Here is a 44,512-nt window from a genome sequence, read left to right as displayed (position 1 = left end):
AGCCAAACCCTACGTCAAAGACATCGCTGACATCCTCAAGGATAAAACCGTTGACCCCTCTGTTCGTTACGGTGCAGCATCGGCATTGGGAAATCTGGGGAAGGCAGCCAAACCCTACGTCAAAGACATCCTTGACTTCCTCAAGGATAAAACCGTTGACAAAGATGTTCGTTACCGTGCAGCAATGGCATTGGGAAATCTGGGGGAGGTAGCCAAACCCTACGTCAAAGACATCGCTGATATCCTCAAGGATAAAACTGTTGAAACTATGGTTCGTTCCGGTGCAGCAGTAGCATTAGAAAATCTGAGGGAGGCAGCCAAACCCTACGTCAAAGACATCCTCGATTTCCTCAAGGATAAAATTGTTGGAAGCTATGAGGCTGACTTTCCAAGTTCTGTATTGGGAAATTTGGGGGAGGCAGCCAAACCCTACGTCAAAGACATCGTTGATATCCTCAAGGATAAAACCGTTAACCCCAATGTTCGTTCCGGTGCAGCATCAGCATTGGGAAATCTGGGGGAGGCAGCCAAACCCTACGTCAAAGACATCCTCGACTTCCTCAAGGATAAAACCGTTTACTCCTATATTCGTTCTAGTGCAGCATCGGCATTGGAAAAGATTGAACAACTCAACCTGAATAATATTGTTGTAATTCTGGATAGCATCTATTACGATGGTCAATCAGAATTTGCACAGTGGCGATTTTTGACATATTTCCTGGGTGGCGGCACTAATGAAGTCAAAACACTACTCACATGGCTGGGTTTTCCTGACACTAAAACAATTCCTGCTTCATTAAGCCACGATCGCGGTGATAAAACTCTCAAAATATTTGCCCAAGCCTGGGAACCCAGCCAAGGTTTAGCACGATTACGGGAAGACTTAGCAAAGCAAATTGCTGTAGTTGCGAGAAAAGTCTCTTGGCAACCACAAGATATTGGTATTCTAGAAACTCACAACAACAACCTCAAAAACGCCGGATACAACGAAGCTGATTCGCTGCAATCAGTAATAGTTAACCTCAAAACCTGGCAGTGGTTGTTCAACGCCAGAATGACTATTTTGATTCATGCTGCCTTTTGGCTTGTCCTCATCTTCGCTTATCCCAAATTTCCCCAAGTTCAAGCCATCTTTTTCTGGAATCCTTGGGTGAGGCGCATTCTCGGTGTCGGCTACGTCGGCTTAATTCTCACCTGGGTTCCCTTTTTCCGCGAAAAGTTATTTGAACCCTTCAAACCTTCCCTACTAGCCGATGCCGGGTTAGATAATTTTAACCCCGAAGCTTACTTCCCAAATTCTAAAGTGAAAGTTCCCGGTGTAGATGAACCCGTACCAATTACCCAAGTGCTACCTAACATCAAAGGACAAGTCATCTTGGAAGGTGATTCTGGGTTGGGTAAATCAATGTATCTGCGTTATTTGGTAAAAACTTCTGGGCGGCTTGTGGTTTATCTACCTGCCCATAAGTGTGACAAAGGGGTAATTGAGGCAATTCAAGCCAAACTGCACGGCCAAGCACAAGATGCTGATTTTCTCAAGAATTTAATTTACAGTGGCGCATTAGATATTTGCATTGATGGACTCAATGAAGTTACCGCCGACACTAGGGCAAAAATCTGTCAGTTTGCCGAAAGCTATTTCCGAGGTAACATTATCATGACCACTCAACCCCTAGAGTGGACACCACCCTCAACAGCCAAAATATATAAATTGCTGCCCCTTGAGGAACCACAAATTCAGCAATTTTTGATTTCCCGTCAGCCACGACTACCCAAAAATGCCAAAGTTCAAGGTACTGATTATGAGCAAGCCACTGCTAGTTTTTTAACCAAAGCCCTCACGAATCAGCAATCACCACAAGAGTTAAGCGCCATTGAGAAGGTTCTCTCAAATCCAATGGATTTAACTGTGGTAGCCCTGATGCTATCCCAAGGCGAATACCCCGATTTGTTTCACTTGCAACAACATCAATATCAATTGATGGCAAGAGAATATTTGCAAGAGTGGAACCAGGAATTTCCCCTGAAAAAATTCTCCGATGCTGTCTATCAAATGCGGCTGAATGATGAACAGGCGTTACCTGCGGATGAATTTTATCAGGTATTACAGTCTTTGGAAGACGAGAAATATAAAATGGTCGTCAGCCGTCAGTGGCAAGACGAAAAAGGCGAAGCCAAGAGAGAATGGTACTTTCGCCACGATAAGATTATGGATTTCTTTTTAGTGCAGAACTTTCTGGGCGAGAGTGAGGAAGCTAAAAACCGTCTCCTTGACCACATGGACGACCCCCGTTTTCGTGGTGTCTACTTTTTGCTAGCAACCTTACTCCCGTTAGATGCTGCCACAGAATTGAAAGAAAAATTAATTCAATACGCCGCCGATACCAAAGACCATACTGTGAGTGATACCTTCGTGCAATTGTTGCGGCCAAGGACGTGATATTAATTCGTAATTAATACCAATTTGAAAAAAGAATACGACAAATAGACCATTTGTAGAGACGCGATTCATCGCGTCTTTACCCAAGGATGTGTTGCAATCATTAATTGAATTGGTATAAGAAAGAGACTTCTAGGCTGAGGGCAAATTCCTGATTTAATAAAAATCTGACTTTTCACGTCATATAGGAAAGCTAACGCTAAACCTAACCCCTGAGCAAGCTTCCTTACTAGGGAATAGAAGCGAGGTTTTCTAGATAAGAGTGAAAAGTCAGATATTAGGAATGAGTGGAAACAGAGATTGTGTCTGTCCTAACGCCAAGTAGAATCAATGCTCAGTTCACTTGGAACTAAGCCTTAATAGATAGGCAAAGGGATTAACTACGACCCCAGTCGCGATCGCGCTCATAGCGACGGTAATTATCACGAATGTTGCGAAGGTTATTATCGCGGTCATAGCGACGGTTATTGTCGCGGTCATAGCGACGGTTATTATCGCGGTCATAGCGACGGTTATTGTCGCGGTCATAGCGACGATTATTGTCGCGGTCATAGCGACGATTATTGTCGCGGTCATAGCGACGGTTATTATCGCGGTCATAGCGACGGTTATTATCGCGGTCATAGCGGCGATTATTGTCACGAATGTTGCGAAGGTCGTTCTGGCGGTCATAATCACCATTTCTGTAGTGACGACTCAGAAGCTCGTAGTTACCATCATCGTTGCGTTGATAGCTGTTGCTATCTAACTCAGCAATATAAGACACTGGTATATTAGCATCAGCTTTTGGAGAAATAGCCAAAGCTGAAGCAGATGCTATCAAGCCGGCAAGCAAAATAGAGGTAAAGCGATTCATGATGTGAGTCAAAAATTGTTGACAGTAATTTATGCAAGTCCAGTCTGTTTAGGAAGAGCAGATTCCACAAGTCTTTAGATCAATCCTATCAATGTTGAATAACTCGAAAAGTTTTCTTGGGTGCGGTGATTAAGAAAAGTTTTGTTGTCTGTGATACTTTATAACCTTCCAGAACCCGTCAAAAGTTAAAATTAAAATGAGTCTTTGAAGTGGATGAATCCACCTTTGAACTCCGTTAATGAGTCTTTGATATTAAATACATTGCGATCGCACCTTGACCAAAACCCACCAGCTAGCCAATGGTGTGATCTACTAACCACAGACGCACACCAATTATAATTAGTGTGCGTCTGTAGTTAGATTTTAGAAATTCTCGAACTTAGCGATCGCATCCTTCATTTTATCCACCACCTCATCTACAGGGATAACTCCCAATTCCCCAGAGGCGCGGGTACGAATACTCAAGGTGTTGGTTTCCACTTCCTTAGCTCCCACCACTGCCATCACGGGTATTTTTTCTTTCTCTGCATTGCGAATCTGTTTACCCAAGCGATCGCCACTAGTATCAACTTCTGCACGGATGCCCAACGCTTTCATCTTCGCCACCACATCTTTAGCAAAGTCTAGCTGTGTATCACCCACTGGCAGTAATCTAGCTTGCACTGGCGCTAACCACAGAGGGAAATCGCCTGCATACTCTTCAATTAAGATCCCAATCAACCTTTCCAGCGAACCAAAAGGCGCACGGTGAATCATTATTGGACGTTTGCGAACACCATCTTCAGCGACGTACTCCAAATCAAAGCGTTCTGGCAAGTTGTAATCTACCTGCACAGTTCCCAATTGCCACTCCCGTTCTAGGGCATCACTGACAATAAAATCTAGCTTGGGCCCGTAGAAAGCTGCTTCCCCAATTCCCTCAAAATGATCCATTCCCAAGGTTTCAACAGCCCGACGAATGGCATTCTCAGCCTGGTTCCAAGCTTCATCGGAACCGATATACTTATCACTGGTTGGATCTCGGAAACTGAGTCGCGCTTTAAAATTCCCAAGTTGCAGAGTCTTAATCACTGACAAGATCAAATCCACCACTTTGAGGAATTCGCTGTCTAACTGTTCTGGAGTAACAAATATGTGGGCATCATCTTGAGTGAAACCCCGCACCCGTGTTAAACCGCCCAGTTCTCCTGATTGTTCGTAGCGGTAAACAGTGCCAAATTCTGCTAGCCGCATCGGTAGTTCCCGGTAGGAACGTAATTCACTCTTATATATTTGGATGTGAAAGGGACAATTCATGGCTTTGAGAACAAAGCCTTGTTCCATTGTTGCGGCTTCCTGATTTTCTGCCATCATCGGGAACAGATCCTCTTTATATTTCTGCCAGTGTCCAGAGGTTTTAAATAAATCCACTCTGCCAATATGAGGAGTGACAACCTGCTGGTAGCCGCGCTTGATCTGTTCTTGCTTGAGGAATTCTTCTAAAGTACTCCTTAACAGAGTACCTTTGGGTGTCCACAAAGGTAAACCCGGCCCCACTTGGTCAGAAAATATAAATAATCCCAGTTCCTTACCCAGTTTCCGGTGATCTCGGCGCAGTGCTTCTTCTTTGCGTCGCTTATATTCAGCGAGTTGTTCTGGACTTTCCCAAGCGGTGGCGTAGATGCGTTGTAATTGGGCTTTGGTTTCATCCCCACGCCAATAAGCACCAGCAACACTTTCTAGTTCAATTGCCTTCGGGTTTAATTCGCTGGTATTTTCCAGATGAGGCCCTGCACACAAATCCCACCATTCATTCCCCAGGTGGTAAATCGTAATTGGTTCCTGTTTGATATCTGCTAGGATTTCTAGCTTGTAAGGTTCGTTAATTCCTTGAATCCGGCGTTCGGCTTCTTCGCGGCTGACTTCTTCCCGAATTACTGCCAGTTTGCGATTGATAATCTTAGCCATCTCTTTTTTGATGACTTTGAGATCATTTTCGCTAAATGGTTCTGGATTGTCGAAGTCGTAGTAAAAACCGTTTTCAATCCAAGGGCCGATTGTAACTTGCGCCTTGGGAAACAGCTTCTGTACTGCCATTGCCATTACATGGGAAGCAGTGTGGCGAATCTTTTTTAAGTTTTCTGATTCGCTAGTACGCGGTAAATAAATTTTTTCAATTTGTTCTGACTGTTGTGACTGATTTGATGAATTTGGCGACATTGGCTGCTGAACCATTGGCGAAGTGATTACAAAAGGTGATTTATCTGAATCTGTAGGCTTATTCAACTATAACGACTTTGATTTTTGCCAGATCAGCTTTATCTTCCAACTACTGACTTCATTTGTGATAGGGGATAAAGATAAATTTTTGATCGGTTCGGTGAATATCAAATTCAGGATTCCACGCGTAGGCGTAGCCCGTCGTAGACATCGCTAAATTAACTTATGAATTGCAGCTCGGTGTCAGCTAACTCCCGATATGATATGTAGACACCTATCCAAAGGAACTGTACAAACCCATGAGCAAGACTATATAATGAATTCTGTGTTCTTTGTTACATATTTTCACATCCTCGGAATTATGAGAGAAATAATAAAAATGTTAAGAAACGTAAATAACGTTAATATTAGTAAGAAAGTTTGAAATATTCTTCTCATTTATGTCAGACTCGAATTTACCAGGGACTGATTTGCTGAAAACGGTTTTAGAACCCCTGCTGGAAGATTTTCAGCATTGGTTTATGCGATCGCGCCATTTACTCGAAACCGAGCAACTATCATTTATGAGTCACCAAGAGCAATCTGACTTGCTCTTGCGGGTTAAGCAAGCACAGGATGAACTAAATACGGCGAAGATGCTGTTTACTGCTACTGATAAACAAGTCGGAATTGATATGGCAACGTTAATGCCTTGGCATCAATTAGTAACAGAATGCTGGAATGTCGCAATGCGCTTTCGTCAAGCGCGTGAAGTCTAAGCAACAGATAGAAGCATCTGCTAAATTTTGGCAGGCTACTTAGCGATCTCTAACGACAAGCCCCTTTGCATCTACACAAGACGGTCAATCAGCCGTCAAAGAAATAGTAAAAAACTCTTAACACTTTCTTAACATTATTTGGATTAACAAGATAATGTATCCTATGCTACCGTAAGTGAAATGACGGTTGACAAATAGCTCCATATAAATGTAAACGCACTCTTTGTGCGTCAAATGCTCGTCTTAACTGTGAGTTACAGTGTCGGCGAAACAAAGCGTTACAAAATCAAAATAAAGTTTTAAAAATTACTGTTCTGGAGGAAAATCCAATGTTACACCTACTTTACATTCTTGCTTTTACAATCCTTGCATTTATAGCTGTTGGCAACTTAATTCGTAACCTGATCATGTTCAGTTTTGATCGGGAGCGAACTTACCCGACGAATTCCTCGCCAATGAATAATCAAGGCAACTATGGTTATTATTCATCAAAAAAACAGTTTGTACCCCATCCAGAGTTATTAGATAGCGCGGGTAACTTAATTAAAGAGCCACTTTTGGTAATGCGTTCGATTAACGTTGAAGATGCGCGTCAACATCTCGATGCACTTTACGAAGCATCCCCAGGACATAAAAGAGAAAATTCTGATGAAGTATAAGAGTTAGAAGTTTGGGTGTAAACCATTGTTGTTTTTACATCCTTAACCCTTCCCCTAGCAAAATTCTATTCCCATACTTTGAATTTGAGGCGATCGCGTCGGTAAGCTGGTAAATTAACATTATTTTGTTAACTTAGGACAGGTTGAGCCTGAAAGGGCATGGTGTAGTTTGAAAATCTGAGTATCAGTTACTAATGAATGCATTCTCATTACGTAATTCTATTCCTCATGGCTTCAAAACTACATAACTTACGCAAAATTATATAATATATATGAATTGATCGAGCTTGCAGAGCAGCTTTTGAGAACTCTATACACTAGCGATGAAGCAGGCTAACACTGCGTTGGTTGGAGTGAATGGTACTGCGCGATACGCCTACGCACCAAGCATAAAATAGGGAGTGATGAATTACTTACTCCCTACTCCCTACTATCTTTCTATGCTTCGATAACTACGCGTAAATTACCGCGTTTTTTTGCAACGCGACAAGCAGTCGTAGTACCAGAGCGTTCGAACTCCAAATCGAGGATGGTGGGGCCGACTCGCAAATTATGAAATGACAGACGATTAATCGATTCTGGCAAAGCGGGATCGATTATTCGCAAGCAGTTATTCTGAGCATCAGGCACCAAGTTAACCATCATTTGCAGTAGTTGGAAAATACTACCAGTAGCCCAAGCTTGGGGAGTGCAGGCAACTGGATACTGCACAGGAGCATTATCACCGTTCCGTTCGTAGCCGCAGAAAAGTTCTGGAGGACGTTGGTAAGGCTGCTGACTAGTCATGTCGAATAAACCTTGGAAAAGTTCCAGTGCTTGATCAATAAGACCGAGCGATCGCAATCCCATTGCAATCAGAGCGTTATCATGGGGCCAAACCGAACCAATGTGATAGCCCATCGGATTGTAAGCGGGTGACAAACTACTCAGGGTGCGAATGCCCCAACCATTAAACATATCTGGTGCTCGCAACCGTTCTGCTACACTATAGGCTCTTTCGTGTGTAAAAAGACCCAAATGCAGACAATGACCAGGATTTGAGGTAATACTATCTACTGCCTTGCCATCTCCATCCAAAGCCAAAGCGCAGAAATCATGGTCTTCCACCCAAAAATCTCGATTAAAACGAAACTTAAGATTTCTGGCCTCTTCTTGCCAACGATCTGCCAAATCAAGGCGCTTCTTCATCCTAGCTATTTCTGCTAGGCGCGTTTTTGCAGCATAGACATAAGCTTGCACCTCACACAGAGCAATTGGGCCGTTAGCTAATTCTCCCTTGTGGTCTACGATACAGTCACCAGAATCTTTCCAACCTTGGTTAGCAAGACCGCGTTTAGATTTACGGAAATAACTGAGGTAGCTGGTTTCTTTCGTATTGCGATCGATCCAGTCCATTGCTGCTAGAGCATTCGGCCAAAGTTGCTCTAGAAGTTCTTGATCGTGAGTCCAAGCATAATGTTCGGCATACAGCATCAGCCATAAAGGAGTGGCATCAACTGTACCGTAATAAGGCGTATGGGGAATTTCTTGACAACGAGCCATTTCTCCCAAACGTAACTCGTGCAAAATCTTACCCGGTTCTTCCTCGCGCCATTCATCGTCGATTTTACCTTGATATGTCGCCAGTAATATCAGCGTTTCTTTGGCGATTTGTGAGTTTAACATCAGGGTTTGGGAAGCTGTAATCAGCGAATCTCGCCCAAAGAGTGTAGAAAACCACGGCACTCCAGCCGAAACAGTCTTATACTTCCCAAAAGACTGGCGCAACAAATACATATCTTGCTCGGCCCGCTCAATCACACGATTGAAAATACTCTTATCTGAGCTAATGCGTGTAATTTGTTGTACCCAGTGTTGCTCCTCCATCAACTCAGCGGCTTTCGCCTGTCCTAAAGTGAAGGCGGCGCTCACAGTTGAACTGGACTGGTTGTTTTTCAACATATTCACCCGATAACCCAGCTTTTGAGTTTCGTGGGAAGCCAACTCTAGCTGCCAAACCGCAGTGTAACCCTTGAAATAGTCTGGTTGGCGATGCTGGAATAGAAGACGGGATTCCATTACCGAGCCATCCAGTCCTTGATAGGCGAGTGTTAAAGATTCTTCCCTAAAATTTGGTGGCTCTTTAGCTATAGGCGAAAGACCATCGACCAGAGAAAGTGTTCCTTCTTCAGCCGTCGGTTCTACTAGACGTAAGAGCCGACCTCGTTTTTCTCTGTCATAACCCCGGACTTCAAATAAATCAACAAAGTCTGCATCAAAGCTGATGCTTAGTTCAAAATTGACAGTTGTTGTGCTGTAATTAGATACCTCTATTTCTTCAAATAGTGCCCCATTCAGAACCATTTCCCGGCGAATACCTACAGTGTCTGCTTTCAGGCGTTCGTCGATTCTGGGGTTGGTACACAAAACTGAAAGTGAAAACCCTTTTTCAGCAGTACTACTGAGGAGTACAGGCGAGCGCCCTTCAATTTGCAACTCCAAGCGATTGAGAAATCTCGTATCACAACAAAACAATCCCATGCTAGGATTACCATCGTTGAGGGAACATCCAGAAATATTCCCGATAGTATCCGTCACAAAAAATAAATCATCATCTTTAACCGTCAGTGTCGGCTGTGGTCTTTCACTCACAACACAAGGCCACTCCGGGATAGGTAATTGTTCGGCAGGAATAAAAGTTTTTCCATCCAGGAAAATTTTTTCCGGGGTCATTAGCGTATCCGGTGTCATTAGCCAAAGTTCCGTGTACAGGTCTATATTTTTGTGGTCTTCTGAGTAGAGGTTGCTGACCCTCACAACTTTCAAAAAAAAGACGCTTTCTAAAACTTGCTTGAGCCATTGGAGCCATACTGCTGACAAAATAGCAGCGCTCAAACCTGTATAAGCAGATAATTATAAACTTATATTTTATAACTCTAAAGTCAAGGCTGAAAACTGAGGATTTTTAGAAAATTTATTAGTCATTAAACTTTCATCAGACACAAGGCACATATAATACTCAGCAAGAAAGTGGAATTCACTGCTTTTGTTGAACATAGACAGCATTTGTTCTCTACTATTATACGATTTTGTCTAAAATAGCTATGGCATTTGATTAGACTAATTTATGATAATTAATTAATTGATTAAATTTAATCAATAATTATTGATTAAATTATGTGAATGTAGCAGTAATAGTTTTTGGGTAAGAAAATTTATTTAGTCGGCATAAATCAACGTGGGCAAAGTAGCCGATGTCTACGACTGGCTACGCCAACGCGTGAAATATCAATCAATAATCAGTGGTTATTAGTGAATATAATAGTTAAAACAATACAACAATTAGTTATTTGGTACTTAGTGCTGAAATATTTTAGTTGTGCAAGCATATTTCAAAGTTGGTCGAGAATGTATATTGGGCGTAGTAGGTTGTCAATCAACAAATCAAGTTGTACGCACTCCTCCTAATTGGTAACAAAGTGTTGCGCCTGCTTTGGCAGAAAGTGCTTTTTAGCGTTCTTTACATATTGCAACTCTCTATTTAACTTGAGAGTCCCTTGGAATTTGTACAATGCAGCTGTGACGTGGATCTTGTCGAGGTTGAGCGTTTAACAATAATTCATGAGCATTTCGACTTCTGTGCTGAGTGATCTGCTAAAGTCCCTACCATACTTGCGGCCCCAGCTATATTTTAAGGCTTCACTAACGGCGCTCTCCCATGCGATGGAAGATCAAGTTTTGGCTGCGACTTTAGCACAACCCCTTGTAATTGCTAGTTTCCAGCGAGAGCGATTCTATCGCCAAGAAGCTCATCGCTACCAGCGACTTGCCTTGCGGAGTAACCAAATATACGTATTATCTGCTCCAGAAACTGATTTCGCCAACAGTTCCGAACACTACGAAAAAATCGCTTTTGAGCCAAAGGATGGCTTAAGCCAAGAGTGGCATTTAGTAGTGATTGCTGACAATTATGCTACTTGTCTAGTTTGCCGGGAAAGCCTTGGTTCTATTGCCAAAAACAAGCAACTACCAGAACTAAGCCCTAATCTGGATATAGATACAGCGCGAAGATTTGAGGGAGTTTGGACATCGGAAAGGGGAGTTAGCCTCAAAGCAGCCGAATTGCTGTTAGACAGAATTTTGGTTTACAGACCAGAACTGGCAAGTAAAATTGAGGAGGCACGTCAGAGGTTTGGCATAGGAGAGCCGCGAAGCCACTCTGGAGCAGAACAGATCAACGAATATGCTTGTGACATCGATACAGATCCCTTTGTGCAGCGCTTGGTAACTTACTTGCAAGCTAGTCAGTACAAACTGCACAAAGCCTACCGTTCCATTGCTGCCCAAGCACGAAAAGAACGATTAGTCAACTCGATTAGCACTGCCATTCGGCGATCGCTCGATCCTCACGAAGTTCTGCAAGTGGCGGCACAAGAATTAGGACAACACCTAGAAGCTTGTCGCTGTCTAATTTACCGCGCTCAAGCCACAGATAGCCAAGCCATAATTGAACACGAGTTTTTGAATCCCGGTATTTTATCGGTACTTGGGCAAACTTGGGAGTTAGAGAAAAATTCCCTATTTCAGGACATAGTGCAACAAGGCGAAGGTGTTTGTATTAGCGATACACTGAATGACCCTCGCGTAAACAATTCACCAGGACTTTCCTTGATCGCCAAAAAGTTTGCCATTCGTTCTTGGCTGATGGAACCAGTGTTTTATCAGGGGCGATTATTGGGCATTGTGGAGTTGCACTATTGCCGAATGCCACCGCACGAGTGTCAACCAGGGGAATTGGATTTGGTAAAAGCGATCGCCACTCAAGTGGGAGCAGCTCTCATCCAAGCAGAAGCTTATGCCAACCTAGAAGAACTTAACCAGCAGCTAGAAGCCCTAGATCGCACCCGTAGCAACCTCATAGCCATCACCGGACATGAACTGCGTACCCCCCTATCCACCATTCAAGTGTGCCTAGAAAGTCTCGCTAGTGAGCCGGATATGCCCTTGGAGTTGCAGCAGATCATGCTCAACACTGCTCTTTCCGATTCGGAACGGATGCGAAAATTGGTACAAGATTTCCTCACACTTTCCAACTTGGAAAGCGGTCGGGTGGAATGGCATCCAGAATCCCTCACTTTACAAGAGTGTATAGATTTATCACTCAGCCGCAATCGCACGCGTTCCTCAACGGAAAAGCCGCCCAAAATCAAGACTCAAATCGCCGAAAACCTACCTCTAGTAAGGGCTGATGGTGATTGGCTAGTAGAGGTACTGGCAAAACTCATGGACAATGCTTGTAAATTTACGCCACCCCAAGGAGAAATCACTATTAAAGCGATTTACAACAACCATCAAATGGTTGAGGTGACTGTGGCTGACACTGGACGCGGTATTGAACCGAATCGTCTAAAAGTAGTTTTTGACCGCTTCTATCAAGAAGAGGGAGCGCTGCGCCGCACCACTGGCGGAACTGGACTTGGTTTAGCAATTTGCCGTCAAATTGTTAATGGCTGGGGTGGGGAAATTTGGGCAGAGTCAACTGGCAAAGACCAGGGTAGTCAGTTTCACTTCACCATACCGATTGTTCAGAGTAGCCAAGAGGAAAAGCGGACAAAAGTCAAGAGTAAATAGATATTGAATATGGGGCATGGCACATTATTTTTTGACTAATGACTAACGACTAATGACTAAAAACTGTTACAGTCTATGACGCGATCGCAATATGATCCTGGTTGCAGTGTTAGGATTCCCTAAAAACGTTGAGAGAACAGACTTTATGGCAGAAACACTCTCTGGACAAACCCCACTATTTGCTGGCAGCACCGGTGGCTTGCTCACAAAAGCACAAGTCGAAGAAAAGTACGCTATCACTTGGACTAGCCCGAAAGAGCAAGTTTTTGAATTGCCTACAGGTGGTGCTGCTACTATGCGGAAAGGTGAAAACCTGCTGTATATAGCTCGTAAAGAATATGGCATCTTTTTGGGCGGTCAGCAACTCCGGAAACTCAAAATCACAGATTATAAAGTTTACCGGATTTTACCCAACGGAGAAACCACTTTACTTCACCCAGCTGATGGTGTCTTCCCTGAAAAGGTAAATGAAGGTCGTGACAAAGTGCGTTATGTAGACCGTCGGATCGGACAAAACCCCAGTCCCTCCAAAGTTAAGTTTAGCGGTGTTACTACCTACGACGCTCCGTAACTAGATGTTAGTAGCTAATGGGTAATTAGTAATGGGTAATTGGTAAGTAAAAACCCATTACCCATTACCAATTACCAATTACCTTTGAAAAATAATGATGTTTCCGGATTTCTCCCAGTTTTCCACCCTAGCGCAACAAGGCAACTTCGTCCCGGTATATCAAGAATGGGTAGCGGACTTAGATACGCCTGTATCTGCTTGGTATAAAGTCTGTGCAGGCCAGCCCTATAGCTTTTTGTTGGAATCGATCGAAGGTGGGGAAAAACTGGGACGCTATAGTTTAGTGGGTTGCGATCCTCTGTGGGTTTTGGAGGCAAGGGGCGATCGCACGACTCAGAAAAACCGTGATGGTTCACAGGTAGTTTTTGCCGGCGACCCTTTTACAGCCTTAGCCGAATGTTTAGAACCTTTTCATCCAGTCAAGTTACCACAGCTACCGCCAGGAATTGGTGGTTTGTTTGGGTTTTGGGGCTATGAACTAATTCGCTGGATTGAGCCGCGTGTGCCAATTCATCCACCAGATGAGCGAAATATCCCTGATGGGTTGTGGATGCAGGTAGACCACCTATTGATTTTTGACCAAGTGAAGCGGAAAATTTGGGCGATCGCTTATGCTGATTTACGCGATCCGAAAGTAGATTTGAAAGCAGCCTATCAACAAGCGTGCGATCGCGTCACCCAAATGCTCGAAAAGCTATCTCTACCACTATCGCCGCTAAAAACTAGATTGGAATGGAAACCGCCAGAGAGCAGAGGAGCAGGAGAGCAGGGGAGCAGAGAGACAGAGCACTATAAGAGCAATTTCACCCGCCCTGATTTTTGTGCCAGCGTCCAAAAAGCCAAAGACTACATTAAAGCAGGCGATATCTTCCAAGTAGTAATTTCCCAGCGATTATCAACAGCATATACAGGCGACCCATTTGCACTTTACCGCTCCCTACGCCAGATAAATCCTTCGCCTTACATGGCTTACTTTAACTTCCAAGATTGGCAAATCATCGGTTCCAGTCCAGAAGTAATGGTGAAAGCGGAAACTGATCCAGATGGTGGAGTGATAGCAACGGTACGCCCAATTGCCGGGACGCGTCCACGAGGTAAAACTACCCAGGAAGATGCAGCCTTCGCAAAGGATTTACTCGAAGACCCCAAGGAAGTTGCCGAACATGTGATGCTTGTAGATTTAGGGCGGAATGATTTGGGGCGTGTTTGTCAAAATGGTAGCGTCAAAGTTGATGAATTAATGGTAGTTGAGCGCTACTCTCATGTGATGCATATAGTCAGCAATGTTGTCGGAAAATTAGCACTTGATAAAACAGCATGGGATTTGTTGAAAGCTTGCTTCCCAGCAGGTACTGTAAGTGGCGCACCCAAGATTAGGGCGATGGAGATTATTCACGAGTTAGAGTCTAGCCGTCGGGGTGTTTATTCTGGTGTGTATGGATATTATGATTTTGAAGGACAATTAAATACTGCGATCGCAATTCGCACAATGGTAGTACATGATAATACGGTAAGCGTGCAAGCCGGTGCAGGTTTGGTGGCTGATTCTGAGCCAGAAAAAGAATACGAAGAGACCCTGAATAAAGCCAGAGGTTTATTAGAGGCGATTCGTTGTTTACGTTGAACTGGGGATTGGGGACTAGTACACCAATTCAGTAATTCTGGAAGAACCTCTCCTTTGACCCTTCTCCGTTAACGTCAGCCTTTCGTTAGGAATATGGTTTTTAAATCCGCGTTCCTTAGACATAGTAAAGAAGGGAGTTTGGCTTCCCCAACCATTGGTTAAGGAATGGGACTAGTACAGGCGGAAGTTTTCCTGCCTTTAACAATGGGATTTTGCCCCTTGTCTGCCTGTATAGTTACTTTCGCCAATTAATTGCACACTGGTTTTTATTGGTTAATTGTAAAACCGGACTTGATATAAGTACAGTAACAGTTCGATTTGCTGTATGAGAATCTAGACCAGACTTTAAAAGTTGATTTATCAATATCCTTCTATTTTGGATCACATAGGTTTTACTTTGAACTGCAAGATGTTTGGAAACAATTTGTGCTACTTCTAAGCCCACATACCCACAATACCGTGACAAATTGGGAAGCTTTATAAATCCAATCAACATCAAACTTTTTCCAAAGCTAAACAGAGTTTTTTAAACGTATTTAAAAGAAGTCTTGGTATCTAAATCCAAGACTTCAGTTTAAATTACTACATACTAGAAATGAACAAACTTGCTCATCCCAATTGGCTGAAGTAAACTCCCCAAAAAATTCCAGTTACTCCAATAGCGATTAAGAGGTTAGTGAAAAACCTGCCGAATTCAATTTCTTGTCCCAGTCCTTTGTCGTCTTGACCGGCAGTGAAAAACAATGACCACGCTTGATTTGCATTAATGGTCTCAAAGTTGTTGAAGTTAGGTCTAAAAACGACTGGCCCAATCAAATTTTTTTTGGGGTAATCAAAATCAGTTTTCATAAGTTTGCCTCTAAATTGTTTTATTTGTCAACTGAAGAAAATTCGTAAATCTGAAGTGTCTTCTCTAAAGGGTGGTTAACCATCCAACTAAACCGTGTCCGGTGAAAACTTCCAAGGCTATGAGTGAGACAAAACCAATCATTGCCAAACGACCATTGAGTTTTTCAGCATATTCAGTGAAGCCTGTCTGTGGGGTTTCATCAACATAAACTTTGGGTTCAGTCGCAAATCTGTTGAGTTGGCCACGTTCGTTAATGGTAAAGCCTCTACTTGTCATCTTTTACTCCTTGCTTTTGCCATTTGTAAACTAATCTTAAATATTGTAAATATTATTTGCAACTACTTGACATGAGAATAAAGGTAGTAAAAACCGTATCAAGTAAGTAGGGTATTTCGGATTTGTGCGAGAAGTCGCCGATGTCTACAATCGCCTGTTTGGTAACGCAATAGCTTCAATTAAGGATTGTTTATGGAAATTTGATGCCTATAGAGACGTGCGATGTCTACGACGGGCTACACGCTCTTGGAAGTAAATACACAGAAAAGGACCAATTGCCCTTAATCTAACTTCAGCAAAAATTATCATTTGCATAAGCAGAAGTTATCAATCTATAGCTGAGAAAGTATTGCTTATTTGTAACGAACTTGTTATGTTTCTTTACATATAGTTACAAAAGCAACATCACTGCGTTAAACCACTGTTACAGCTTTCTAAATAACTATGCAGTTGAGAGCGATGTCTACGACAGGCTGTCGCAAATACTGCTGAGTGCCTTTGTTAACAGCTAAACGCACTTCACTCCCGTCTTTGCACATTTGATTTTCACATTCGATAGAACTGTAATTTTCTTTTTGGAATTTCTGCTATGTCTTTTACTATCCAGTCGGCTCAAAGCATTTTTCCCGGTACCCTAGTTGCTAATGTTGTTCCAACCGTTGTCGAATCATTCTCTCAGCTCAATGCTGAAGATCAACTAGCATTACTCTGGTTTGCCTATACCGAGATGGGTAGAAGTATTACGGTTGCTGCTCCAGGAGCAGCCAACATGATCCTCGCGCAAGGCTTACTCGAACAAATTAAGCAGATGCCTTTTGAGGCTCAAACGCAAGTCATGTACGATTTGGCTAACCGTGCTGACACTCCCCTCTGCCGCTCCTATGCATCCTTCACCGTAAACATCAAGTTGGGCTTCTGGTATCAGTTAGGAGAATGGATGGCTCAAGGAATCGTTGCTCCTATCCCAGAAGGCTACAAACTTTCTCCCAAAGCTGCTGACGTGTTGCAAGCAATCCGCAATGCTGATTCCGGTCAACAAATCACAATCTTACGCAATACCGTAATTAGCATGGGATTCGACCCGAATGCTCCCGGTAGTTACAAAAAAGTTTCAGAGCCTGTGGCTCCTCCCACAGCACCAGCATTTCGGACTAAAGTTACCATCGAGGGTATTAACAATCCTACGGTGCTGGGCTATATCAATAACATGAATGCCAATGACTTTGATGCTGCGGTTGCGCTGTTTCGCTCTGAAGGTGCCTTGCAACCCCCCTTTGAAAGACCGATTGTTGGTCAAGAGGCAATCCGCGCTTATATGCGTGAAGAATGCCAGGGATTGAAGATGATCCCAGAGCGTGGTGTATCGGAGCCAGTAGAAGATGGCTATACCCAGATTAAAGTTACCGGCAAAGTTCAAACCCCTTGGTTCGGTGCCAGTGTGGGGATGAATATTGCATGGCGGTTTTTGCTAGATCCCCAAGACAAAATCTTCTTCGTAGGGATTGACTTGCTTGCTTCTCCTAAAGAACTACTCAACCTAGTACGTAAGTAGAAGGCTAAGTTAGTCGCTGCTTAAGCGTGGATGAGTGAAAGAGCGTAGGGCGTAGCCCGTCGTAGACATCGCCACGCTTAAGCAAAAGAAACTTAAGAATGGCTTATTGGGTTATCGGTGATATTGTAAAAGGCGCATTTGTGGACACAGAATGATGTAGCTTTAGTAGAGGCGATCGCAGATGAATAATATCTGTTAAAAGCTTAGGTTTTAATTAGGACATTTTCACGCAACACATACCCGATTAACTAGATATTTGACTATTCTTCAAGCGCGGTTGCGTTATCCATAACCGAAATTTCATTGTTTGCGATCGCCTAATCAGGATAACTTTATAGTTAATAATTAGCTACTGGGCTTATTAGTACTAACAGTAACAGAATTATTTATATTTTTAGCAACATGTCTTTGCAGTTTAAATAAGCAATATGTTAAGTAATTTTAAGGTTAAATTAAAGGCATTGCCAAATCATAATATAATTGGTCAACGCCCTTAATTTATTTTATTAAGCCTCTATAATCCAAAGTCAGGCTACACAATTATGCTTGAAATTAGATCAGGAGATCAGGCAGAAGTTAGGAAATTAGAATTGGTCTTTAACTAGTGAACAAACCACTAATTAAGTAAAGGTAAAAATTGACGAATTAACCCAATCGTCACTGCTGGCAATTCCAACTGTGGTGTTAATCCCACATCTTCCAACTGTTGAAAAAATCGGATTGCTTGGGGATTCATTTCGGCAAGGCGGCGACCAATTGAGGGTCCTGTAAATTCCGACCTTTGTCCCCAAATAATGGCGGTGGGAGTGGTCAACTGTTGAATGTAAAGAGATAAATCAAAGCATAAATCACCACGGACAAAGGACAGTGCTGCATACTCAGCATTAGGCTGTTGGGCTGATTGTAAATAAGCATCTACAATTTCTTGGTAGACTCGATTAGATTGAGCAAATTGCCTTTGCTCTAAGAAGCTACGAATACCCCCACTAGTGGCTACCCCAGTGCTGTAAAGTAAACGGTCAACAAGGGGAACGCTGATTAACTGGGCAAAAAAACTACGGGAGTAGTCTTCGCCAAAGTCGGAAAGTCCAGCAGGCGTAGTGAGAATTAAAGACTTGAATAAATCAGGATGATCTGAGGCTACTCGAATTGTAAAGGCTGCGGTCAAAGAAGAAGCGATCGCTGTTACTGGGCCGATACAAGTTTGCTCAATAAACTCCCGAATGGTGGTTAAATAATCCTCAATCTTATAACTCCGTGCCGGATGCTCAGACCTACCCCAACCGATTAAATCTGGTGCAATGACCCGATATTCAGCGGCAAAAGCCGGATAAACTTTCGACCACTCATAAGCAGAAGATCCACCACCAAAGCCGTGTAGGAATACTAAAGTTTTGCGATCATCTTTAGCAGTTACATTGTCCTGCCAAGGTGACCCAGCGGCAGTATAATATACCATTCTACCTAGTGAGGTATTTATGGAGCGTTGTTCAAATCCTAGTGGTTGAAACATAAGTATTTTTTGTTAACTGTAGTAATCAGTTTGCACAAGTAACAGAATAGACTTTTAGATGGAGGGACACGGAGAGAGTATTTGATAATTTATCCGCTTCACCGCATCTTCTTTGGTCACCCCAGAATACTTAGCTATTTAGTTCAAACTCCCCACTTATTGTTATTATCGGCGAACCAATCACTTTAGGACTTCTCGCTATCGTCAGATTAAGTAGATATAAAATTATTGGATTACTTGTAAAGATTTGGTGATTTTTTTCACAAAAAAAAGTAACTTAACGTTGTAACTACTGTTATACAAGGGTTTTTAGTGGTAGCGAGTATCACTACAGCCTGAATAAAACATAAGTTTTTATGGTAGTCTATCAAGAAACTCATAAATAATTTTGAGCGTCAAAAAGAGTGAAAACACTCATTTTAACAAGCTATTAATTCTAGCTTTACATGTAGAAACAATAGCTTTTGATGTATTACTAAATCTGATTATTCTCTAGGTAATGGTAAGGCGGGATGTCATGGTAAAGCAGGCTACTCTTCAATCAAATAAACTACCAACGATTGAAGAGGCTAAATTTGCGCTTGACAAGTTTAATATACAAAATAAAATTAAAGCTTCAGATTGGGGGGAGCAGGTTGAGTCAGGTATTGATGCTGCCACAGCCGTTGTACCTACCTGTATTTGTTTAGACTTAGAAGACTTGAAGTGTTTTGAAGCAGTAGAGCACCAGTATGAACGCTGGGGAGTAATTTTTCACAATTCTCTAGCAATACAGCCATCAAATCCAGCATTTCCAGCCTATTCAGGGCTAACAGTCTTAATGGGAGCGCCTAAAAGCGGATTTTTAGAAGCTACTTTCTTGCGTCCGGTTAACTCAGTTAGCGCCTTTGTCACTAGTTCGCAACGACTAGTGCTTTCCGCCTATGATCGCGATCGGCAACTGCTTGGACAAACTGTACTACCAAGTGCTAATCTTGCCAATTCAGACTCGGCAATTTCCCCTAATACCTTATTATCTATAACTGTGAATAACATCTACAGCGTTACCTTCTGTGCTTTTGATGGTCAGTTCACTCTTGATAACTTTCGTTTTTGTCTTTAAACTAAAACGTTGATAACTCAGTGGCCAAATTAAGCTTACTTGCTCAGTCGGGGTATTCTTTTAGAGTATATTGATCATCAATTACACTCCAAGGCACTGCGAAAGTATGCAGCAATTGATCAACCAGATCCCCAACTGGAACTGGTCGCTTCCAAAATTCAAGATAGAAAAAAGCCCAAAGCAGCAAACATTTAAGCGCTTCTCTGGGCCTGGGGGTTTGCTTGGGTTCCTAACAATCGTCGTCGCCATGTTGTTGTGGAACTGGAAACTGCTATTGGCTCTCTTAATCGGCGTTGGGGTCATGGTATTGGTTTACTCAATGCAGGTGTGGGACTGGCAATTGCATTGGTCTAAGATACGTAGGTTCTTAAACAGTTCAAATCGTCGATTAGCCTTAGCAGTCATCAGTGGTGGTATTGCTACTGTCAGTACTTACATGGCAGCGGCAATTTGGGTTGACTTTCACAGTTCCTGGATTGCCGCTGGTGCTATTGTGCAAGGCGTTGGAACCCTGTTAACTTTAATTTTATTGGTATGGCAAATTGTCAACTTCTATGAAAATCGAGAAGAAGATAACCTCGATCAGTTGTTGGTAAATTTAACAGAAGAAGATCCACTGAAACGGTTGATTGCCCTACGTCAACTAACTAAATTTATCAGCCGGAAGAGAGTTGATTCTTCAGTGCAACAAGATATTGTCGAATGCTTGCAGCTCCTACTGAGTCGAGAGGAGGAAGTTGTGATCCGAGAGGCAGCTTTTAAGAGTTTACAAGCCTGCGATGACCTCCGGTCGGTCGGAGACCATCGCCTACAAGTTCTACCGCTCAAAACAGCAGCAACTTTTATACCCGTAACTGCAAAAGTCAAACACCACGTTTTTTAGTCCTTTGTTCTCTGTCCTTTGCAAATGACCAATGACTAATGACTATTTTCGAGATAGTCGTCCATTGCGAACTTGCACTACCGGATGATTGCATCGCCGCACCAATTGTTCATCGTGGGTAGTAACAATTACTGTAGCCCCAAAGGAATTTAACTTTTGGAGAATCTGGATCACTTGCCAGGAATTATCTGGATCGAGATTCCCAGTAGGCTCATCTGCCAACAGCAGTGGTGGTGTACCAACGATCGCACGGGCAATACTCACCCGCTGTTGCTCTCCACCAGACAGTTGATCTGGAAAGCAGTCAGCTTTACTCAGTAAACCCACCAACTTTAAAGTTGGTTCTAAACGTCGTTGAATTTCTTTACGGGTATAACCTTGAGCTTGCAGCACAAAAGTCACATTTTCAGCTACTGTCCTTTGGGTAATTAATTTGTAATCTTGAAACACAATACCAATCCGTCGCCGCAATAATGACAAGCGATCGCCCCGTAAACCCGCTACATCACATTCATCAACAATTACTTCTCCCTGTGTGGGTAACTCCTGGCCATACAACAGTTTCAATAGCGTTGATTTACCAGAACCACTTGGCCCTGTGATAAACAGAAATTCTCCCTTTTTTACCTCAAGATTCGCATTCAATAAGGCGTGAGTGCCGTTAGTATAGGTCTTGGTTACAGATTGCAATTGTACCTTTGCAGTAGTATTGCTACCGTGCTGTTGAGTTTCACCGTCCTTTTTATGAAAAGATTTGTCTGTCTTAACTTGAGTTGTTAATACTGGCATTGTTAAATTTTCCTCATCCCCACAACCAAATCGCTTACGGGTTTAAATTTGACATTCTCCCCAAAATAAGAATTCCCAGGTTTCGCCTGGGAATTGAAAATTCAACAAAGACAATTTAAATTTTTTGAAGACTTTAATACTAACTCAGTAATAACACTGACTCAATGCCCCGCTAACGCTAGCAGCACTTTTAACTAATTGCACCCCTTGCTGTCAAACGATAAACAAACGCTTTCACAGCAAACGCTGGTAAAGCCAACATCCGTCGCCAACGCCAAGGTTCTTGATAAAGCCGATATAACCATTCCAAATTATTATTTCCTAACCAGGCTGGAGCACGAGTTTTAGTTCCCGACCAAATATCAAAACTACCACCAACGCCAATCCAAATTGCTTGAGCACACAAATGGCGATTTTCGGCAATCCATAACTCTTGACGTGGCACGCCCAAACCGACAAAAATCACTTGTGGCTGCAATTGAGCCAAAGTTTGTTGCAATTGTGCTTCTTCTTCTGGAGAATGGTAGCCTGAGTGAGTGCCTACTATACTCAAATCTGGAATTTGCTGCCGCCAAAAATCTGCCGCAGTTGAAGCCACTCCAGGCGCTCCTCCATAGAAAAATACCTTTGCCCCTGTCTTCTGTTGCCCAAGTTCTTGCAAAAGTTTTTCTGCTAGTTCAATTCCTGGAAAACGCTGCACTTTTTGCCATAACAGCCACCGCAAATACAAAACAACTCCGGCTCCATCTGGAATCACTAGTTCAGCATTTTTAATGACCTGAGCTAAGGTTTGATTCCGCTCTGCCTGCATAGTCATTTCTGCATTGAGCGTTACTACATGAGTTCCTCTGCCTGCGTGGAGGCATTCTAACAACCAGCCTGGATAGTTAGCCATCACATGAACTGGTATTCCCAACACTGAAAATGCTTGATTGCCTTTAGACATAGCCTATTCTGGATTAGCCTCTCACACCAGATTTCCTTGAATGTTAAGTTTATCAAATTTTTTTATATTAGAACTTAGGCAGGAGGGATTCCCAGTGCCCTTGTACTTGGCCTAAACCAGTCCAAATTCTATTGTTAAAGTTGTAATATTCACTCAGTATAAAACGCTCAACTCGCAACTCTGGTTCCGGGAACAGAAGCACCCACTATACTGCTTGCAGTTAGTGTGGGAGTATGTCACGAAACTCGACTTTCTGGTTAAGGTAGTGTAACGGGCTGAAGTTGGCTATGAGTAAAATTCGTATCGCTCTGATTGAAGATCATGACCTAACTCGTGTGGGTATTCGGACAGCACTACTACAAAAGGATGAAATTGAAGTTGTAGGTGAAGCTGCCAATGCTACTGAGGGGTTAAAAATGTTAAAAATGGTACAACCAGATATTGCTATTGTAGATATCGGTTTACCAGATAAAGATGGCATTGAACTGACACGGGAGGTAAAATCTACTGCTAATGGACAGCAGCTACTAACAAAGGTGTTAATTTTGACGCTGCGGGATAACAAAGAAGCTGTGTTGGCAGCTTTTGCCGCTGGTGCAGACTCTTACTGTATGAAGGATATCAAATTCGATAATTTGCTGGAAGCAGTGCGAGTCACTTACAATGGCAACGCCTGGATCGATCCGGCGATCGCTCGGATTGTATTACAACAAGCACAACAAAATCCCCAAAAGTTGGAATCAGCTTTTGTAGATACTAAGACTATTGCCTCTAACCCTGATTATGTCGATAATCTGGAAGGAATTCAACCTTACACCCTGACAGAAAGGGAGTTAGAAGTGTTACAGTTGATTGTCGAAGGTTGTAGTAATGCAGTAATTGCAGAAAGGCTTTACATAACTGTTGGGACTGTTAAAACTCACGTTCGTAATATTTTGAATAAGCTATGTGCCGATGACCGTACCCAAGCAGCAGTCCGCGCCTTGCGTTCTGGGTTGGTGGGATAAGGTGGAATTAAGTGAACAGTGAACAGTTATCAAGGTTTGAAACACTGATAACTGATAACTGTTGAAAATGATTACTTATTAATTTTTTGTTGATTGTCAGGTGGGATAAATATTATATTATCTCGCCATTTAAATATGTAAAAAGTAAAGTCAAATATGGCTGAAATCGGGGTGGACAAACTCAAGCTCATGGTGGTAGATGATGAGCCAGATAACTTAGATTTACTCTACCGTACTTTTAGGCGAGATTTTCAAGTATATAAAGCCAATCATGCCTTTGGCGCTCTGGAAATCTTGGATCAATTTGGGGAAATGGCGGTGATTATTTCTGACCAAAGAATGCCAGAAATGAATGGCACCGAATTTTTTAGTCGCACCGTAGAACGCTTTCCAGACACGATTCGGATTTTGTTAACTGGTTTTACCGATGTCGAAGATTTGGTGGATGCAATTAACTCCGGTCAGGTATTCAAGTACATTACCAAACCCTGGAACCCTGAACGGCTTAGAGCGTTAGTTGAGCAAGCCACTGATACATATCGCCTAGTTAAGAAGCGCACGCAAGAGTTGCGTCGGGCCCTACGGCGAGAATCTTTGTTTAATGCGGTAACAACAGCAATTCGGGAATCTTTAGACTACGACAGTATGCTGCAAAAAATTGTAGCAACTCTTGGACAAACATTTGAAGCTACCAGTTGCTTGCTCAGACCAGTAGAGGGCGATCGCCTCACCCCAGACGAATTCTTATACCGCGATCCTCAATCCCGTGTATTAGATTGCTTCTTCGACCCCAGTATTTTAATTGAAAAAGTCCTCGAAACCCGTCATTATCAACTTGCTCAAGAAATATATGACGGCAACCCATGTCATCACCTGGTTGTGCCACTTAGCTATCAGCAACATCTGTTGGCTGTGCTGGCCCTCCACCAATGGGGACGCGATCGCCCCTGGCAAGACGAAGACATTCAACTAATTGCAGGTGTTGCCGAACAAGCAGCCTTAGCCCTCTCTCAAGCAAAACTCTACCAGCGCCTCCAAGAAAAGCAACAGCAGATTCACACCGAGTTGGAGGTGGCTCGCCAAATTCAATACAACTTGTTACGCCAAAGTTTACCTGACATCAAAGGTGTGAAGGTGCAAGCCTGTTGCTATCCTGCGCGGGAAGTAGGAGGCGATTTTTTTGAAGTGTTTGTCCATCCCAAAGGCGACTTGTGGTTGGCAGTGGGTGATGTCTCTGGCAAGGGTGTCCCAGCTGCTTTATTTATGGCTAGTATTATTTCAGTTTTGCGCCGAGAATTATCTCAAGAAGCACCAGCCGAGCCAAATGTGGTCATGCAGAACCTCAACCACGCTCTCAGTGAAGACTTGATTAGCAACAATTATTTCATCACCCTTGTCTTAGCCTGCTATACCCCTACCACTAAGGAACTCGTCTACACTAATGCCGGTCATATCTATCCACTGTTATGGTCACGCCAAGGTGATTTAGCCGACAATCCCAATTACCTCAAAGTTCGCAGCGTTCCTTTGGGAATCTTGCCTAAGTGGCAGGCACAGTCAGGTCGTTTGGTTCTTGCTGCTGGAGACACATTGTTACTGGCCAGCGATGGAATTACAGAAGCAATGGTATCAAGTGATTGTGATTTAGTAAAAACCGGGTCTGGCGTTGACCCAGTTAACCGTTCTATGCTGAATCAAGATGGTCTTTGGCAACTCTTGCAACAAGAGCAACAACCGCTTTCTCTTAACCATTTACTAGCTCGCATCCAGGCAGATAACCACGTTCAAGAAGATGATCAAACTATACTTTCACTGGAGATTTTGTAAGTAATGAAAAGTGAGCTTCATGTACCAAGTGACTTGAATTTTCTGAATATTGTCGAAAACTGGTTGCTGGGATGTTTGAAAATCCAGCTGGGAGAATCTGTGGACTGGTCACGGCAATCAAGCCGTTTGAGACTGGCTTTAGTAGAAGCCTACTCAAATGCAGTCCGTCATGCCCACAAGGACAAACCAAATTTACCAATTTTACTGCGTTTGGAAGTGAAAGATCGGGATCTTGCCCTAGAGGTTTGGGACTACGGCGAAGGCTTTGATATGTCTACCTACTACGCTCCAAACCCGATGGAAAAACAAGAAGGTGGTTATGGTTGGCTAATTATGAATCGTCTCATGGATAAAGTAGACTACCAATTGCAGGTTAATGGTGCTAACTGTCTCAAGTTAGAAGCTACGTTACCTGAATTAGTCCAATAGACAAAAGTTGCTATTTTTCAAATCATGTGATTTATACGAATTTTCGATGTCTATATTTTGTGTTAGGTATGATCAAACATTACCTAAGCCTTTATACTTATTTACTAGTTTTCACGACGTAAAGAAAGTAACTCTTGGGGAGAAGCTAAAAGTTTGATTCTAGTGTAAAAAATTTGCCGTTGTTGGTTGAGGATAAATAGCCACAAGACATTCACACTACACCACGAAGTTTGTGCTTTGCCTGTTACCTGGACTTGGATCGTAGCGTTTTCTAAAGTCTCGGTTATTCCGGTGTTAGGATAAGCTTTAATGTTTTGTCCTTCTTGTTTTAAGTAGGCTGCGATCGCGTCTGTCCCCACAATATCAGATTCAAATGGTGGACGCATCACACCATCGGCAGCAAATAAGGCAGCCGTTGCCTCGAATTGTCCTGCATTTAAGGTTTCAAAATAACGTAGTACACTTGTTTCTGTAATTCCCTCAATCTGGAATTCTTCTTTCAACTGCGCTGGGGATATAAATTCAGCAGAGTTCATAAAATTACCTGTATTATCCTAGCTGAATATTAATTTCAATACAAAAATAGGTAAAAAGAAAGCCGCTGTTGAGATAGATTGCTATATCTGTACAAATCTTCCTGACGATGGAAGTTTTGATTAACTTTTTACTTGCGGCAGAAATGAGGTACATTTTAGCCAGAGGCTAGAAACGAGATTTGAAAGGAGTTTTAGCTTAAGTTGACACCAATGGGCAATGCTCCTACTAATTACTTAGAATCTTTTCAAGAATTAGTTGCCAGAATATAAATAAAGTTTATATGTAAGATAGGCAACAAACATTAATAAAGTATTGACTACGTAATGTACAATAAAAATGCCTTTCTTGAGGCAAAATCCAGATAAAAAAATGAATCAGTATTCCGTAACAAGCAGCAGTGTAGTAAAAGAAAAAGCCAGCGAGTTGGGCTTTCACAAAGTTGGAATTGCTGCTGTAGATAAGTTAGATGCCACAGAAGCGCAGAGGTTACAAGCATGGATTGAACTGGGTTATCACGCCGATATGGAATGGATGGCTAACCCAAAACGTCAGGATATTCACTTAGTGATGCCAGAAGCGCGATCGCTTGTGTGTGTGGCGCTAAATTACTACACACCACATCAACGTCCCGAAGGTGAGGAATACGCTAAAATTTCTCGTTATGGTTGGGGAAGGGATTATCACAAGGTGATGCATAAAAAACTCAAGCAGCTAGCCACATGGTTAGAATCGCTTGATGAAGGTGTATTAGCTCGTTATTATGCAGACACTGGTCCGGTGCAAGATAAAGTATTGGCTCAACTTGCCGGAATTGGCTGGATTGCCAAGAATGGTAATGTAATTACACGCGAATATGGCTCTTGGGTATTTTTGGGAGAAGTGTTAACCAATTTGGAATTAGAGAGCGATCGCCCGCACACAGAACACTGCGGTAGCTGCACTCGTTGTCTTCAGGCTTGTCCTACAGGTGCAATTACTCAGCCTTTTGTTGTGGATGCTAATCGCTGCATTGCTTATCACACCATTGAAAATCGGGAAGAGAAATTGCCCGAGACAGTAGCATCCAATTTGCAAGGCTGGGTTGCTGGTTGTGATATTTGTCAAGATGTTTGTCCTTGGAATCAACGTTTTGCCCAAACAACTGATATTGAAGAGTTTCAGCCTTATCCTGGGAATATTGCTCCCCAACTGCTAGAATTAGCCCAAATCTCAGATCAGGAGTGGAATAAACGATTTCCAGCATCTGCCTTGCGGCGGATTAAGCCAGAAATGTTACGACGCAACGCCCTAGCTAATCTTGACGCATCCAGGCTAAATAATGACCCCGAAAGTAATTATTTTTGATTTTGATGGCACTATTGCTGATACAGTAGATGCCCTTGTAAGTATTGCCAATCGTCTAGCTGTAGACTTTGGTTATAGACAAATAAGCCCAGAGCAATTAGCCCTTCTTAAAAACTTAACATCTCGGGAAATTATTAAGTACTCAGGAGTTTCTCTATTTAAAATACCTTTTTTAGTTAAAAAAGTTAAAGGAGAATTAAAAAACAAAATCCCAGAATTAAAGCCAATTCCGGGAATTAAAGAAGCATTAATGGAACTCCAAAATGAAGGATATAAACTGGGAATTATCACTTCTAATTCTAAAGAAAATGTGACGCAATTCCTGACAATCAATGATTTAAATCACCTATTTGATTTTATCTACTCAGGAATTACGATTTTTGGTAAAACAACCATAATTAATAATGTATTAAGGCAAAATCAACTCCAACCTCAAGAAGTTATTTATGTCGGAGATGAAACTAGAGATATAGAAGCATCAAAGAAAGCAAATATCCAAGTGATTGCAGTAACTTGGGGCTTTAACTCACCAGAAGTACTAGCAAAGCAAAATCCAGATTATTTAATTCAGCGACCTAGCGAACTACTAAAAGTGATGAATGGTTATTAATTAATAAATATTCAAAAGTCGATAGTGAAAATCTTAACTATGACAAATGTCCAAAACATCCAAGTGGGCAATGTCTATCAAGGTCAAAAACTTCAATTTAATATTTGTGACATTGCCCATCATACAAAATAGCAAGACATCAGGAAAAGTTAATTTTTCCGTTCACCTTTTTCCAAAGCCTTTTGTACTAGATCATCGCTGACATTAGTTACACTCTCAGTCTTAGAATTTCCAACTTCTTTGGCTAACTCTAAATAGTCATTAGGATTACCAGTTGACTGCGCTTCAGTTTTTGTCTCTTGTGGTTTAGAGGTTTTATATTTAGGTGCAGTAGCTGCTTCGGCTGCTGCTGCGCCTTCACCTGTACGATCAACTTCACTAACGCTGAATTGTTGTGCAGTTGCATAATCAGCATCAAAATCGACGTTTGGTGCTTTTTCTTCACCACTAGCTATGCTTTCGGCAGCTAATTGAGCATCATGGGTAGGAGCTTCATTAACATTGGGCTTTACTTCATCAGGCATAATTAAATCCTTAGGTTAAATTTTTTATTGCTTACTTGAAAAAGCATAGCAAAGTAATTAATTCTTTTTATGCTCCCTTGGGAGAGACTTTACCTCTATTAAAAGGTAGATTAAAGCTGCGATTTGCAATTAATATAACTCTTTCTCTCGATAGTAGAAGCTGATGCTCAAACTTTGGTAACCCTTAGTTTGGCCTCTAAAATTTCTTTGGAAATAAAATTATGACTGCAAGTTACGATAAAACTATTTCTCAAGCCCAGAGCAATGAAACTCAAAAATTGGTAGATGCGTTTAACAATTTAGATACTGATGCAAAATTAGCATGGTTCTATTTAGTTTATAAAAAAATGGGTGATTCTATCACCCCAGCTGCTCCCGCTGCTGCCGAACCAGAGTTAGCACCACTTCTGCTAAAAGACTATTTTGAGTTATCAGATGAGCAACAACTAGATATCATGCGGGATATAGTTAACCGCAAAGATACAGAATATTCCCGTGCTTATGGGGCAATAAAAGAAAACAACCAGCTTTTAGTTTGGTATGCTTGGGCGGTAGCTATGGGGGATACGGTGGTTGACTTACCAGCTAGCTACGAGCCAACTAAGGCAATTAATGATTTGGTTTCTCAGATTGAAGGACTAGATTTTGATGAGCAAATTTCGGTGTTTCGGACAATAGCTGGTGAAGTAGGTTACACCGATGTTAAGCCGATCGCAACGCAAGCAGAGACTGGAAAAACGTCAAGTTTGTAATCAGCCCTGGCGACTAGAAGTCGCGGTTACACAAACAAAGTCCGCATACTGCTTGGCATAACTCGCAAGGTAGGCGGACTTTTATAACTTACGAGACAGCCAACTGACTCAAGTCAGATGGTGTCAGATTGGAGTGTACTACTTGACCATCGCGGAACCAAACGATGCGCTGCGTTTGACGAGCAACTTCTGGTTCATGGGTTACCATGACAACTGTAATTCCACTAGCATTGAGTTCGCCAAAAATATCTAAGACTTCTTGGGTTGTGCGCGAATCAAGTGCACCTGTGGGTTCATCGGCTAAGAGTACCACGGGACGATTAACGATCGCACGAGCGATTGCTACTCGTTGTTGTTGTCCACCAGATAGTTGAGTTGGTTTGTTGTTGAGGCGATTTGCTAAACCTACTCGTGTTAATGCAACTGTTGCGCGATCGCTTCTTTCTTTTGGGTTCACACTAGCATACACCATCGGCAACATCACATTTTCTAGGGCTGTTAGTTGGGGCAATAAGTGGAATTGTTGGAACACAAACCCCAGCTTTTTATTACGGATGTGTGCCAATGAGCGATCGTCGATTTGGGCAACATCAAGGTTATCTAAGTAATAATGTCCGCTTGTGGGACGGTCTAGACAACCGATAATATTCATGGCTGTGGATTTACCAGAACCTGAGGGCCCCATAATTGCACAATATTCGCCCTGTTCTACAATTAAATTGACATCATTCAGCGCTCGTACTTCTGTTTCGCCACTACCATAAATCTTGAAAATGTTTTCTAGTCGAATGATTGCTGGTTTCGGTAAAGGATTAGAAACCAGGGAATCAGTAATTGTAATAGTGTTTGCCATAAAGAGATAGGTAATCTTGGACTGGGAAGACAGTAGCTTACCAGTTGTCACTATAGTAACTATCGTCACTCAGAATATACTAGTTTTTATCTACCTAATGGGAGCGATCGCTCTCCTAATGCTGCTTGGATATGTCAAGAAAGATAGGATACATCAAGCATTTTGAGAAAGCATTTAGTCTAAATTTTCACATTTAAGTATTTTGCTTATAGCGGTTCTTGTTTACGTGAGGTACACCCGTAGGGGCACGGCACTGCCGATTGGTGTCAACTTAACGTAAAAAGCAGTCTAGAAACGACTTTTAGGATTGTCTCGTCAAGAGTCTCAGACTGGGAATGCCCGTCGTTGAGGCTCGGCTCTGCCTCCCTTGCTGGCGGCAGAGCCGCTTTTGAGTTGCATTTCCAGCCTCTTGCTGGAAACGAGGTTTTAAATGACTTTTAGCTTAAGTTGACACCAATGGGCACTGCCGTTCCCCTACATCCAAATAGTATAATGTTATACCATATATGAGTGGGAACCGCTATATTGAATTCGACTTTATTTATTTTTTCGATGAAGTAACTAGTTATGATGATCGATTTGACGACAAGCCCGGAGTCTCTGCCTTTGGATTTTGCGTCTATCCAAAATGCTTCAATACTGCAAACCGAATATCCTAAGGATTGTGGCTTCTTTGGTGCAACGTGGCGATCGCTAAAAATTTGCCAATTAGAAGCAAGCTATGGATAGCACCAGATTTCAGCCTGGGGGAAATAAAGCGCAACCTCACTTATAGCCTAAAGTTTTACCTAACAATGTGGCTAAAGTCACCCATTCAGGTGAAGGCATACAGATGTGTAATACCTATTATGAAGAAAGATTAAGCAACGATGAAGCTAATTATGCATCTAGTTGTTAGTTTATGAATAAAGATTTAATCCAAAAATTTTAACAACTCCCCATTCCTGCACCTGCCCTTTAATATTTATGTCCGCTCAATTAACCATAGTTAAGAGCAACCCCAACCACTTCCCGCTTGTAGGGAGGGGAGTAAAAGCGTAACTTTTGCTATTTGGGGTGCCTTTGCTATGGGCAATTCGATGGGCATCATCTAACTACAGGCTACTTCCATAAAGCAAGATTTATAGGCTTCTAGATATGGCTACGCACATAGAAATTCCTGTTATTGGCAAAGTTAAGTATCCATTACGCTGGCTGATGGGGCTGATAGCAGGGGGTGTCTTAGTTGTTGGTACAGCCACAACCTACACTCTGGTAAATCAAGGGACAAAAGAAGACATTGCTCAATTAACTGTGCCAGTAGCAGCGAAAAACGTCACCTTGCGGATTACAGCTAGTGGCAAAGTCGTGCCAGTTCAGAGCGTAAATATTAGCCCGAAGAACCCTGGAGTGCTGTCGCAATTATATGTGGAACAAGGCGATCGCATTCAACAAGGGCAAATTCTCGCCCGGATGGATAGCGCAAGCATTGAGGCCCAAAGGAGCCAGTACCGTGCTAACTTAGCCCAAAGTCAAGCACAACTAGCCCAAGCCCTTGCTGGTAGTCGTCCTCAAGAAATTGCTCAAGCTAGGGCGCGGTTAGCACAAGCTCAAGCCCAGCTAGCCCAAGCTCAGGCTGGTAATCGTCCCCAAGAGATTGCTCAAGCTCAATCCCAAGTGGATGCGGCTCAAGCAAAGGTGAATTACACCAGTGAACAGGTAAAGCGTTACCAATACCTATACAAAGAGGGAGCAGAAAAAAAACAATTACTTGATCAAGCTATCAGCGAAGACAAAAGCGCTAGAGCCAGTTTAGAAGAAGCTAAAAAACGATTGTCATTAGTCCAAAGTGGCACTCGAACTGAGGAAATTGCCCAACGCCAAGCGGCTGTGAATGAAGCACGGGCAGCATTGGTACTGTTGGAAGATGGCACCCGTTCTGAAGAAATTGTTCAGCGTCAAGCAGCTGTTGCTGCTGCTGAAGCTCAGTTGAAGGGTGTACAAGTGCAGTTAGATGAGACTATTATTCGCGCTCCTCTTTCAGGAATTGTGACGCAAAAGTATGCTAATGTGGGCGCTTTTGTGACCCCTACAACTTCTGCTTCTACTAGTGCGTCGGCAACTTCTAGTTCAATTGTCGCCGTAGCACGCGGTTTAGAAGTATTAGCTCAAGTTCCCGAAGCCGATCTTGGCAGAATTAAACCGGGACAGCAGGTGGAAATTATTGCTGATGCTTATCCCGATCAAATCTTTAAAGGCCATGTGCGCCTGATTGCTCCAGAAGCAGTAGTGGAACAAGGTGTGACATCCTTCCAGGTGCGGGTTGCTCTTGATACTGGCACAGATAAACTGCGTTCTGGCTTAAATGTGGATCTGACTTTTTTAGGCGATCGCGTCAATGATGCCTTGGTGCTACCAACGGTGTCAATCGTCACCGAAAAGGGTCAAACTGGTGTACTTGTACCAGATGCAAACAATAAACCCCAATTCCGCGAAGTTACAATTGGGGCGCAAATCCAAGATCAAACTCAGATTTTAGAGGGAGTTAAAGAAGGCGATCGCGTTTTTGTTAATCCACCCAAAGACTACAAAATCGATAAGGCGAAAGAACAAAATAATTCGTAATTCGTAATTCGTAATTATTTAAGATATGAATTTTTTAGAAAGCATTCAAATGGCGGGGAAAACCCTGCTGTCAAATAAACTGCGTAGCGCCCTTACCATGCTGGGTATAGTTATTGGCAACGCATCAGTGATTGCCATGATTGGCATTGGCGAAGGTGGGCAAAAGTTCGTCAATAAACAGCTGGAGTCATTAGGGCCAAATGTGCTGTTTATACTGCCAGGTAATCAAGAAACTCAGCGTATCTCCTTTGAAGTACCAAAAACTTTGGTGTTACAAGATGCCGAAGCGATCGCATCTCAGGTACCAACAGTAGTAGGAGTTGCGCCAGAATTAAATAGAAGACAGGTAGTTACATACCGCAATAGAAACACCGATGTTAATATCATTGGCACAACTCCCAGCTTCCTGTCGGTGCGGGATTTTGAAACTGCTAAAGGCAGGTTTTTCTCTGAGGTAGACATCAAGCGAAGTAACCAAGTCGTTGTGCTAGGTGGAGACTTAGCAGAAAAACTATTTGGTAATAGTAACGCTATAGGTCAGCAATTGCGAGTTGGAAATACCAGCTTTCAAGTGATTGGGACGTTAATAGCTAAAGGTTCCAGCGTGGGAGCAGATTATGATGATGCTGCTTTAATACCAATCACGACTTCAGCAAACCGACTTGTGGGAAAGAATTCTCCCTATGGTATCGCTTTAGATTATCTTGTTGCTGCCGCTCGTGATTCAGAGAGTGTGGATGCAGCAGAGTTTCAAATTGCTAATTTGTTGCGTCTACGGCACAAAATTAATGGTGAAGATGACTTCACCATCCGCTCTCAAAAGGATGCTTTGCAAACTGTTGGTCAAATTACAGGTGCATTGACAATTATGCTAGCAGCGATCGCCGGGATATCGTTGTTTGTCGGCGGCATAGGCATCATGAATATTATGCTTGTCTCCGTCACCGAACGCACCCAAGAAATCGGATTGAGAAAAGCGATCGGCGCAACTGAGCAAGATATTTTGCTACAGTTCATCATTGAGGCAGTAATAGTTTCCGCAGCTGGCGGTTTAGTTGGCACTGCGGTTGGTATCAGTGGCATTCTATTAGTGGGAGCTTTGACTCCCTTAGAAGCAAGTCTTTCTCCTGTAGCGATTACTATGGCGGTTGGTGTTTCTGGTGGTATTGGTTTATTCTTTGGTGTTGTTCCCGCACGTCGCGCTGCTAAACTCGATCCAATTGTGGCTTTGAGAAGTGCTTAGTAATCACAGGAGGTAAGCAAACTTCCGGCACAGTCTACTAGTGTAAAACTAATACGTCGGGGCAAGAATTTTCTGCTACATCTTCCTGTACTTGATTCCTAATTATGGAAACAAATTTGTCAAGGTCGAATGGTTTGAGTAAATATTCCTCAAACTCTACATTTGGAATTTGGTCATGAGTACCTGTGGTAGATGTTGAAGTCACAATGATTGGGATATGATTTCCATTGTCTGCTTCCATAGCACTCAATGCATTTAGCAACGTATAAATACTTTCACCTAAAAACCTAATTTCACAGACAAGAATATTGGGCGTGAACCAACTCAAAATTTCTAAAGCTTCTTTTACGGAACTAGCAGTAATCACATGTGCGCTCAAGTCTTTGAGTAAAAATGCGTACAAATCTCTACTGTCGCGATCGTTATCTACAATGAGTACTTCTACACCTTTGAGTATCCCAACTGTCAAGCAAAAGCCATTGATTAAATTCATAACAAGACCTGCCATTAGGACTTTAAGTGCAAAGTGATCTGAAAAATCCGTAAGTAGAGATGCGAAATTGCACTGGGCTTCTCTACGAGACGCTATCGCTAACGCGTCTCTAGTTTGTTCGCTCAAAAGTTACATTCATTGGAAACGTTTCCGTACCACTCTAAGTAATACCAATTCACAAAAATCCTGATACATATAGATTTGTCGTAAGGGCATGGCATTGCCATGCCCTTACCAGCGTATTTGTATCATTATTAAAGTGAAATGGTATAAGCTATGCGCAGCTTCTGGCTCAGGAGAAGAGTAGTCACAAAGAAAAGTACCGAAAGATGGATTTTTGCTAGAAATCAAATGAACAACTTTCTTTCTGTAATATGGCAAAGTGTTGTTTGATTTACTAAATTAGTTGATTAACTACGATATAAAACGTAATAAAAACTAATTTGGCAACCAACCTATTTGCGTAATTAACCAAAAGAATTATTGCCATTCCCTGTCCTCAAGTTCCTTTTGAGGCAACAATAAAGTGGCTTCAATTTCCTGCCTAATAGCAGCTGTCACTTCACAATTGCTATGCAGGCAATCGAGTAGTAACTGATTAGCATCATAGTAGCGTTGCAGCACTTGCTGTTGCTCAAGGCTAAACTGCCACTGGTGGTTAATGTTGCGGTAATTAATCACCGTCATCTTTAACTGTTCAGCCCAGGCTGAATAGTTCGTTTGCCACCATAGCCCAAACCGTTCTTGACTTTGACGAGAATTTGGTAATTGGTCAGAGAGTTGTTGCAGAGATTTATAAAGTCCAACATCCAGAACAATACCCAGAATGTTCGAGAGAGCATCTCCGCAGGCGTGGATGTGGGCAAAGTCTTGGCTCCCTTCAATTGCACACTCTAGCAGCAGGTTATTTAATGCCGCATCCAGAAACATGCCTTGGTCGAGGCTGCTGGCTAAGGCAAAGTGAGAAGCTATGTTAGGAGTCCGACTCAATGCTAAGTAAAATGCTCGAACTGTCGCATCTTTTGATTGGCTTGGAATAGTGCGAGATTTTTGGCTGGCCCAGGTCAAAAACTCTTGTAAATAAGGGTCTTGGGCAACCAGTGCATCAATCTGTTGCTTCATCAACTGTACCAGCCCATCTGCACTCCTGAGCATGGTAGCTGTTAACAAGAAGATTTCGCGCCAGTGCGGGTCAGTGATGTGACCCACTAGCCCTCCTAACGCTTGCTCCAATGCCTGTAGGTTATGGCTGGCAACGATTTTCCTTGCCGTGAAGTATTCTTGAAATGCCAGATAGGAGAAGGAAAAAATTCCCCGCGCCCGTTCTGCCAGTAACCCATGTTGAGCCTCGATTGCTTTTAGCGCCGCTTCACTTTCTATTTGCAGTTCTTCTGCATCCATTGGCACGTTAGTCAGATTCTGAATATACTCACCAATGTATTGCTCAACGATGCGTTGCTCAAAAAAGTACTGACCTTGCTCAAATGTCACTGCTGCAATCTGACTCAATAACTTGAGCTTTTGTGGTAACAAAAACCCTCGGTAAATATCATCTCGTTCAATGCCTCTGGCTTCATCCCATTTGCCCAATAGAAGGTCTAAACCTTGCTTATAAAAGTCAGTCCGCTTAGTCGGAAATTTTTCTTGACCGTGAAACACCCAGCAGGCAAGATGCAGAAACAGGGGTGTAACGACGAGTTGGCGAAATTGCCAGTTTTCATCTAAGTCCAACTTCTGAATAAACTGAACTGATTGTGCCTGACCATCTTGAATATTTGTCTTGGTAAAGGCCACAAACCATTTTTGAGCGAAAGCGATGATTTGTTGTGAGGTAAATGGGGCAATCTCAACATCAGTAAAGCCTCGGAATCTGAGCTTTTGAGCTGCTGTTCGACAGGTCGCCACCAACTGATTTTTGTGATACTTATCTGAAAATCTACGAATTTCGCTTAAGACAGCATTGCTTTGTTGATTAAGAACTTCATCCATGCCATCAAGCAACAGTAACACTCTACCTGCACTAAGCAAGGTTTCGATTATTGACGGATCTGAGATTCCAGATATAAGAAACTCTTGGCGGATGTAATTTAATAGGCTGAATTCGTTGCTAACTTTAGATTCTTCCGCAAAATTTCTCAGTGCAATGAAAATAGGAACCTGACTGGCTGCAAATGCACCTTGGTTACATTGAATGGCAAGATGTTGCAAAAAGGTGGTTTTACCAACTCCTGGTTTTCCTAGCACCCTAAGCTTGGGGTAGGTTTCTACTGCCCGCATACCGGGTATTTGTTTCAGGGATACTTCACCTAAGCCAAAGTGGTCAAATTCTTCTCGATTGAGGTTTTGGATGTCAGCGATCTCTAACCACTGTTGACTAACAATTTCCTCCAAAATATTCACATCAATATATATGTCATTGATCGCAACGGGACGGCTAATATCCAATAACTGCAAAATACCACACTGGTCTTGAATTTTGTCGAAGCGTTGCGATCGCACTTGTTGCACTAATGCATCAATATCCAGGACAGAGGGCTTGCTGTATTCTTCTAGTTCCAAGAATTCTGCCGGAGGATTATTAGCAATCTCCCGCCAATTCAGTTCCAGCACCAAACAAATTTCAATAAAGGTATGACGCTCAACCGGACGACCACTGAAAAACCGCCAAATTGGTTGTCTCGTCTTGAGGTTGACTTCTACTGCTAGATTGTCTTGTGTCCATCCCTTGAGAGCAAATGCTCTTTTAGCCTGTTGAATCCCAGTGAGTGATGCTTGGAGCGATCGCTTGACCATAGGACAAAAACCCTGCTCCTAAAATCATGAACTTTAACTTTTATTAATATCTGCAATACTATAGGCTTTTATATGATATTAGCATTCTACCTGCTTAAAGTTATACAAAATCCCAGGGTTACTCTCAAGTTTTTAAATTTTTGCGACAAACTCAAACGTTATATATTTATCTTATACATTATAAGATTTGCCAATGCTGAATTCAAACAATATTTCGTTTTTAAAACATAAATTGCCAAATTAATTTAGCTGATGTTGTTTTTATTGATCAGGCAAATTTGAAGATAAATGATGTCGCTGTCTAAAGTATTTACTAAATGAAACAACCTCAAAAAATATAAAACGAACCTCTCTCCTCTTAGGAGAGAGGTTTAGAGAGAGGTATAACATTTAACTTGCTTGAGTTCCTGAAAACATATCTAGACAGCCGTGAGGTAGTAACTATAAATAGTTTTTAGACTACACACGCTATTATCATCTATACGTTTGTTGACTGAGGAATTAACAATGATGTGGATGACACGGTTATCATCAACAGCATCGGGTTGTGAGGCTGTGATTCATAATCTGCATTGAAACTATTGAAAGGGTTAATTTTAAAACTTGAGTCTTCAATCGCCTTTATGGGCATCACCTTGCCGGAAACGATGTGATATGTCAGGAGTTCCTGGAGTTTATTAATATTGTTAAGCAATGTCTCTACAGTACCTGTTGGAAGCTTTGAAAAAGCTTGATCTGTGGATGCAGAGGAGATAAACGAGTCAACACCTTTGAGAGTATCTATCAGATTGGCAGCCTTGATTGCATCAACTAGGGTACTAAAAGAACCAGAAGTAACGTCAGTATCAGTAGTATGAGCCATTTCTTTCACTTGATTTTATTTAATTTAGTAATGAATAGTTGTTAGTATGACATCCTAGTGTTAGAAATCATGTTTGAGTAAGCGCTTGAGAAGCGTATAAGTTGTATATTATGAGCTAAAAAAATTAAATAATTAAAATACAGCAGAATTTAGTAGTTAAAAATTTGGAGTCAATGGAAAAATATTGTTAGCCACAATTCAATTTTTTATATGGTTTCCCTACATTATATAACCTGTGATAGATTATACACTACTTTGTTAAGCTAGTTTTGTGGGTTTGTAGTAAGCATTTTAGTGCTTAGAAAATAAGGACTAAAGTCCTTACTACAAACTTGTTTACCCATCAGTTTAAACTTTATAGACGACTACCTACTTATGAGCCACGCAATTGATTCCAAGACTAATATGGTAGAGGTTTTAGTTATTTCACTTTTTCAAAACTACATGGAAAGAATTTAAATACCCAGTAATGGTTTTAGCTAATGTCTTCTGCTGTTTTTTTGTGGTTATTGCCATTACTTGATACAATCTTCCTTCAGCAACATACATTCTACTCTTAGTGATTTTCCCTCCAGAATTGATGTACTCAATTTCTTTGCCAGGATGATTATTGGAACTACGAATATTTCGTTGACTAATTAAATTACTTTTCGTAGTCTTTAAAGCCATATCTCGTGCATTATTAAGTACAGCCTGCGGATCAGCCATTTCACCGTAACTATAAGGAAAATCATTGTAAGTAACTACATAAGCTACTTGCTGTTTTGGTGGTTGAGCGACAAATATTTCTAAGTTAATTTCCCCCATATAAGTTTTTTGGAATTGGGTATTTCTGTTGGGGCTTCCCGGCATCAAAATAGTGAATCGTCCATCTGGAGGAGTGTATAACTTCCATTGTGGCTGCACGGGTTGGGAAACGGTTGGTTTGACAACAGCCACCGGAGGTTTGGGTTGACGCGCTTCCACGAGAACAGATCCACCACAGACAAAGGTGGCGGCAATTAATGGCAACAGACTTTTAATTGTCATAAGTTTTACCTTTTGAGATGCTAATCTCACTGATGATGCTAGCTGTTATAACCTAGCAGCACATAAAGCAGCACCTATTAGCCCCACTTGCGGGTTGAGGATAATATACACAGGTATTTCTTCGAGTAGGGAGCGCATCCTGCCTTTTTGGGTGAAATTCAATAAGAAATCGCTGTTTTGGATTAAGGGTAAGATTTTGGGCGCAATCCCACCAGCGATGTATAAGCCACCATAAGGTAGGAGTTTCAGGGCGAGATTCCCGGCTTCTGCACCATAAGCGTCTATGAATAATTGCAAAGTTTGTTCACAGAGGCGATCGCGTTTTTGTAGTGCGGCTGTACCAATGGCAGCACCGGGATCAACACTTTTCTCTTCCTGTCCGGCTTCTTGTTCCCAAGTTCTGACGATTTGGGCAATATCTGGTGATTCGCTGGCAAATTTGCGATCGCGCAAAAATTGATAAATTGCCACAATTCCCATGCCAGAAACCACGCGTTCCACAGAAACGCGCTGGATATCATGTTTACCTAGCAGGTATTTCAACAGTTGAAACTCTATCTCGTTCCGAGGGGCAAAGTCAGCGTGTCCACCTTCTGAGGGAAAGACTTGATAGTAGTTTCCCTGTTTAATTAAAAATCCTTGTCCTAAGCCAGTACCAGCACCAATAATTCCAATGGGGGCTTCGGGTTGAGATTTGCCAACTTGCAACATCAGCAAGTCTTGTTTTTGTAAACCTAAAATGCCATAGCCAATCGCGGCGAAGTCGTTAATCAAAGAAATTTGTGGGATACCCAATTCTTGTTGTAGACGTTCGGTATCCAGGAACCAGACCAAATTGGTTAGCTTGGCAGTATTTTTGACAACGGGCCCTGCGATCGCAAAACAAGCTTTTTGTGGTGTTGGTGTATTAGCTTTGACCAAAAACTGCTGCACTATCGGTACTAAATCAGGAAAATCGGCACTGTGGTAACTTTCCTGAAAAATAGTATGTATTCCTGGTGAATCTGATGTTTCAACCAATCGCAGAATAGTTTTCGTACCGCCGATGTCTCCTGCTAGTAATAAAGTCATACAAATTATTCGTGAATTAATTACTTTATTTGTAGGATATACCCAACGTAGCGAAATTCATGATTGAAAATCCTGATCAGAGATTTAGGCAAATCGAATCACTTCTTCTATGTGGGTTAAATGGGAAGTATCTCCCTTTAGTTCTAACAACCATTCTGGATCTTCACGCACGACTTTTACTAAAGAACATAAAGAAGCTTTGACTTCTGTTTTGGCAATTTCCCCCACTAGCCCCATTGCTCCCCCCAACACAGATGCACCATGTGCTACTAACAGGATATCCTCTGGAAAGAACTCGGCAGCTAAACATCTAGCAGTTTGCCCAGAACGCTCTCGCACTTTTTCGTGAGTTTCAGGATATTTGGCCGCGATGCGCGAAGTATAGCTGGTGTCAATTTTGGGGAATAATTGTGCTAATGCTGGAGTTGAGAGTCTTTCGGGTTCTTCTGTCATCCAAACTGGATTTAGCCATTCACTCAAGCCTGTCTCCAATTTGATCGGCAAGTTGAGCACTTCTGCAACTGCGTTTGCCGTCTGTACGGTTCGCAGGAAAGGGGAGGCGAAAATATGGGCAATATTTTCTTTTTTCAATCGTTTAGCTAACTGTTGTGCCTGCACCATACCATCATCAGACAAGGGTGGATCGTAGCGTCGTTCGGCAGTGAGAAACCAATCGGGGTTTACGAAATCTAGGCGGTTAGCGTGTCTTGCGATCCAGACTATTTGACTCATGGGTTTAATTATTCCGGTGAATAGAATTCGCCGCTAAACAAATATAGATATCTGCAAGGAGGGCTGCAAATATTAATATATGACAAAATTTGTAATAAATTGTAATAATATCAATGATTTGGAAAAGTTATCATTGGCATCAGCGTAGTTTTGCTTAAAGCCTTTTTAGCCAATTCTCTAAAGCAATATCGACTAAAAGCTCTAGAGAGTTAGTTCCACTCAGAATAAATTTTTCGTATTTTTGATAGCAGATGCGTGAGCATTCATTTAGTAATTCACCCTGAATAAATCTTTTAATAGTTGCTATAAATGTTGGATATTCATACATATTAAAATCTTTATTTTTATCAATTACCTCTATCTTAAATTGCCTTACCTAATGCTGTGACTGTACCTTAGTAGGCTGGTAATTACTATATATCAAATTAAGAAAAACGAATACTACTGTCAGTGTAATAATCAATACAATATTTTTTTGGATTTTTAAATTAGGTTTCACGGAAACTTTATCGTTATGCATATCAAGTAGAAACCTATATTGGGAAACATAATATATAACCTGATTAGGGTTGGGTTCCATGAGAGCTAATTCCACTAGATTTTGAACCGAAAATACGTTTTTTCGAGGATAGCTCAGAACTAATTTGCCAACTATCGAACAGAATTTATGAAGTTCAATCACAAGCTCTACCTTTATTCATTCCTAGCTCATTTCGGATGGCTCAAGAAAAGTTACACCGCTAAAATCATGTTGGTGGCTTTTTTAGGTACTCATGTACCACTTTTGACTTTACTCTTGAGTTTCGTCATCTCGAACTCCTATTCTTGGGAGATGGCGGCGCGAGTTATGATTATTGCTCTGTTGGCGACGTTAGCAGGTACGGCCGCCACCCTCTATGCACTAAACCATCTCCTCAAACCGGTCATTTTGACATCTGCTGCATTGCAAAATTATCTAAACACCAAAACCCTACCTGAATTGCCGACAGAATTTGCTGATGAAGCAGGTACATTAATGGCGGATACCTCACAAACTCTTCACAAGTTAGATGGGTTAATTCACTACATCACTAATTATGACGACGTGACTGGATTGCCTAATCGTGATTTATTCCGCGATCGCGTCAATCAAATTCTATCCAAACCTGAAAACAACCAACGCCTTGTAGCTGTCTTTTTGCTAAGTATTGATGATTTCACTGGGATGAGTCATGGGTTGGAGCATAAGATAACAAATTTGTTGTTAAGAGCAGTTGCCCAGAGGTTATCAACCTGCATAACACAAACAGATATTCTTGCCCATTTGAGTGGAGATGAATTTGCCCTTGTCCGCATAGAGATTGTTTCTTTTGAAAGTGTGATTAAGCTATCTCAAGTGCTGTTGAGTAACCTGAGTAAACCCTTTTCGATTGAGGGTGACTTAATTCATATCACCGCCAGCATCGGCATCACCCTTAATGATCTAAATGATAGCAATAGCGTAGATCAACTTTTGCAACAAGCTCACATAGCACTTTACCAAGCAAAGCAGCAAGGGCGTAGCCAATACCAATTCTATTCGCCAGAAATTAATGCTCAGTTGCAGGAGCGACTGACCTTAGAAAAAGAATTACATGGGGCGCTTGAGCGCAACGAAATGCTGGTTTATTATCAACCCCTGATTGATTTACACAGCAGACAAGTTACAGCTATGGAAGCGTTGGTTCGCTGGCAGCATCCTACATTAGGTTTGGTTTCTCCAGCAAAGTTTATTCCGATTGCAGAAGCCAATGGTGCGATCGTACCAATTGGCGAATGGGTTTTGCGAACTGCTTGCGCTCAAAACCGGGCTTGGCAGCTTGCTGGATTTACTCCAATTCGGATATCTGTGAATTTGTCATCTCGACAGTTTGAACAACCGTATCTGGTTGAGATCGTCAACCAAATTCTTGAGGAGACTGGACTCCAAGCATCTGAGCTGGAACTGGAAGTAACAGAAAGCTTCTTGATGGGTGACATTGAGCGATCGGTTAAAACCTTAAAACAATTACGAGAACTGGGTATATGGTTGGCTCTAGACGACTTCGGCACAGGTTATTCGTCCCTGAACTACTTGAAGCGCTTTCCTGTGAACATGCTCAAAATTGATCGCTCATTTGTGCAAGATGTTACGTCTAATCCTGATAGCGCCGCCGTCACCGATGCGATTATTGCCCTAGCAAAGAGCTTGCGGTTGAACATCACGGCAGAGGGTATAGAAACCCAAGAACAGCTTGACTACCTACAAATACGTGGATGTGATGAAGGTCAGGGTTTCTACTTCAGTCGTCCTGTCCCCGCTGATATCATTGCCCCGATGTTGCAGAAAAGTTCTCAGCAGATGGAGACAATTTCAGCATAGTTCAGCATAGTGTAGATGCCTAAGCCAGAGAGTCACGCCACTACGGTTCGGATAAGTAATCTTCACCTTCTTTGTGGTCTGGTTAAAGGATGTATAGCGGGTTCCCATTCAGATGCGGTACAACATTACATCATAAGGTCTAGGGGCACGGCATGCCGTGCCCCTACTTTAATTTTGGTAGAAATGTTTAGCACAGGGCATTTATTTTGAAACTATGGAAAGCTTTGCAACCATGTGAGCACGAGATGAAACCTCAAGCTTCCGAAACATTCTTTTTAAGGCTTGCTTGACAGAGTTTTCAGTAATCCAAAGTTCAGCACTAATTTCTGCATTGGTTTGTCCTTGAGCCACCAAGGAAGCAATTTGCACTTCACGAGGCGTTAAACGCTCTGTCTGTAATAGTAGTGGTTGTTGCAATCGCCTCATTGCTACCCAAGTAGAAATGTGCAGACAAAGCGCACTTAAATCTGTAAGATTTTGTGAGTCGAATGCAGGCATTCCTTGCTCACGGGTACAACCTACCACGCCCACTAACTGACCATTGCTGACAATTGGCCCTGCCATGACGTGCCAGTGGTCAGCACGAGGACAAATCAACTGCCATGTCTTAGGTTCCACTACCAAAGCTTCATGAACAGGGGCATGGCGTTCTACCAAGTAGCGCACAACTGGATTGTATTGGGGTGATAATGCAATTTGCAGTACTTTTTGAATATTGGCATCAAGTAAAAATAACTTGAACAATTAGGGAGAAATTTTGGGTTTGATAATATAGTTCCACTCACCATGAAAAG

The 44,512-nt window shown here is 42.2% G+C and carries 37 protein-coding genes; 19 read left to right on the top strand and 18 right to left on the bottom strand.

Going from position 1 to position 44,512, the window contains the following annotated elements; translation table 11 throughout:
• On the top strand, nt 1-2,440 hold a 2,440-nt coding region (locus ACEYW6_RS13750), incomplete at its 5' end, for a PBS lyase (RefSeq protein WP_412980120.1).
• Nucleotides 2,441-2,816: 376 nt separating this feature from the next.
• Here the strand turns inward: ACEYW6_RS13750 and ACEYW6_RS13745 are convergent.
• Both ACEYW6_RS13745 and thrS read right to left on the bottom strand, forming a co-directional pair.
• Nucleotides 2,817-3,296, bottom strand: a complete 480-nt coding sequence (locus tag ACEYW6_RS13745) for a hypothetical protein (RefSeq protein WP_412980119.1) — start codon at nt 3,294-3,296, stop codon at nt 2,817-2,819.
• A 363-nt stretch (nt 3,297-3,659) separates the two neighbouring features.
• Nucleotides 3,660-5,510, bottom strand: coding sequence for a threonine--tRNA ligase (gene thrS / locus ACEYW6_RS13740; RefSeq protein WP_412980118.1), 1,851 nt, complete (start codon nt 5,508-5,510; stop codon nt 3,660-3,662).
• Nucleotides 5,511-5,935: 425 nt separating this feature from the next.
• Here thrS and ACEYW6_RS13735 point away from each other — a divergent pair, with 425 nt between their 5' ends.
• Nucleotides 5,936-6,253, top strand: a complete 318-nt coding sequence (locus tag ACEYW6_RS13735; RefSeq protein ID WP_190899175.1) for a DUF2605 domain-containing protein — start codon at nt 5,936-5,938, stop codon at nt 6,251-6,253.
• Nucleotides 6,254-6,582: 329 nt separating this feature from the next.
• Complete coding sequence (locus tag ACEYW6_RS13730; RefSeq protein WP_190899177.1) at nt 6,583-6,912, top strand: DUF2973 domain-containing protein; 330 nt, start codon at nt 6,583-6,585, stop codon at nt 6,910-6,912.
• A 438-nt stretch (nt 6,913-7,350) separates the two neighbouring features.
• Here the strand turns inward: ACEYW6_RS13730 and ACEYW6_RS13725 are convergent, their stop codons facing one another.
• Nucleotides 7,351-9,642 carry a glycogen debranching N-terminal domain-containing protein gene (locus tag ACEYW6_RS13725; protein ID WP_412980211.1) on the bottom strand — a complete coding sequence of 764 codons (2,292 nt, stop codon included), beginning with the start codon at nt 9,640-9,642 and terminating at the stop codon, nt 7,351-7,353.
• An 870-nt stretch (nt 9,643-10,512) separates the two neighbouring features.
• On the opposite strand from ACEYW6_RS13725, the gene ACEYW6_RS13720 reads away from it, so the two are divergent.
• From ACEYW6_RS13720 to trpE, 3 genes are all read left to right on the top strand, one after another.
• The gene (locus ACEYW6_RS13720) at nt 10,513-12,522 is read left to right on the top strand and encodes a DICT sensory domain-containing protein (RefSeq protein ID WP_190899179.1); all 2,010 of its coding nucleotides are present in this window, start codon (nt 10,513-10,515) and stop codon (nt 12,520-12,522) included.
• A 145-nt stretch (nt 12,523-12,667) separates the two neighbouring features.
• A complete protein-coding gene (locus ACEYW6_RS13715) occupies nt 12,668-13,093 on the top strand; it encodes a photosystem I reaction center subunit II PsaD (RefSeq protein WP_190899181.1) in 426 nt (141 codons plus the stop codon).
• A gap of 94 nt (nt 13,094-13,187) precedes the next feature.
• A complete protein-coding gene (gene trpE / locus ACEYW6_RS13710; RefSeq protein ID WP_412980117.1) occupies nt 13,188-14,717 on the top strand; it encodes an anthranilate synthase component I in 1,530 nt (509 codons plus the stop codon).
• A gap of 609 nt (nt 14,718-15,326) precedes the next feature.
• On the opposite strand, the gene ACEYW6_RS13705 is transcribed toward trpE, so the two are convergent.
• Nucleotides 15,327-15,566 (bottom strand): hypothetical protein, encoded by a 240-nt coding sequence (locus ACEYW6_RS13705; RefSeq protein ID WP_412980116.1) that lies wholly within the window; start codon nt 15,564-15,566, stop codon nt 15,327-15,329.
• A 64-nt stretch (nt 15,567-15,630) separates the two neighbouring features.
• Nucleotides 15,631-15,843 (bottom strand): high light inducible protein, encoded by a 213-nt coding sequence (locus tag ACEYW6_RS13700; protein WP_196513848.1) that lies wholly within the window; start codon nt 15,841-15,843, stop codon nt 15,631-15,633.
• 589 nt (nt 15,844-16,432) lie between these two features.
• Between ACEYW6_RS13700 and ACEYW6_RS13695 the strand changes: the two genes are divergently transcribed.
• Entirely contained in the window at nt 16,433-17,395 is a 963-nt protein-coding gene (locus ACEYW6_RS13695) for an orange carotenoid protein N-terminal domain-containing protein (RefSeq protein ID WP_412980115.1), read from the top strand.
• Between the two features lie 616 nt (nt 17,396-18,011).
• Here ACEYW6_RS13695 and ACEYW6_RS13690 read toward each other — a convergent pair.
• Nucleotides 18,012-18,908 (bottom strand): alpha/beta fold hydrolase, encoded by an 897-nt coding sequence (locus ACEYW6_RS13690; RefSeq protein WP_412980114.1) that lies wholly within the window; start codon nt 18,906-18,908, stop codon nt 18,012-18,014.
• Between the two features lie 517 nt (nt 18,909-19,425).
• On the opposite strand from ACEYW6_RS13690, the gene ACEYW6_RS13685 reads away from it, so the two are divergent.
• Both ACEYW6_RS13685 and ACEYW6_RS13680 read left to right on the top strand, forming a co-directional pair.
• Nucleotides 19,426-20,010, top strand: a complete 585-nt coding sequence (locus ACEYW6_RS13685) for a hypothetical protein (protein ID WP_412980113.1) — start codon at nt 19,426-19,428, stop codon at nt 20,008-20,010.
• Between the two features lie 106 nt (nt 20,011-20,116).
• Nucleotides 20,117-20,893, top strand: a complete 777-nt coding sequence (locus ACEYW6_RS13680) for an armadillo-type fold-containing protein (protein WP_412980112.1) — start codon at nt 20,117-20,119, stop codon at nt 20,891-20,893.
• 42 nt (nt 20,894-20,935) lie between these two features.
• On the opposite strand, the gene ftsE is transcribed toward ACEYW6_RS13680, so the two are convergent.
• On the bottom strand, nt 20,936-21,682 hold the full coding sequence (gene ftsE, locus ACEYW6_RS13675; protein WP_412980111.1) for a cell division ATP-binding protein FtsE: 747 nt from the start codon (nt 21,680-21,682) through the stop codon (nt 20,936-20,938).
• A gap of 190 nt (nt 21,683-21,872) precedes the next feature.
• Nucleotides 21,873-22,628: a WecB/TagA/CpsF family glycosyltransferase gene (locus ACEYW6_RS13670; RefSeq protein WP_412980110.1), complete on the bottom strand. Its 756-nt coding sequence runs from the start codon at nt 22,626-22,628 to the stop codon at nt 21,873-21,875.
• Between the two features lie 287 nt (nt 22,629-22,915).
• Between ACEYW6_RS13670 and ACEYW6_RS13665 the strand changes: the two genes are divergently transcribed.
• From ACEYW6_RS13665 to ACEYW6_RS13655, 3 genes are all read left to right on the top strand, one after another.
• Nucleotides 22,916-23,635, top strand: coding sequence for a response regulator transcription factor (locus ACEYW6_RS13665; protein WP_190899199.1), 720 nt, complete (start codon nt 22,916-22,918; stop codon nt 23,633-23,635).
• A gap of 156 nt (nt 23,636-23,791) precedes the next feature.
• The gene (locus tag ACEYW6_RS13660; RefSeq protein WP_412980109.1) at nt 23,792-25,462 is read left to right on the top strand and encodes a SpoIIE family protein phosphatase; all 1,671 of its coding nucleotides are present in this window, start codon (nt 23,792-23,794) and stop codon (nt 25,460-25,462) included.
• Nucleotides 25,463-25,465: 3 nt separating this feature from the next.
• Nucleotides 25,466-25,891, top strand: a complete 426-nt coding sequence (locus ACEYW6_RS13655) for an ATP-binding protein (protein WP_190971475.1) — start codon at nt 25,466-25,468, stop codon at nt 25,889-25,891.
• A 104-nt stretch (nt 25,892-25,995) separates the two neighbouring features.
• On the opposite strand, the gene ACEYW6_RS13650 is transcribed toward ACEYW6_RS13655, so the two are convergent.
• Nucleotides 25,996-26,427 carry a ketosteroid isomerase family protein gene (locus tag ACEYW6_RS13650; RefSeq protein ID WP_412980108.1) on the bottom strand — a complete coding sequence of 144 codons (432 nt, stop codon included), beginning with the start codon at nt 26,425-26,427 and terminating at the stop codon, nt 25,996-25,998.
• A 370-nt stretch (nt 26,428-26,797) separates the two neighbouring features.
• Here ACEYW6_RS13650 and queG point away from each other — a divergent pair, with 370 nt between their 5' ends.
• A complete protein-coding gene (gene queG / locus ACEYW6_RS13645) occupies nt 26,798-27,772 on the top strand; it encodes a tRNA epoxyqueuosine(34) reductase QueG (RefSeq protein ID WP_412980107.1) in 975 nt (324 codons plus the stop codon).
• Nucleotides 27,747-28,382, top strand: coding sequence for an HAD-IA family hydrolase (locus ACEYW6_RS13640; protein ID WP_412980106.1), 636 nt, complete (start codon nt 27,747-27,749; stop codon nt 28,380-28,382). Before queG ends, ACEYW6_RS13640 begins: the two co-directional genes overlap by 26 nt.
• A gap of 149 nt (nt 28,383-28,531) precedes the next feature.
• On the opposite strand, the gene ACEYW6_RS13635 is transcribed toward ACEYW6_RS13640, so the two are convergent.
• Complete coding sequence (locus ACEYW6_RS13635) at nt 28,532-28,906, bottom strand: hypothetical protein (protein ID WP_412980105.1); 375 nt, start codon at nt 28,904-28,906, stop codon at nt 28,532-28,534.
• A 221-nt stretch (nt 28,907-29,127) separates the two neighbouring features.
• On the opposite strand from ACEYW6_RS13635, the gene ACEYW6_RS13630 reads away from it, so the two are divergent.
• A complete protein-coding gene (locus ACEYW6_RS13630; protein ID WP_190901885.1) occupies nt 29,128-29,658 on the top strand; it encodes an orange carotenoid protein N-terminal domain-containing protein in 531 nt (176 codons plus the stop codon).
• 88 nt (nt 29,659-29,746) lie between these two features.
• Here the strand turns inward: ACEYW6_RS13630 and ACEYW6_RS13625 are convergent, their stop codons facing one another.
• Nucleotides 29,747-30,511: an ABC transporter ATP-binding protein gene (locus ACEYW6_RS13625; RefSeq protein WP_412980104.1), complete on the bottom strand. Its 765-nt coding sequence runs from the start codon at nt 30,509-30,511 to the stop codon at nt 29,747-29,749.
• A gap of 567 nt (nt 30,512-31,078) precedes the next feature.
• On the opposite strand from ACEYW6_RS13625, the gene ACEYW6_RS13620 reads away from it, so the two are divergent.
• The 3 genes from ACEYW6_RS13620 (at nt 31,079) to ACEYW6_RS13610 (ending at nt 34,358) form a co-directional block, all read left to right on the top strand.
• Nucleotides 31,079-31,240 (top strand): hypothetical protein, encoded by a 162-nt coding sequence (locus tag ACEYW6_RS13620; RefSeq protein ID WP_412980103.1) that lies wholly within the window; start codon nt 31,079-31,081, stop codon nt 31,238-31,240.
• Nucleotides 31,241-31,648: 408 nt separating this feature from the next.
• Nucleotides 31,649-33,115: an efflux RND transporter periplasmic adaptor subunit gene (locus ACEYW6_RS13615; protein WP_412980102.1), complete on the top strand. Its 1,467-nt coding sequence runs from the start codon at nt 31,649-31,651 to the stop codon at nt 33,113-33,115.
• Nucleotides 33,116-33,140: 25 nt separating this feature from the next.
• Nucleotides 33,141-34,358: an ABC transporter permease gene (locus tag ACEYW6_RS13610; RefSeq protein WP_190895911.1), complete on the top strand. Its 1,218-nt coding sequence runs from the start codon at nt 33,141-33,143 to the stop codon at nt 34,356-34,358.
• A gap of 37 nt (nt 34,359-34,395) precedes the next feature.
• On the opposite strand, the gene ACEYW6_RS13605 is transcribed toward ACEYW6_RS13610, so the two are convergent.
• The 6 genes from ACEYW6_RS13605 to ACEYW6_RS13580 form a co-directional block, all read right to left on the bottom strand.
• Entirely contained in the window at nt 34,396-34,851 is a 456-nt protein-coding gene (locus ACEYW6_RS13605; protein WP_412980101.1) for a two-component system response regulator, read from the bottom strand.
• A 480-nt stretch (nt 34,852-35,331) separates the two neighbouring features.
• Nucleotides 35,332-37,644: an NACHT domain-containing protein gene (locus tag ACEYW6_RS13600; protein WP_412980100.1), complete on the bottom strand. Its 2,313-nt coding sequence runs from the start codon at nt 37,642-37,644 to the stop codon at nt 35,332-35,334.
• 478 nt (nt 37,645-38,122) lie between these two features.
• The gene (locus tag ACEYW6_RS13595) at nt 38,123-38,506 is read right to left on the bottom strand and encodes a fasciclin domain-containing protein (protein WP_412980099.1); all 384 of its coding nucleotides are present in this window, start codon (nt 38,504-38,506) and stop codon (nt 38,123-38,125) included.
• A gap of 426 nt (nt 38,507-38,932) precedes the next feature.
• A complete protein-coding gene (locus tag ACEYW6_RS13590) occupies nt 38,933-39,535 on the bottom strand; it encodes a hypothetical protein (RefSeq protein WP_412980098.1) in 603 nt (200 codons plus the stop codon).
• Between the two features lie 45 nt (nt 39,536-39,580).
• Nucleotides 39,581-40,606 carry a glucokinase gene (locus tag ACEYW6_RS13585; RefSeq protein WP_412980097.1) on the bottom strand — a complete coding sequence of 342 codons (1,026 nt, stop codon included), beginning with the start codon at nt 40,604-40,606 and terminating at the stop codon, nt 39,581-39,583.
• A gap of 84 nt (nt 40,607-40,690) precedes the next feature.
• Nucleotides 40,691-41,338, bottom strand: a complete 648-nt coding sequence (locus tag ACEYW6_RS13580) for a histidine phosphatase family protein (protein WP_412980096.1) — start codon at nt 41,336-41,338, stop codon at nt 40,691-40,693.
• Between the two features lie 667 nt (nt 41,339-42,005).
• On the opposite strand from ACEYW6_RS13580, the gene ACEYW6_RS13575 reads away from it, so the two are divergent.
• The gene (locus ACEYW6_RS13575) at nt 42,006-43,718 is read left to right on the top strand and encodes a putative bifunctional diguanylate cyclase/phosphodiesterase (RefSeq protein WP_412980095.1); all 1,713 of its coding nucleotides are present in this window, start codon (nt 42,006-42,008) and stop codon (nt 43,716-43,718) included.
• Between the two features lie 201 nt (nt 43,719-43,919).
• Here the strand turns inward: ACEYW6_RS13575 and ACEYW6_RS13570 are convergent, their stop codons facing one another.
• Nucleotides 43,920-44,462 carry a helix-turn-helix transcriptional regulator gene (locus ACEYW6_RS13570; protein ID WP_412980094.1) on the bottom strand — a complete coding sequence of 181 codons (543 nt, stop codon included), beginning with the start codon at nt 44,460-44,462 and terminating at the stop codon, nt 43,920-43,922.
• Nucleotides 44,463-44,512: the final 50 nt, after the last annotated feature.

Origin of the sequence: Nostoc sp. UIC 10607, from assembly GCF_047228265.1 — a bacterium.
GTDB classification, from domain to species: domain Bacteria; phylum Cyanobacteriota; class Cyanobacteriia; order Cyanobacteriales; family Nostocaceae; genus Nostoc; species Nostoc foliaceum_A.
This window is presented reverse-complemented; position numbering and strand designations above follow the sequence as displayed.

Excerpts from the sequence above, each read along its gene's own strand:
- ACEYW6_RS13745 (WP_412980119.1), bottom strand. The coding sequence starts at position 3,296 with ATGAATCGCTTTACCTCTATTTTGCTTGCCGGCTTGATAGCATCTGCT.
- thrS (WP_412980118.1), bottom strand. The coding sequence starts at position 5,510 with ATGGTTCAGCAGCCAATGTCGCCAAATTCATCAAATCAGTCACAACAG.
- ACEYW6_RS13735 (WP_190899175.1), top strand. The coding sequence starts at position 5,936 with ATGTCAGACTCGAATTTACCAGGGACTGATTTGCTGAAAACGGTTTTA.
- ACEYW6_RS13730 (WP_190899177.1), top strand. The coding sequence starts at position 6,583 with ATGTTACACCTACTTTACATTCTTGCTTTTACAATCCTTGCATTTATA.
- ACEYW6_RS13725 (WP_412980211.1), bottom strand. The coding sequence starts at position 9,642 with ATGACACCGGATACGCTAATGACCCCGGAAAAAATTTTCCTGGATGGA.
- ACEYW6_RS13720 (WP_190899179.1), top strand. The coding sequence starts at position 10,513 with ATGAGCATTTCGACTTCTGTGCTGAGTGATCTGCTAAAGTCCCTACCA.
- ACEYW6_RS13715 (WP_190899181.1), top strand. The coding sequence starts at position 12,668 with ATGGCAGAAACACTCTCTGGACAAACCCCACTATTTGCTGGCAGCACC.
- trpE (WP_412980117.1), top strand. The coding sequence starts at position 13,188 with ATGATGTTTCCGGATTTCTCCCAGTTTTCCACCCTAGCGCAACAAGGC.
- ACEYW6_RS13705 (WP_412980116.1), bottom strand. The coding sequence starts at position 15,566 with ATGAAAACTGATTTTGATTACCCCAAAAAAAATTTGATTGGGCCAGTC.
- ACEYW6_RS13700 (WP_196513848.1), bottom strand. The coding sequence starts at position 15,843 with ATGACAAGTAGAGGCTTTACCATTAACGAACGTGGCCAACTCAACAGA.
- ACEYW6_RS13695 (WP_412980115.1), top strand. The coding sequence starts at position 16,433 with ATGTCTTTTACTATCCAGTCGGCTCAAAGCATTTTTCCCGGTACCCTA.
- ACEYW6_RS13690 (WP_412980114.1), bottom strand. The coding sequence starts at position 18,908 with ATGTTTCAACCACTAGGATTTGAACAACGCTCCATAAATACCTCACTA.
- ACEYW6_RS13685 (WP_412980113.1), top strand. The coding sequence starts at position 19,426 with ATGGTAAAGCAGGCTACTCTTCAATCAAATAAACTACCAACGATTGAA.
- ACEYW6_RS13680 (WP_412980112.1), top strand. The coding sequence starts at position 20,117 with ATGCAGCAATTGATCAACCAGATCCCCAACTGGAACTGGTCGCTTCCA.
- ftsE (WP_412980111.1), bottom strand. The coding sequence starts at position 21,682 with ATGCCAGTATTAACAACTCAAGTTAAGACAGACAAATCTTTTCATAAA.
- ACEYW6_RS13670 (WP_412980110.1), bottom strand. The coding sequence starts at position 22,628 with ATGTCTAAAGGCAATCAAGCATTTTCAGTGTTGGGAATACCAGTTCAT.
- ACEYW6_RS13665 (WP_190899199.1), top strand. The coding sequence starts at position 22,916 with ATGAGTAAAATTCGTATCGCTCTGATTGAAGATCATGACCTAACTCGT.
- ACEYW6_RS13660 (WP_412980109.1), top strand. The coding sequence starts at position 23,792 with ATGGCTGAAATCGGGGTGGACAAACTCAAGCTCATGGTGGTAGATGAT.
- ACEYW6_RS13655 (WP_190971475.1), top strand. The coding sequence starts at position 25,466 with ATGAAAAGTGAGCTTCATGTACCAAGTGACTTGAATTTTCTGAATATT.
- ACEYW6_RS13650 (WP_412980108.1), bottom strand. The coding sequence starts at position 26,427 with ATGAACTCTGCTGAATTTATATCCCCAGCGCAGTTGAAAGAAGAATTC.
- queG (WP_412980107.1), top strand. The coding sequence starts at position 26,798 with ATGAATCAGTATTCCGTAACAAGCAGCAGTGTAGTAAAAGAAAAAGCC.
- ACEYW6_RS13640 (WP_412980106.1), top strand. The coding sequence starts at position 27,747 with ATGACCCCGAAAGTAATTATTTTTGATTTTGATGGCACTATTGCTGAT.
- ACEYW6_RS13635 (WP_412980105.1), bottom strand. The coding sequence starts at position 28,906 with ATGCCTGATGAAGTAAAGCCCAATGTTAATGAAGCTCCTACCCATGAT.
- ACEYW6_RS13630 (WP_190901885.1), top strand. The coding sequence starts at position 29,128 with ATGACTGCAAGTTACGATAAAACTATTTCTCAAGCCCAGAGCAATGAA.
- ACEYW6_RS13625 (WP_412980104.1), bottom strand. The coding sequence starts at position 30,511 with ATGGCAAACACTATTACAATTACTGATTCCCTGGTTTCTAATCCTTTA.
- ACEYW6_RS13620 (WP_412980103.1), top strand. The coding sequence starts at position 31,079 with ATGATGATCGATTTGACGACAAGCCCGGAGTCTCTGCCTTTGGATTTT.
- ACEYW6_RS13615 (WP_412980102.1), top strand. The coding sequence starts at position 31,649 with ATGGCTACGCACATAGAAATTCCTGTTATTGGCAAAGTTAAGTATCCA.
- ACEYW6_RS13610 (WP_190895911.1), top strand. The coding sequence starts at position 33,141 with ATGAATTTTTTAGAAAGCATTCAAATGGCGGGGAAAACCCTGCTGTCA.
- ACEYW6_RS13605 (WP_412980101.1), bottom strand. The coding sequence starts at position 34,851 with ATGAATTTAATCAATGGCTTTTGCTTGACAGTTGGGATACTCAAAGGT.
- ACEYW6_RS13600 (WP_412980100.1), bottom strand. The coding sequence starts at position 37,644 with ATGGTCAAGCGATCGCTCCAAGCATCACTCACTGGGATTCAACAGGCT.
- ACEYW6_RS13595 (WP_412980099.1), bottom strand. The coding sequence starts at position 38,506 with ATGGCTCATACTACTGATACTGACGTTACTTCTGGTTCTTTTAGTACC.
- ACEYW6_RS13590 (WP_412980098.1), bottom strand. The coding sequence starts at position 39,535 with ATGACAATTAAAAGTCTGTTGCCATTAATTGCCGCCACCTTTGTCTGT.
- ACEYW6_RS13585 (WP_412980097.1), bottom strand. The coding sequence starts at position 40,606 with ATGACTTTATTACTAGCAGGAGACATCGGCGGTACGAAAACTATTCTG.
- ACEYW6_RS13580 (WP_412980096.1), bottom strand. The coding sequence starts at position 41,338 with ATGAGTCAAATAGTCTGGATCGCAAGACACGCTAACCGCCTAGATTTC.
- ACEYW6_RS13575 (WP_412980095.1), top strand. The coding sequence starts at position 42,006 with ATGAAGTTCAATCACAAGCTCTACCTTTATTCATTCCTAGCTCATTTC.